Here is a 56,701-nt window from a genome sequence, read left to right on the forward strand (position 1 = left end):
GTGACTGTGGGGGGGTCCCCCAAAGGGGTGGGACATGTCGAACCCCACCCACACCCACCCCGTCCGGCGATTGAGGACAACGCGGCGAAGCCGTGTGGCAGGGGGCCTGGGGGCTCGCCCCCAGTTCCGGGAAGGGGCGGGGCTGGGGAAGAAGCCCGCCGCAGGCGCCCCCAGCCAAACGTCAAACCCCCGTCAGCCGAGCCACCGCCCCCTCCACCGGCAGCTCCTCGCGAGCCCCCGTCCGCCGGTCCTTGAGCTCGACGACACCCGCGGCGGCCCCCCGCCCCACCACCAGAATCGTCGGCACCCCGATCAGCTCCGCGTCCGTGAACTTCACGCCCGGGGACACCCCGGCCCGGTCGTCGAGCAGGACGCGCACACCCGCCTCCGCCAGCCGCTCGGCCAGCGAGGACGCCAGCTCCGTCTGCGCCGCCTTGCCCGCCGCGACCACGTGCACGTCCGCCGGGGCGATCTCGCGCGGCCAGCACAGGCCCGCCTCGTCGTGGGTCTGTTCGGCGAGCGCGGCCACCGCGCGGGAGACGCCGATGCCGTACGAGCCCATGGTGACCCGGACCGGCTTGCCCTGCTGTCCGAGGACGTCGAGACCGAACGTGTCGGCGTACTTCCTGCCGAGCTGGAAGATGTGGCCGATCTCAATCGCCCGGCCGATCTCCAGGCCCGCGCCGCACCGAGGGCAGGGGTCGCCCTCGCGGACCACGACGACGTCGAGGTACCGGTCGGGCTTGAAGTCCCGTCCGCAGACCACGTTCCGGGCGTGCGTGTCCGGCTTGTTGGCGCCGGTGATCCACGCCGTGCCGGGCGCCACGCGGGGGTCGGCGATATAACGCACCGTCAGTCCCTGCGGGCCGACGTAGCCGCGTACGAGGTCGGGCCGGTCCGCGAAGTCCTCGGCCGTCACCAACTCCACGACGGCGGGCGCCAGGTGCTCCCCCAGCTTGCCGAGGTCCACCTCGCGGTCGCCGGGCACGCCGATGGCGGCGATCTCGCCGTCGATCTTGACGAGGAGGTTTTTGAGGGTGGCCGAGGCGGGCACGCCGAGGTGGTCGGCGAGGGCCTCGATGGTGGGGGTGTCCGGGGTGTCCAGCTCCTCGACGGGACCGTGCCCGGCCTCCTCGGCGGGCTCGATCCGTACGGTCACCGCCTCGGTGTTGGCGGAGTAGTCGCACCGCGGGCAGTCCACGAAGGTGTCCTCACCGGCCGGGGCGGGGGCGAGGAACTCCTCCGACGCCGAGCCGCCCATGGCGCCCGAGACGGCGGAGACCACGCGGTGGTCCAGGCCGAGCCGGGTGAAGATCCGGATGTATGCCTCGCGGTGCAGGCGGTAGGACTCGGCGAGGCCCTCGTCGGTGGTGTCGAAGGAGTACGAGTCCTTCATCTGGAACTCGCGGCCGCGGAGCACGCCCGAGCGGGGCCGCGCCTCGTCGCGGTACTTCGTCTGGATCTGATAGAGGATCACCGGCAGGTCCTTGTAGGACGTGCACTGGTCCTTGACCGTGAGCGTGAAGATCTCTTCGTGGGTGGGGCCGAGGAGATACTCGGCGCCCTTGCGGTCCTTCAGCCGGAAGAGCAGGTCGCCGTACTCCTCCCAGCGCCCGCTCGCCTCGTAGGGCTCCCTGGGCAGCAGTGCCGGCAGCAGGACCTCCTGGCCGCCGATGGCGTCCATCTCCTCCCGGACCACCCGGGAGACGTTGTCCAGCACCTTCTTGCCGAGCGGCAGCCACGTCCAGATCCCCGCGGCGGAGCGGCGGACATAACCGGCGCGGACCAGCAGCTTGTGGCTGGCGGTCTCCGCGTCGGCCGGATCGTCGCGCAGTGTCTTGAGCATGGTCGTGGACATGCGCTGGACGTGGGCCATCGTGGTCTCCTGCGTGCGTAGTGGGCTGGCAGGAGGTTAGCCGCAGGCGGTGACGGCACAGAAACGGGTTTTCGCGTGCTCAGCCCCGCAGGGGCAGGGGCGCGCCCATCACCGCATAGGGACTCGGGGCGCTGGGGAAGACGACCTGCCGGGCGAGGTCGCGGTAGCCGAGGCTGCGGTAGAGGGCGCGGGCCGGGCTCTCGGTGTCGATGGCGGAGAGGATGCTGCGGGGCTCGGCCGCGCTCGCGGTGATGGCCGTGATGAGGGCACGCCCGATGCCGTGCTTCTGGTAGTCCGGGTGGACGTGCAGCTCGGTGATGACGAAGGCGTCGTCGAGCCAGCCGTCGGAGCCGGTGTTCCGCAGATACGGTTCGACGACGCTGGACCACCAGTGGCCGCGGTTGTTCGGCATGCCGTAGACGAAGCCGACGAGCCGCCCGTCCGCCGTCGTCGCCCCGAGGGCGCGGGCGCCGGGACAGCCGAGGTGCCGGAGCACGATGTGGCGCCGTACGCACACTTCTTCCTCGGTGAGCCCGAAGGCCAGCGCCTGTACGCCCAGCGCGTCGTCGACGCGCGCGGCGAGGTCGAGCGGCCCGACCGCAATGTCATCCATGCGGGGAGGCTACCTCTCCCGCCGGGCGGGGCGGCCGGATTGGGCCTGGGTTCCGGCTGGTCTTGTGTGGCACCGCGCGGGCCGCGCCCCGCCGTGCTCGGACGCCGGACGGGCTGAACGCGCACCGCGCGCCGACCGGCGCGGTCAGAACAGCACGCTCATGAACGCGCCGACTTCCTCGAAGCCCACGCGCCGGTACGCGGCCCGTGCCGCGGTGTTGTAGTCGTTGACATAGAGGCTGACCACGGGCGACACCTCGGTCAGCGCGTACCTGAGCACCGCCGCCATCCCCGTCTCGGACAGGCCGCGGCCGCGGTGTCCGGGAGCGACCCAGACGCCCTGGATCTGGCAGGCGTGGGCGGTGGCGGCGCCGATCTCCGCCTTGAAGACGACCCGGCCGTCCTCGATCCGGGCGAAGGAGCGCCCCGAGCCGACGAGCTCGGCGACGCGCGCCTGGTAGAGCAGCCCGCCGTCGCCCGCCAGCGGCGAGATCCCGACCTCCTCGGTGAACATGGCCACGCACGCGGGCATGATCACGTCCATCTCGTCCTTGCGGATGCGGCGGACGAGCGGGTCGGGGGCGATGTCCGCGGGCATGGACCGGGTCTGCATCAGCGGCTGGTGGGCGCGGACCTCTCGGGCCGGGCCCCAGTGGGGTTCGAGGAGCGACCACAGCTCGGCGGTGGCGTCGGCGGGGCCGACGATGGAGGAGCAGCGGCGGCCCGCGCGGCGGGCGCGTTCGGCGAAGGCCCGCACGGCTTCGGGTCCCGCGCAGACGGGGACGAGGTTGGCGCCGGCGTAGCAGAGGGATTCGAGACGGCCGCCCGCGTACCAGCCCCACATCTCGCCGCCGAGCCGCCAGGGGTCGAGCCCGGCGACCTGGACACGGGCGGTGACGAAGGCGTTGGCGACGGGATCCCGGTCGAGGACGGCGAGCGCGTCGTCGAGTTCGCCGGGCTCCAGGACCTTGGTGGTGGTCGTCGTCAACACGTGTCGGAATGCCTCACCGTCGCGGGCCGGAGGCCATGGGAACAGGTCTTGGAACTGTACCTCTCTGGTACCCCTTACACCTCCCCTGCCTGCCCTTCGCCGTTCGAGGGCCGCCCGGGACGCGCTGTGCCCCGCTCCGGGGAGCGGGGCACGGTGCGACGAGGGGCGGGGCGGGCTCAGCCGCTGACGCTGATCTCGGGCTCGCCGGAGGCGACGCCGTCCTGGCGCATCTGCTCGGCGATCTTGAGGGCTTCCTCGATGAGGGTCTCCACGATCTTGGACTCGGGGACGGTCTTGATGACCTCGCCCTTGACGAAGATCTGGCCCTTGCCGTTGCCGGAGGCGACGCCGAGGTCGGCCTCGCGGGCCTCGCCGGGGCCGTTGACGACGCAGCCCATGACGGCGACGCGCAGCGGGACCTCCATGCCCTCCAGGCCGGCGGTCACCTCTTCGGCCAGCTTGTAGACGTCGACCTGGGCGCGGCCGCAGGACGGGCAGGAGACGATCTCCAGGCGGCGCTGGCGCAGCCCGAGCGACTCCAGGATCTGCATGCCGACCTTGATCTCCTCGGCCGGCGGGGCGGAGAGGGAGACGCGGATGGTGTCGCCGATGCCCTCGGAGAGCAGGGCGCCGAAGGCCACGGCGGACTTGATGGTGCCCTGGAAGGCGGGGCCCGCCTCGGTGACGCCGAGGTGGAGGGGGTAGTCGCACTGGGCCGCCAGCTGCCGGTAGGCGTTGACCATGACGACCGGGTCGTTGTGCTTGACGGAGATCTTGATGTCGCGGAAGCCGTGCTCCTCGAAGAGGGACGCCTCCCACAGGGCGGACTCGACCAGCGCCTCGGGGGTGGCCTTGCCGTACTTCGCGAGCAGGCGGGCGTCCAGGGAGCCGGCGTTGACGCCGATGCGGATCGGGGTGCCGGCGTCGCCGGCGGCCTTGGCGATCTCCTTGACCTTGTCGTCGAACTGCTTGATGTTGCCGGGGTTGACCCGCACGGCGGCGCAGCCCGCGTCGATCGCGGCGAAGACGTACTTCGGCTGGAAGTGGATGTCGGCGATCACGGGGATCTGCGACTTCTTGGCGATGACGGCCAGCGCGTCGGCGTCGTCCTGGGTCGGGCAGGCCACGCGCACGATCTGGCAGCCGGACGCGGTGAGCTCCGCGATCTGCTGGAGCGTGGCACCGATGTCCGAGGTCCGGGTCGTCGTCATCGACTGCACCGAGACGGGTGCGTCGCCTCCGACGGCCACGGAACCGACCTGGATCTTGCGGCTGACCCTGCGGTCGGCGAGCTTGATCGGAACGGAAGGCATTCCAAGCGAAATCGCTGTCATCTGGCGAGCAACCCCAAGGTGTGAATCAAGGTCCCGAGATCGGCGGGCTCCGGTCTTCGAGGTTACGGCAAGGCCGGACGGGCTGGAAAACGCGGGCTCGCGCAATCCCACCCGTCCGGCCATGCCGCGCCGGCCGGCGGGCTAGGTGAGGCGGACGGGGTTCACCACGTCCGCGATCAGCACCAGCAGCGTGAAGCAGACGAAGATCCCGGCCACCACATAGGCCACCGGCATCAGCTTCGCGACGTCGAAGGGGCCGGGGTCGGGGCGGCGGAAGACCCGGGCGAAGGCCCTGCGCAGGGACTCCCACAGTGCTCCGGCGATGTGCCCGCCGTCCAGCGGCAGCAGCGGCAGCATGTTGAAGAGGAACAGCGAGAGGTTGAAGCCCGCGACCAGGAAGAGCATGGTCGCGACCTGCTGCGACGGCGGGATGTCGAGGTTGAAGACCTCGCCGCCGACGCGGGCCGCGCCCACCACGCCCATGGGCGAGTCCGCCTTGCGCTCGCCGCCGTCGAAGGCCGCGTTCCACAGGTCCGGGATCTTGCCGGGCAGGGCGATCAGCGACTCGACGCCGGACTGGACCATGTCGCCCATCCGGTCGACGGACTGGCCGAAGGACTGCGGTACGACACCGGTCGCGGGCGTGAAGCCGAGGAAGCCCGCCGTGACGTACTGCCCCTTGACGGGGCTGCCCTTGCCGTCGTACTTCTGGACCTGGTTGGAGATCAGGTCGGCGTTCAGGGTCTTTCGCGCCCCGTCCCGCACGACGGTGATCGTGGCCGGTCCGGTGGTCTTGCGGATCTCGGCCTGGAGCGTGGCCCAGTCGTCGGTGCGGTGCCCGTTGAACGCGACGATCTTGTCGCGCGGCTGGAGGCCGGCGGCCTTGGCCGGGGAGTCCTTGGCGCCCTTGGGGCAGGCGTCGGTCTTGTCCGTCGCCTTGACCACACAGGCCGAGACGGTGGAGACCTGGGTGGTCTGGGTGTTGATGCCGAAGGACATCATCACGCCGAGGAAGATCGCGACCGCCAGCACGAGGTTCATGAAGGGGCCCGCGAACATCACGATCACGCGCTTCCACGGCTTGCGCGTATAGAACAACCGCGTCTCGTCGCCCGGCTGGAGCTCCTCGAAGGCGGCCGAGCGGGCGTCCTCGATCATGCCCCGCCAGGGCGAGGTGGAGCGGGCGCTGATCTTCCCGTCCGCGCCGGGCGGGAACATGCCGATCATGCGGATGTAGCCGCCGAGCGGCACGGCCTTGATGCCGTACTCGGTGTCGCCCTTCTTCCGCGAGAAGATCGTCGGCCCGAAGCCGACCATGTACTGCGGCACCCGGATGCCGAAGATCTTCGCGGTGGAGAGGTGTCCCAGTTCGTGCCAGGCGATCGAGAAGAGCAGGCCCACCACGAAGACGACTATCCCGAGGACCGTCATCAGGGTTGTCATGCGCGGGCCTCCGAGGTCGTGTGCGCGGTACGGGCCGCCGGGCCCGTACGCGCTGCCAGTTCACGGGCCCGGGCGCGGGCCCAGGTCTCCGCTTGCAGGACGTCCGGGACGGTGAGGCGAGTTCCCGCGGCGGGTGTGCCGTGTTCCGCCACCACCTCGGCGACGGTATCGACAATGCCATTGAACGGCAGCGCGCCGGAGAGGAACGCGTCGACGCACTCCTCATTGGCGGCGTTGAAGACCGCGGGCGCGGTGCCGCCGAGGGTGCCGACGTGCCGGGCGAGGCCGACGGAGGGGAACGCCTCGTCGTCGAGCGGGAAGAATTCCCAGGTGGACGCCTTGCTCCAATCGAAGGCGGGGGCCGCGTCGGGGACCCGCTCGGGCCAGCCGAGGCCGATGGCGATGGGCCCGCGCATGTCCGGCGGGGTGGCCTGGGCGAGCGTGGAACCGTCGGTGAATTCCACCATCGAGTGGACGTAGGACTGCGGGTGGACGACGACCTCGATGCGCTCGAAGGGGATGTCGTAGAGGAGGTGCGCCTCGATGACCTCCAGGCCCTTGTTGACCAGGGTCGCGGAGTTGATCGTGATCACCGGGCCCATGGACCAGGTGGGGTGGGCCAGGGCGTCCTTGGGGGTGACGGCGGCCAGCTCGGCCTTCGTGCGGCCGCGGAAGGGCCCGCCGGAGGCGGTGACGACCAGCTTGCGGACCTCGGCGCGGGTGCCGCCCAGCAGCGCCTGGAAGAGCGCGGCGTGCTCGGAGTCGACCGGGATGATCTGCCCCGGCTTGGCCAGCGCCTTGACCAGCGGGCCGCCGACGATCAGCGACTCCTTGTTGGCCAGGGCCAGCGTCCGGCCCGCCTCCAGGGCGGCGAGGGTCGGCGCGAGGCCGATGGAGCCGGTGATGCCGTTGAGCACGGTGTGGCACTCACCGCGGGCGAGCTCGGTGGCCGCGTCGGGCCCCGCCAGGATCTCGGGCAGCCGCTCGGAGCCGTACTGCGCGGCCAGCGCCTCGCGCAGCGCGGGCACCTTGTCGGCCTGGGCGACGGCGACCGTACGGACCCGCAGCCGGTGCGCCTGCTCGGCGAGCAGTCCCACCCGGCCCCCGGCGGCGGAGAGGGCCGTCACCGTGAAGCGGTCGGGGTTGCGGAGCACGAGGTCGATGGCCTGGGTGCCGATCGAGCCGGTGGAACCGAGGATCACGATCTCGCGCGGTTCGCCCGCGGCGGTGGGGGCGGAGTAGCGCAGATGCGGGTCAGCGAGGGAGTCCGTCATGGACTCCATTGTTGCCTCTCCCGGCCGGAGGGCGGACAGGGATCCCCCCGCCCGCCCTCCGCGGGTTCACGTACCGGCCGGGAGCGGGTCAGCGGATGGGCCGGTGGACGTTCTCCGTCCGGGCCGGGCCCGGGGTGGCGTCGGCGATCCAGGGGCCGTCGCCGCTGGGGTCGACGATGCCGGCCTCCAGCCATTCGTAGGCACCCGACATGACCTGGGAGACGAGCGTGCGGTCGAGCTCGTCGGTGTTGGTCCACAGCCGGCCGAAGAGCTCCTCGACGCGGATCCTGGCCTGGCGGCAGAAGACGTCGGCGAGCTCGTACGCCTCGCTCCCGTGGTCGCCCTCGGCGCGCAGCCGCTCCGCGCGCACGCACGCGGCGCTCATGGCGAAGAGCTCCGCCCCGATGTCGACGATGCGGCCGAGGAAGCCCTGCTTGGTCTCCATCCGGCCCTGCCAGCGGGACATGGCGTAGAAGGTGGAGCGGGCGAGCTTGCGGGAGGAGCGCTCGACGTAGCGCAGGTGGGTGGCCAGGTCGCGGTGGCCGGCCGGGTGGAACTCCGCGTAGGCGCTGGGCAGCTGTCCCGGTCCGGCGACGAGCTTGGGCAGCCAGCGGGCGTAGAAGCCGCCCGCGCGCGCCCCCGCGCGCGCCTTGTCGCCCAGCGACTTGTCCGGGTCGATGAGGTCGCCCGCCACCGAGAGGTGGGCGTCGACGGCCTCGCGGGCGATCAGCAGGTGCATGATCTCGGTGGATCCCTCGAAGATCCGGTTGATGCGGGAGTCGCGCAGCATCTGCTCGGCGGGCACGGCGCGCTCGCCGCGGGCGGCGAGGGAGGCGGCGCTCTCGTAGCCGCGGCCGCCGCGGATCTGGACCAGCTCGTCGGCCATCAGCCAGGCCATCTCGCTGGCGTAGAGCTTGGCGAGCGCGGCCTCGATGCGGATGTCGTTGCGGTCCTCGTCGGCCATCTGGCCGGACAGGTCGAGGATGGCCTCCAGGGCGAAGGTCGTCGCGGCGATGAAGGAGATCTTCGCGCCGACGGCCTCGTGGCGGGCGATGGACTTGCCCCACTGCTCGCGCGCGGCCGACCACTCGCGGGCGATCTTCAGGGACCACTTGCCCGCGGAGACGCACATGGCCGGGATGGACAGCCGGCCGGTGTTGAGGGTGGTCAGGGCGATCTTCAGGCCCGCGCCCTCGGGGCCGATGCGGTTGGCGGCGGGCACCCGGACCTGGTGGAAGCGGGTGACGCCGTTCTCGATGCCGCGCAGGCCCATGAAGGCGTTGCGGCGCTCGACGGTCACGCCCTCCGCCGCCGCCTCGACCACGAAGGCGGTGATGCCGCCCTTGTGGCCCTCGCTCTTCGGCACCCGGGCCATCACCACCAGGAGGTCGGCGACGACGCCGTTGGTGGTCCACAGCTTGACGCCGTCCAGGACGTAGTCGTCGCCGTCGGGGACGGCCGAGGTCGCCAGCCGGGCCGGGTCGGAGCCGACGTCCGGCTCGGTGAGCAGGAAGGCGGTGATGTCCGTGCGGGCGCAGCGGGGCAGGAAGGCTTCCTTCTGCTCCTGGGTGCCGAAGAGCTTGAGCGGCTGCGGTACGCCGATGGACTGGTGCGCCGAGAGCAGCGCGCCGACGACGGGGCTGGCGGAGCCGACGAGAGCGAGGGCCTTGTTGTAGTAGACGGCGGTGAGGCCGAGGCCGCCGTACTTCGTGTCGATCTTCATCCCGAAGGCGCCGAGCTCCTTGAGCCCCTTGACCGTCTCGTCCGGGATCCGCGCCTCGCGCTCGATGAGCGCGCCGTCGATGCGCGTCTCGCAGAAGTCGCGGAGCTTGGCGAGGAACTCCTCGCCGCGCCGCACGTCCTCCATGGCGGGCGTCGGGTGCGGGTGGATGAGATCGAGCCGGAAGCGTCCCAGGAACAGTTCCTTGGCGAAGCTTGGCTTCTTCCAGTCCTGTTCCCGGGCCGCTTCGGCGACCTGGCGTGCTTCGCGCTCGGAGACCGGTCGTACGGATGGTGCGGTCATGAGAGGCACCTCGCCGCTTCAGTCGGGGGCCGTCCCGGTCGGCTACCGACCGGTGCTACTCGACCGTATGTACCCGATCCGCGGGACGTCTACCAGACCTCGCGCAACGTTCCGGCCCCCGGCCCGGAGCCTCCCGCTCCCGGGCGACGGCGGCCGCCTCAGCCCTCGACCGTCAGTACGATCTTCCCGGACGTACGGTCGGTCTCGCCCAGCTGGTGCGCCTTGGCGGCGTCGGCCAGCGGCAGGACGGCGGCGATCTCGGTGCGCAGCCGCCCGGTCTCGACCAGTTCGGTCAGGGCCTTCAGGCCGGCGAGGTCGGGCTCGACCACCATGCGGGTGGCCCGGATGCCCCGCTCGCGGGCCTGAACGCGCACCTCGTCGGTCAGGGCCAGCAGGGAGACGAGGGTGCCGCCGGGGCGCAGGGTGCGCAGGGAGCGGGCGGGGTAGTCGCCGCTGATGGCCTCCAGGACGGTGTCGACGTCGCGGACCACCTCGGCGAAGTCCTGCTCGCGGTAGTCGATCAGCTCGTCGGCGCCGAGCCCGCGGAGGAAGTCGTGCTTGGCGGCGCTCGCCGTGCCGATGACGTACGCGCCGCGGGCCTTGGCGATCTGTACGGCCAGGTGGCCCACGCCGCCCGCCGCCGCGTGGATCAGCACCCGCTGCCCCTCGCGGACACCGGCGGTGTCGACGAGCGCCTGCCAGGCGGTGAGCGCGGCGAGCGGCAGGGCGGCGGCCTGGACGTGGTCGAGGCCGCGCGGCTTGGGCGCGAAGTGCCGCGCGGGCGCGGTCACGTATTCGGCGTAGGCGCCGGCCGGGTGCGGGAAGCGGGGCATGCCGTAGACCTCGTCGCCGGGGGCGTAGAGGGTGACGCCGTCACCGATCGCCTCGACCACGCCGGAGACGTCGAAGCCGAGGGTGAAGGGGACGGTGTCGCCGGTGTAGAAGGAGCCGCGCTCGCGGGTCTTCCAGTCCGTGGGGTTGACGCCCGCGGCGTGTACCCGGACCAGGATCTCGGTCGGGCCGGGCGCGGGGCGGTCGGTCTCGGCCAGCTTCAGGACCTCGGGGCCGCCGGCGGTCTCCTGGATGACGGCGCGCATACGGGCGGGGGCTGCGGAGGTGGCGGTCATGGCGGTGGGGCTCCTTGCGATCGTGCTCTTCGACGTGTCCAGCCTGTCGCGGAGGACGCGCCCCGACGAGTGGCCTGACTGTCAGGGTGCGCAAGGATCGGGCCATGAGGCGCGGCCGGACACGCGAACGGCCGGGGTGCCCCCGTGCGCACCCCGGCCGTCCTCGACCGCTCGCGGGACCTGCCTCGTGAGGACCTGCCTCGCGGGCCCTGCCTCCTGGGACCTACAGGGCCAGGCCCGTCATGACCAGCACCCGCTCGTAGGTGTAGTCGTCCATCGCGTAGCGCACGCCCTCGCGGCCCACGCCGGACTGCTTGGCACCGCCGTACGGCATCTGGTCCGCGCGGTAGGACGGCACGTCGCCGATGATCACGCCGCCGGTCTCCAGCGCGCGGTGCGCGCGGAAGGCGGTCTGGAGGTCGTGCGTGAAGACGCCCGCCTGGAGGCCGTACGGCGAGTCGTTGACGGCGGCGAAGGCAGCGGCCTCGCCGTCCGCCTTGGTCAGGGTGAGGACCGGGCCGAAGACCTCCTCGCACGCGATCGTCACGTCGGCGGGGACGTCGGCGAGCACGGTCGGGGCGTACGTGGCGCCCTCGCGCTTGCCGCCGGCCAGCAGCTTGGCGCCGGCCGCGACGGCCTCGTCCACCCAGGACTCGACGCGCTTGGCGGCGTCCTCGCTGACCAGCGGGCCGACCTCGGTCGCCGGGTCGGACGGGTCGCCGGTGACCTGCGCCTCGACGGCGGCCACGACCTTCGGCAGCAGCCGCTCGTAGAGCGAGGCGTCGGCGATGACGCGCTGCACGGAGATACAGGACTGGCCGCCCTGGTAGTTGGAGAAGGTGGCGATGCGCTGCGCCGCCCAGTCGAGGTCCTCCTCGGAGGACCAGTCGGCGAGGACGACGGCCGCGCCGTTGCCGCCGAGCTCCAGGGTGACGTGCTTGCGCGGCGCCGAGTCCAGGATCGACCAGCCGACCGGGCCGGAGCCGGTGAAGGAGATGACCGGCAGGCGCTCGTCCTTGACGAGGGCGGGCATCCGGTCGTTCGGGACCGGCAGCACGCTCCAGGAACCCGCGGGCAGGTCCGTCTCCGCGAGGATCTCGCCGAGGACCAGCGAGGAGATCGGCGTCGCCGGGGCGGGCTTCAGGATGATCGGCGCGCCCACCGCGATGGCCGGGGCGACCTTGTGGGCGCTCAGGTTCAGCGGGAAGTTGAAGGGCGCGATGCCGAGGACGGTGCCCCGGGGGAAGCGGCGGGTCAGCGCGAGACGGCCGGTGCCGCCCGCGTCGGTGTCCAGGCGCTGGGCGTCACCGGCGTTGAAGCGGCGGGCCTCCTCGGCGGCGAAGCGGAAGACGGAGACCGCGCGGCCGACCTCGCCCCGGGCCCACTTGATGGGCTTGCCGTTCTCCGCGGAGATCAGCTGGGCGATCTCCTCGGTGCGCTCGGTGAGCCGCTTCACGACGTGGTCGAGGGCGGCGGCCCGGACGTGCGCGGGGGTCGCGGCGAACTCCTCCCGCACGGCGTGCGCGGCGGCCACGGCCTCCTCGACCTGCGCCTCGGTGGGCACGCTCACGGTGCCGACGAGACGGCCGTCCCAGGAGTTCGTGACGTCGAAGGTCTCCTCGCCGAGGGCCTCGCGGCCGGCCAGCCAGAACGCGTGGGGAGCAGTCACGGTTTTTCCCTCCGGGGGGTACGGATGATTGTGGCTTCCCCACGGTAGGGGTGGGGCGGGTGGGGGCGGATTGTCCTTGGTGGAGCGACGGCCTGCGGCGGCGCGCCGATTTGTAGGGCTGAGGTTCGCTTGGGGGTGCGGGTCCATTGCGCCTGCGGCGGGCTTTTTCCCCAGCCCCGCCCCTTCCCGAACTGGGGGCAGGCCCCCAGACCCCCAGCAACACGCTTCGCGCGTTGTCCTCAAACGCCGGACGGGCTGATATTCAGCCCGTCCGGCGTTTGAGGACGCGACCGAAGGTCGCTGGGGTCCGGGGTCTCCCCGGTTTCGGGAAGGGGCGGGGCTGGGGAAAAGCCCGCCGCAGGCGCGAACCGGCCCGCAGCCGGAGAAGCCGCCCGCCAGCGCCTACTCCCCCGGCGACGACGTCGCCTTGAGCGCCAGCCACAATTCCATCCGCACATCCGGATCGTCCAAGGAGCGCCCCAGAATCTCCTCCACCCGCCTCATCCGGTACCGCAACGTGTGCCGGTGCACGCCCAGATCCGCCGCCGCCGCGTCCCACTGGCCGTGCCGCGAGAGCCACGCCCGCAGGGAGGCGACGAGGTCGCCGCGGCCCGTCGCGTCGTGTTCGCGCAGTGCCCGCAGCATCCCGTCGGCGAAGGCCCGTACGGCGTCGTCGGCGAGCAGCGGGAGGACGGAGCCGGCCGCGACCTCCTCGTGTTCGACCAGGACCCGGCCCCGGCGGCGGGCCACGGACAGGGCCTGTTCGGCCTGGCGGAAGGCGGACGCGGCGGCGACGGTCCCGACGGGGGCCGACAGGCCGACGACCAGGTCGTCGTCTGGCGCCACCGCGCTGCGGTCGCGCGGCCGGGCCTTCGTGCCCCGCCGCTCCTCGATCGCCCGCGCGTGCTCCGCGCAGGCCGCGACGGCCGCGCCGCCGTCGGAGGCGAGGACGACGAGGCGCTCGCCGTCCGGCACGACCAGGACGGCCTCCGCCACCCGGCCGGCCGCGGTGTCGACGGCGTCCGCGAGCACCGCGAGGGGGCCGGGCGCGTCGTCGTCCTGCTCCCTCTCCTCCGTCGCCGCCTCCGCGACGAGCACCCGGAAGGGCGCGTCCAGCAGGCTCCCGTAGAGATCCCCGGCGACGGCCCGCGCGTGGTCCGGCTCCCCGGCCAGCAGCATCCGCAGCACCGCGGCGCCGAGCCGCGCCTCGGCGTCCTGGAGGGCGCGGGAGCGTTCGGTGGCGAGGGTGAGCAGCGCGATCGCGGACTGCACGGCGTAGCGCTCGGCGGTGCCCAGCGGGGCGGCCGTGCCGACGGCGAGGACGCCCCGGGCCCGGCGGCCGGAGCCCAGCGACTGGAGCTCGACCCGGTCGGCGCCCTCCTCGGCGGGGTCGGCGCCGACGACGGCGGTGGCCGGCGCGGCGCGCTCCCGCAGCCGTTCGACGTCGCGGGTCAGCCGGGCGGCCCGGCGCGCGGCCCAGTCGGGGGCCGCGGCGACGACGGCGCCCGAGGTGTCGTAGAGCGCGGCCCACCCGTCGAGGTGCGCGGCGAGCCGGGCCAGCAGGGCGGCGGGGCCGTCAGGGCCGAGCGCGGCGCGGGTCAGCTCGCGCTGCGCCTCGAAGCCCGCGGTCACGGCGCGGTACTGATCGGCCGCCATGGCCGCCGAGACCGCCTTGCTGATGGCGATGAACGGCGTCTTGCGGGGCACCTCCAGCAGCGGCAGCCCCTCTTCCTCGGCGGCCTCGACGAGCGCCCGCGGCACCTCGTCGTAGTTGACGCCGACCGCGAAGCCGAGCCCGACCACCCCGGCCCGGACCAGACGGCGCACATACGGCCGCGTCACCTCCGGGTCGGCCGCGTCGATCTTCATCGCGGTGATCAGAAGGAGCTCGCCGCCGTCCATCCACGGCACGGGGTCGGCGAGCTCGCTGACGTGTGCCCAGCGGACGGGGGTGTCCAGCCGGTCCGCCCCCGCGAGCACGGCGAGCTTGAGCGCGGAGTGGCGGACGAGCGAGGCGAGGGTGGGAGGCATGGCACCTTCGGAAGAGGGCGACTGTGCCGTCCCGTATGAACGGCTGTTCCCGATTCTGCCTCAGTGGAGGATTCGCGGGGAACGCGTACGCCGCATTCCGGACCACCTCCGTTCGCGCTCCCTCCGCTCCCCGGCTCACTTCATGAGGTCGACCAGCACCGGTGGCGCGCTCGCCCCCCGTACGGAGGTCACCGACAGCACCGCGTGCCCGGCCGGCACGGCGTGCGCCAGTTCGGAGGCGGACCAGCGCTCGCGCTCCACCTTGCGGACGGTCACGGACTGCGCGGTGACCGCCCGGCCGGTGACCAGGCGGCGCAGGATGTGCGTGGCCCGGGTGAGCGGTTCGTGGGCGATGACCTGACGGTCGGTGATGTCCCGGGCCTCCACCCACTCCTTGCCCCAGACCTCCGCGAACCGCGCGCCGTCCCAGGTGGTCACGCCCGAGAAGGCCATCCGGCAGCCGACCGCGCCGAGCAGGGCGCTGCGCAGCGCCTCGGGCACGTCGTCGAGCGTGCGGAGGGTGAGCACGGCCCCGGCGTTGGCCGAGCGCAGCCGGCCGAGCCCGCGCACCGCCTCGGGGGTGACGGCGTGGGTCGCGTCGTCCAGCACCAGGCAGGCGAACAAGGAGCGGTCGGCACGGCCGACGGTGCACTCGGTGAACTGCGCGAGGACGAGCCGGACCAGCATCCGGGACGCCTCCGCGTGCCCCCGTTCCGGCAGGTCGATCCGCACGCGCAGGGGGTGTTCGAGGGTGCGGAGCGAGAAGGTGCGGCCGGGCCGGGTGGTGTCGAAGAAGCGCGCGAAGGCGGGCCGGTCGAGGAGGGCCAGCCGGTCGGCGAGCAGCGGCCCGGCGTCACCGTCGCGCTGCGCCTGCCGTTCGCGGGCGTCGAGCTCGCGCACCTGCGCGTCCTGCCCGGCGGCCGCGAGCGCGTTCCGCAGCGCGCCGATGGCGGTGGCGGACCCGTCGAGGAGCTCGCGCAGCTCCGGCACGGAGGGGAAGCGGCCGTGGGCGGCGCGGTAGGGGCCGAGGATCTGGGCGAGCGCGGTCGCGGCGCGGCGGCCGCCCTCGCCGGGGAGCGTGGCGGTGAGGTCGCCGACAAGCCCCTCGGCGAGCACGGCGGCGGCCTCGTCGGGGTCGTCCGTCCCGCCGTAGAGGTCGAGGTCGTACGCCGAGTCCGGGCGCCCGATCCGCACCACGATGTCGAACGCCTCGTCGGGCGCGAGCCCCGCGCCCGCCGCGCCGACCGCGACGACCGCGGCGCGTCCGGCGAGCGCCTGGAGACAGAGCGACTCCAGCACCGGGCGCACCAGCCGGTCGGTCTTGCCGCTGCCGGGCGGGCCGACGGCGAGCAGCGAGGTGCCCAGCAGCTCCGGGTCGAGAGCGCAGCCCGCGCCCCGGTGCGCGTAGGGGTTGCGCTGGTCGTCGGCAGCGGTGCCGAGCCGCACCTGCCGGGTGACGAGGTCGTGCCGGGCGGCGCGTACGGGCAGGTCGCGCGCCCCGGAGGGGTGGGCGCAGGCGGCGGCGCCGTGCCGGAGCACGGCCTCGGTGAAGGAGGCGAGCCGGCCGGGCCGGCCGCGCACCGACTCCCAGGCTCGCTGGATGCGGGAGTGGTCGACGTCGTTCATCGCCCCGGACCGCGCCTCGGCCGCCAGCAGCCGCGCGGCGTCGTGGGCCCCGGCGGCCCGCAGTTCGGGCCACTCGGCGGGGTCGCCCTGCGGGTGGGTGGTGGTGCGGGCCGGGTGGCCCGGGTCGTGACGGCGGCCGCGCTGGTCGGCGGGGCCGAAGCGGCGCCGGACCTCGCGCCAGCAGCCGACGCGGCAGGCGATGGACAGCAGCAGGAGGGTGAAGAGGGCGTAGTAGGTGTATCCGGCGTAGAGCCGGGAGAGCGGGTCCCAGGAGTCCGGGGTGAAGGCGACGAGCGGCCAGATCCACGCGCTGCCCACCGCGCCGTTCCAGCACAGCAGCCACACCACCCACACGCCGGCGAAGGCCGCGGCCGCCCGGCCGAGGAGTGTCCCCTGCGCGAGGCGCTCGGGCCGGGGCGGGCTGACGGAGGGCGGCATCCGGCGCCAGAAGCGCTCCCACAGGGGGGTGACGAAGCGGCGCCACAGCTCGGGCCACCGGCCGACGCGGCCGAAACCGACGGCGAGGACGCAGGCGGCGAGCGCGTAGTAGATGTACGACGCGATCATCCACTCCTCGGTGCCGTCCTGCCACGACCCCGGCGCCATGGCGCGCAGCGGCCACTTCCAGTACGGGCCGAGATAGCCGTGCCACAGCAGGGACCAGAACAGCCAGCCGCACAGGAAGGCGATCACCGCGCCGCTGACCAGCTGCCGGCCGGGCACCCGGCCGGGCTCCTCGGGGGCCCTGGGCCGGTGGTCGAAGGCCCAGACGCCGGGCTGGGCCTCGGCGCGCGGGGCGCGCAGCCAGGCCATGAAGGGCGATTCCGGCTGGTGCGCGGCCGGCGGGGCGCCCTGCGGGGGGACGGCCGGCACGCGCGGCGGCTCGGCGGGCCTCGGCGGCACACCCCGGCGACCGGCCGGCTCCTGCGGCCCCCGTGTGCCCGGCGAGTCGAACGTGCCCTCAGTGTCCATCGCTGCCTTGCCCCCACCAGAACTCGTGTACCGCGTGTCCGACGTGCGCGCCGCCGCTCAATCTAATAGGCGTACGCGGGGAGTTCAGGTGACCCGCGGGATGCCACGCCCCCGTATGGTCATGATCACCCGCAGGTGGCGCGCCACCGGAGCGGGCGGCCCGCCATGTCCGCCGCGGACAAGGCGGCGCGCGCACTTCTCCCGAACGGAACATGCCCGACTCCGCCCGGCACCCCTAGCCTGCGACTGCAAGCCCGACTGATCTCGTTCATCCCCCTGGAGCCCCTCATGACCGCACTGACCGGAGGCCCGTCCCTCCCCCAGGAGCGCCGCGTCGTCACCGCGATCCCCGGCCCGAAGTCGCTGGAGCTGCAGGCCCGCCGGACGGCGACGGTCGCGGCGGGCGTGGGCTCGACGCTGCCGGTGTTCACCGTGCGCGCCGGCGGCGGTGTGATCGAGGACGTCGACGGCAACTCCCTCATCGACTTCGGCTCCGGCATCGCCGTGACCTCGGTGGGCTCCAGCGCGGAGGCCGTCGTGCGCCGCGCGTCCGCGCAGCTCGCCGACTTCACCCACACCTGCTTCATGGTGACGCCGTACGAGGGCTACGTGGAGGTCTGTGAGCAGCTCGCCGAGCTGACGCCGGGCGACCACGCCAAGAAGTCGGCGCTGTTCAACTCCGGCGCCGAGGCGGTGGAGAACGCGGTGAAGATCGCCCGCGCGTACACCAAGCGCCAGGCGGTCGTCGTCTTCGACCACGGCTACCACGGCCGGACCAACCTGACGATGGCGCTCACCGCCAAGAACATGCCCTACAAGCACGGCTTCGGCCCGTTCGCGCCCGAGGTCTACCGCGTGCCGGTGGCGTACGGCTACCGCTGGCCGACCGGCCCGGAGAACTGCGCCGAGGAGGCCGCGGCCCAGGCCATCGACGCCATCACCAAGCAGGTGGGCGCGGACAACGTGGCCGCGATCATCATCGAGCCGGTGCTCGGCGAGGGCGGCTTCATCGAGCCGGCCAAGGGCTTCCTGCCGCGCATCGCGCAGTTCGCCAAGGACAACGGCATCGTCTTCGTGGCGGATGAGATCCAGTCCGGCTTCTGCCGTACGGGCCAGTGGTTCGCGTGCGAGGACGAGGGCATCGTCCCGGACCTGATCACGACGGCGAAGGGCATCGCGGGCGGCCTGCCGCTCGCCGCCGTCACCGGCCGCGCGGAGATCATGGACGCGGCGCACCCGGGCGGCCTGGGCGGCACCTACGGCGGCAACCCGGTGGCGTGCGCGGCGGCGCTCGGCTCGATCGAGACGATGCGCGAGCTGGACCTCAACGCGAAGGCCAAGCGCATCGAGGAGGTCATGAAGGGCCGCCTGGCCACGATGCAGGAGAAGACCGACATCGTGGGTGACATCCGCGGCCGCGGCGCGATGATCGCGATCGAGCTGGTCAAGCCGGGCACCAAGGACCCGAACCCGGAGGCGGCCGGCGCGCTCGCGAAGGCGTGCCACGCGGAGGGCCTGCTGGTCCTGACCTGCGGCACGTACGGCAACGTGCTGCGCTTCCTGCCGCCGCTGGTGATCGGCGAGGACCTGCTGAACGAGGGCCTGGACATCATCGAGGCCGCGTTCACACGTCTGTAACCGACGGCAATGCCGCGGTCATCGCGGCTTGGGGTCGTCATGGGGTGAAGAACCTGTGCGGGGCGGGTGGTGGAGGGGTGATCCGGCTGTCCGGACGCCCCGCCCTGCCGTACGGTTTCTGCAGATGAATGCAACACCCCGTCCGCAGGGGACTGCGGACACCGCCGTGCCGGCGAATCCCCGTCGCCGACCCGGTCGTGCCTTCGCGCACAGCATCACCGGAGCCCTCGGCTCCGGGCATCCTCACCGATCGGACGGCCGCCCGCCCCATACCCCCCGGGGCGCGCGGCACCCCGGTCACCACGGCGGCCTCGGAACCTCCCCCCCTGTTCCGGGGCCGTCGGCCCGGGGACCTCTCCGCTCCGGACTCCTCCCCGGCCTCTGCGCCCTCCTCTTCGCGCTGCTCACCTGGCAGGTCGTCACCCACGGACCGCTGCGCGCCCTCGACGAGCGGGCGGGCCGCGCGGTATCCGGCTCGGCCCTGCCGGGCGGCGCCGCCCACTTCTTCGCCGACCTCGGCAACGCCACGGTCGCCCTGCCCGTGCTCGCTCTGGCCATGGCCGTCTCGGCGCTACGCGCGACCGGCCCCCGGCGCTGGTGGCCGCCGCTGTGCGCGGCGCTCACCATGGCCGCCGTCCCCGCGCTGGTCGTGCCCGTCAAGGACGCCGTCGGGCGGCCGGGCCCGGCCGCCATGGCGGGCGTGCCGGACGGCTTCTTCCCCTCGGGCCACGCCGCCACGGCGGCGGTCGCCTACGGAGCGGCGGCGCTGCTGTTCCTGCTCCACCGGCCGGGCCGCGTACGGGCCTTCGCGGTGGCGTCGTATGCCGTCGTCAACGCGGGGGTGGCCGTGGGGCTCGTCCGGTGCGGCTACCACTGGCCCCTGGACGTGCTCGGCGGCTGGTGCCTGTCGGGGGCGCTGCTGTGGGGCCTGGCACGCGCGCTCAGCCGTCCTCCCGGCGCGGATCACCGGCGAGGAGCACGGCCGCCTCGTGCATCGACAGCTCAAGGACCGCCGGATCCGTGAGGGTTCCGCTGCCGTCCGGCGGGACGATCCAGCGGACGCCGGAGGCGGTCCGGCCGGGGTGCGGGACGACGACCCAACTGCCCCGCCCCACGGACCGCACGCCGGTCGCGACCCAGCCGGCGGCCGTGCCCGGCGGGACGAAGAAGCCCATCCGGCTGTCCCCGTAGTCGGCGAGGACGGGACCGATCAGGTCGGTGCACCGCGACAGGACGTCCAGGGTGGGGTGACCGAGCTCGCTGGGGAGGATGAGCACGTCCCAGACCCGGCCGGCGGGCAGGAGCGCGATCCCCAGCGGATTGCGCTCCCACTCCCATCGGCAGGTCCCGGGGTCGGGGGCGGCCGTCACCAGCCACTCCACCGCGCTCCGCCTCCCCGCTCCGTCGCTCATGGGGTCCTCCGTTCCGTGAGTGCCTGTTTCTGCATTCACGGATGAGAGGGCCGGGAGGGCGGATCATTACACGGGTTCGCGGCATGACCTGAGGCGAACGGTTCACCGCCGGGCGCGGCCGGACGCCCCGGCGCGCGGCGGTGGGTGGGCTCAGCTGTCGAAGCCCAGGCCGACCTTGTCCATGGCCTTGAGCCAGAGGTTGCGGCGGCCGCCGTTCTCGTCGGCGCGGGTCATCGCCCACTGCGTGATGCCGATGCCCACGGTCCGCACGGGCTCGGGCGGGAAGGGCAGCGGCTTGCTGCGGACCATCTCCAGCTCGGTCCGCTCGGTGCGCTCCCCGCTCAGCAGGTCGAGCATCACGTCCGCGCCGAACCGGCTCGCCCCGACGCCGAGGCCGGTGTAGCCGAGCGCGTAGGCGACCCGCCCGCCGTGAGCGGTGCCGAAGAAGGCCGAGAAGCGCGAGCAAGTGTCGATGGCGCCGCCCCAGTTGTGGGTGAAGCGGATCCCTTCGAGCTGGGGGAAGCAGCGGAAGAAGTGCTCGGCGAGCTTCTGGTATGTGGCCGGGTGGTGGTCGTACTCGGGCCGGACGCCGCCCCCGTAGTGGTGGACGATGTCGTAACCGCCCCACAGGATGCGGTGGTCGCGGGTGATGCGGAAGTAGTGGAAGTGGTTGGCGGCGTCGCCGAGCCCCTGCCGCCGCTGCCAGCCGATGGCGGCGCGCTGCTCCTCGCTCAGCGGCTCGGTCATCAGCGCGTAGTCGTAGACGGGCGCGATGTACGGCCGTACGCGCTTGACGAGCGAGGGGAAGGCGTTGGTGCCGAGGGCGGCGTGGCGGGCGAAGACGCGGCCGTACGGGGTGCGGACGGCGAGGCCCGCGGAGCGCGAGGACAGCTCGGTGCCGGGGGTGTGTTCGTAGATCCGCACGCCCAGCTCCAGGCAGACGCGCTTGAGGCCCCAGGCGAGCCGGGCGGGGTGGAGCATGGCCACACCGGTGCGGTCCCAGAGGCCGGCGAGGAAGGTCGGGGAGTCGACCTCGGCGCGCAGGGCGTCCCGGTCGAGGAAGTCGTAGTGCGGCAGACCCAGTTCCGCGACCTCGTCGGCGGCCTCGCGGAGCTCCTGGAGCTGGTGGGGGGCGGTGGCGATGTCTATCTCGCCGGTGCGCTCGAAGTCGCAGTCGATGCCGTGGCGGGCGACGGTGGCCTCGATGGCGTCGAGGTTGCCGCGGCCCAGCCGCTCCAGGGCGGCGAGTTCACCGGGCCAGCGGGCCTGGCCGTTGGCCCAGCCGTGGGTGAGGGAGGAGGAGCAGAAGCCGCCGTTGCGGCCGGAGGCGGCCCAGCCGGTCTCCTGGGCCTCGATGAGGACGACGTCCCGGGCCGGGTCGCGCTCCTTGGCGCGGAGCGCGGTCCACAGCCCGGAGTAGCCGCCGCCGACGACGAGCAGGTCGGTGTGCTCGTCGCCGACGAGGGAGGGGAGTGCCTCCGGCCGGGAGGGGTCGTCGAGCCAGTAGGGCCGGGGGGCGGCTTCGGAAAGTGATTGTGCAGGGTTCATGGCACGAGAGGCCATGGTCTCAGCTCCTTCTACGGCGCCTGCCGACCAGCTGACCGGCGAGGACGCACAGCACGGCGACGGCGAACATCGCCGTCCCGATGACATTGATCTGAACGGGGGTGCCCCGTTGCGCGGATCCCCAGACGAACATGGGGAAGGTCACAGTCGAGCCGGCGTTGAAGTTCGTGATGATGAAGTCGTCGAAGGACAGGGCGAAGGACAGCAAGGCCCCCGCCGCGATCCCGGGGGCGGCGATCGGGAGGGTGACCCGCAGGAAGGTCTGGAACGGGGTGGCGTAGAGGTCCTGGGCGGCCTGTTCCAGGCGGGGGTCCATGGACATCACCCGCGCCTTCACCGCCGTCACCACGAAGCTCAGGCAGAACATGATGTGGGCGATGAGGATCGTCCAGAAGCCGAAGGTGACGCCCATGTTGAGGAAGAGGGTGGCCAGCGAGGCGGCCATGACGACCTCGGGCATGGCCATCGGCAGGAACAGCAGGGTGCTCACGGAGGACCGGGCGCGGAAGCGGTAGCGGGCGAGCGCGAAGGCGATCATCGTGCCGAGCACGGTCGCGCCGACGGTCGCCCAGACGGCGATGCGCAGGCTCAGCGAGAGCGAGCCGCACAGGTCGGCGACGCCGCAGGGGTCGGTCCAGGCGTCGGTGGAGAAGCGCTGCCACTCGTAGTTGAAGCGGCCGTTGGGCTTGTTGAAGGAGAAGACCGTCACGATGACGTTGGGCAGGATCAGATAGCCGAGGGTGCAAAGGCCCGCGATCACCACGAGGTTGCGGCGCAGCCAGCGCGTCACAGCGCTCATCAGACGAGGTCCTCCGTCCCGGACTTGCGGATGTAGAGCGTGACCATGGCGAGGATGGCGGCCATGAGGATGAAGGACAGCGCGGCGGCGGTCGGGTAGTCCAGGACGCGCAGGAACTGGGACTGGATGACGTTCCCGATCATCTTCTGGTCGGTGGAGCCCAGCAGTTCGGCGTTGATGTAGTCGCCGGTGGCGGGGATGAAGGTGAGCAGGGTGCCGGCGACGACGCCGGGCATGGACAGCGGGAAGGTCACCTTGCGGAAGGTGGTGAGGGGGGTGGCGTAGAGGTCTCCGGCCGCTTCGTGGAGCCGTGGGTCGATGCGTTCGAGAGAGGTGTAGAGCGGCAGGATCATGAAGGGCAGGAAGTTGTAGGTCAGGCCGCAGACGACGGCGAGCGGGGTGGCGAGCACGCGGTGTCCCTCGGTGACGCCCAGGGCGTTGGTGAGGTCGAGGACGTGCAGGCTGTTCAGCGTGGATACGACCGGGCCGCCGTCGGAGAGGATCGTCTTCCAGGCGAGGGTGCGGATCAGGAAGCTGGTGAAGAACGGCGCTATGACGAGGATCATCAGCAGATTGCGCCAGCGGCCCGCCTTGAAGGCGATGAGGTAGGCGAGCGGATAGCCGAGGGCGAGGCAGAGCACGGTGGCGGTGGCGGAGTAGGCCACGGAGCGCAGGAACTGCGGGTAGTACTCGCTCAGGGCGTCCGTGTAGGTGGCGAAGTGCCAGGTGACCTTGAAGCCCTCTTCGAGCGACCCGGTCTGCACGGAGGTGGACGCCTGGTAGACCAGGGGCGCGGCGAAGAAGACCAGGAGCCACAGGATGCCGGGGAGCAGCAGCCAGTAGGGGACGAGCTTCTTGCGGCGGGCGGACGCGCCCGCGGCGGGCGCTTCGGTGTCGGCGGAGGCCGTGGTCGTGGTCGTCACGTGCCCTCTCCCGCGTCCGTGCCGGCCTCGACGCTCTGCGCCGCGTCCAGGCCGAAGCTGTGGCCGGGGTTCCAGTGGAGGACGACCTCGGCGCCGGGCGCGAGGCGGCTGTCGCGCTCGATGTTCTGCTCGTAGACGGACAGGCCGGGGCCGACGGGGCTGTCGACGACGTACTGCGTGGAGACGCCGATGAAGCTGGAGTCGGCGATGCGTCCGGTGACGCGGTTGCGGCCGTCGGGGATGGAGCCGGCGTCGTCGGCGTGGGTGAGAGTGATCTTCTCGGGCCGTATGCCGAGCAGAAGCTTCTCGCCCGTGCGGGCGGTGGTCGTACATCGGGTCGCCGGAAGGGTGAGTTTGGTATCGGACGCGCGCAGAAGGATGTCGTCGCCGGAGGTGCCGAGGACGTCGGCGGTGATGAGGTTGGAGGTGCCGAGGAAGTTGGCGACGAAGGTGGTGCGCGGCGTCTCGTAGAGGTCGGCGGGGGCGCCGAGCTGCTCGACCCGGCCGCCGTTCATGACCGCGACGGTGTCGGCCATGGTCATGGCCTCCTCCTGGTCGTGGGTGACGTGCACGAAGGTGATGCCGACCTCGGTCTGGATGCGCTTGAGCTCCAGCTGCATCTGGCGGCGCAGCTTGAGGTCGAGGGCGCCGAGCGGCTCGTCGAGGAGCAGCACCTGCGGGTGGTTGATGAGGGCGCGGGCGACCGCGACGCGCTGCTGCTGGCCGCCGGAGAGCTGGTGCGGCTTGCGGCGCGCGAAGTCGCCGAGCTGCACGAGGTCGAGCATGTCGTCGACCTGCTTGCGCACCGACTTGATGCCGCGGCGGCGGAGGCCGAAGGCGACGTTCTCGTAGATGTCGAGGTGGGGGAAGAGCGCGTAGCTCTGGAAGACGGTGTTGACGGGCCGCTTGTGCGGGGGGAGGGCGGTGACGTCCTTGCCGGCGAGTTCGACACTGCCGGTGGTGGGGTCCTCCAGGCCGGCGATCATCCGCAGGGTGGTGGTCTTGCCGCAGCCGGAGGCGCCGAGGAGCGCGAAGAAGGAGCCGGCGGGGATGGCGAGGTCGAGCGGGTGGACCGCGGTGAACGAGCCGTAGCGCTTGCTGATGGCGGTGAGGCGGACGTCCGTGCCGCTGCTGCTGACGGTGGGGGCGGTTGCTGTCATGGGTCTGGTCCAGGGGTGTCGGGGGCGTGAGCGCGTACGGCACGTACAGCCGCGTACGTTCTCATATGTCCGGGGGCGGATGCCTCGCCGGTGGCCCGTATGGCGGTCTGGCGCCGGGGAGCTCGGAGAATTCTGCGTTCTGCTGGTGACGGGCGTTGCGGAGGGACCAGAAGATTGTCGCCGGTGATCGGGGCGGCGCGATCGCCGTGGCGTGGCACGGGCGGCCGCGCCGCCGCCGGGTCAGCCCACCGTGAAGACGGTGCGGTGCCACGCCTTGCGCGCGACGGCCGTGTTGTCGGACATGACGTGCTTGACCTGGGTGTATTCCTCGAAGGAGTAGGCGGACATGTCCTTGCCGTAGCCGGACGCCTTGGCGCCGCCGTGCGGCATCTCACTGAGGATCGGGATGTGGTCGTTGATCCAGACGCAGCCCGCCTTGATCTCCCGGGTGGCGCGGCCGGTGCGGTAGACGTCGCGGCTCCACGCGGAGGCGGCCAGACCGTAGGGCGTGTCGTTGGCGAGCGCGATGCCCTCGTCGTCGCTGTCGAAGGGCAGCACGGCGAGGACGGGTCCGAAGACCTCGTCCCGGACGATCTCGCTGTCCTGGGCGGCGCCGGTGACGAGCGTGGGGAGGTAGTAGGCGCCCTTCGCCAGCTCGCCCGCCGGGGCCTCGCCGCCGGTGACGACGGTGGCGTAGGAGCGGGCCCGGTCGACGAAGCCGGCGACCCGGTCGCGCTGCGCTTGCGAGACCAGGGGGCCGAGGTCGGTGGCCGGGTCGAGGGGGTCGCCGAGGCGGACGCCGGCCATGAGGTCGGCCACGCCGGAGACGAACGCCTCGTACAGCGGCCGCTGGACGTAGGCGCGGGTGGCGGCCGTGCAGTCCTGGCCGGTGTTGATGAGCGCGCCCGCGACCGCGCCGTGGACGGCGGCCTCCAGGTCGGCGTCGTCGAAGACGACGAAGGGCGCCTTGCCGCCGAGTTCGAGGTGCAGCCGCTTGACGGTGGCCGTCGCGATCCCGGCCACCCGCCGTCCGACCGGGGTGGAGCCGGTGAAGGAGGTCATGGCGACGGACGGGTGGCCGACGAGGTGCTCGCCCGCGTACCGGCCCGCGCCGCTGACGATGTTGACGACCCCGTCGGGGATCCCGGCGTCGGTCGCCGCCTGAGCGAACATCAGGGAGGTCAGCGGCGTGAGCTCGGCGGGCTTGAGGACGATCGTGTTCCCCGCGGCGATCGCCGGGAGCACCTTCCAGGCGGCCATCTGGAGGGGGTAGTTCCAGGGAGCGATCGAGCCGACGACACCGATCGGCTCGCGGCGGATGTACGAGGTGTGGTCGGCGCTGTACTCCGCGGCCGACCTGCCCTCCAGGTGGCGGGCGGCACCCGCGAAGAACGCGGCGTTGTCGACCGTGCCGGGGACGTCGAAGCCGGTGGTGAGGCGGATGGGCTTGCCGCACTGGACCGATTCGGCGAGCGCGAGGTCCGCCGCGCGTTCGGCGAGGACGCCGGCGAACCGGTGGAGCGCGTCGGAGCGCTCGCCGGGGGTGGCTCCCGCCCAGGCGGGGAAGGCGCCGGCCGCGGCGGCGACGGCCGCGTCGACGTCGGCGGGCCCGGCGAGCTCGTAGCTCAGGAGCTCCGCTCCGGTGGCCGGGTCAACGACCGCGTGCGTACGGCCCGAACTCCCGGGCCTCAGTCGTCCGCCGATGTACTGCGCGCCCTCGGCGAACCGTTCCGCCCCGTCGAACCGTCGATCCATCGCGCACTCCTCCGCCGACCGCAGAGACCTGTGGAAGGCGTAGCTCCAACCGGATTCGGATGCCGATCCTGGCAGAGGAGTCGGTGAGCAACAAGTGATTCCGTCGCAATGTTTTGAAAGCGCGACGAATTCAGTGTGTGGGGGCGATGCGCTCGCGAGGCCGCCGGACCACCGGAATATTCCCTGCCGTTTGTCGGTGGCCGGTGCCAGAATGACGGGCATGAAGATCAACGGGGATGCGCGCGGACCGCGGTCGGTGGAACAGCTGAAGGAGGCCGTCGCCCGCGGCGAGCATGTGAAGTACGTCTGCTTCTGGGGCCACCGGCCGCGGCGGGACGGCAGCGTGGGGCAGGGGTGTTTCAGCCAGTGGTGGCCGTCACCGTTCACAGTGGACGGCACGGTCTACGCCACGGCCGAGCACTGGATGATGGCGGGCAAGGCCCGGCTCTTCGACGACGGGGAGGCGCTGGCCCGGGTCCTCGCGGCCGGCCACCCCAAGGAGGCGAAGGACGCCGGCCGCACGGTGCGCGGCTTCGACGAGGAGGTCTGGCGGCGGCACCGCTTCGCGCTCGTGGTGGAGGGCAGCGTCCACAAGTTCGCGCAGGACGCGGAGCTCCGCGCGTATCTGCTCGGCACGGGCGACCGGGTGCTGGTCGAGGCCAGCCCGCTCGACCGGGTCTGGGGCATCGGCCTGGCCGCCGACGACGAGCGGGCCCAGGACCCCGCGCGCTGGCGCGGGGAGAATCTGCTGGGCTTCGCCCTGATGGCGGCCCGGGAGCACCTGGCGGCCTAGCGGCCAGGGACGCGGTCCACGACCCGCACGGCGGCGGACAGATACGCCCCGTAGGTCGCGCCCGGGTCGTCCTCCGGAGCGGGGGACTTGTGGTCGCTGTGGCCCACGTTGATGTAGAAGATCAGCATCAGCACGCTGGCGACCAGCCCCACACCGCCGAGGATCAGGCCGGCGAGGGACTGCCCGCCGTTGTCCGCCTCGCCGTTGCTCACCTTGGACCGGCCTATGCCGCCGAAGATGATCGCGAGTATGCCGAGGACGACCCCGAGGAAGACCGTCGGCGACAGCACGGTCCCGATGATGCCGAGCACGAGGGCGGCGACGCCGAGGCTGTTCCCGGCCGCGGGCCCGGGCTGCTGCCAGCCGGGTCCGTAGGGCGCCGTGGGATAGCCGTAGGAGCCGGGCGGCGCGTAGCCGTAGGGAGGCTGCTGCCCGTAGGGGACGGCGTGACCGTACGGAGGCTGGCCGTACGGCGGCTGACCGTAGGGCTGCTGCCCGTACGGGCCCAGGGGATACGCGCTCGGCGTGCCCGGCCCGGTGGGCGCCTGCGGCACCGGCGGCACCGGTGGCACGGCGGAGGCGGCCGGCCCGGCCGGGGGGAAGGCGTACGGGGGCGGGCCCTGGGGGGCGCTCGGCGGCACGGCGCCGTGCGCCCCGGGCGCCGTCTGTGCGCCGGGCTTGTCGAGAGGCACGCGCTGCTGGGGCACCTGCTGTTCGCCGGTCCCCTCGAGCGGCGCGCGGCGCTCCGGCGGAGCCCAGGGATCGCGGTCCCCGGACTCCGGCCGCCCGTCGGCCATGGCGCCCTTGTCGGACCCGGTCTCGGACCCCTTGTCGGACATAGTCCTCCCCAGTCGTTTTCCCCGTCATGCTAAGGCCTGAGCACGGGCCCGGCGCCCGCCCCGCATACGATGATCGCCACCCGTCGACCGCACAGCCGTGGAGGCCCGCATGTCCGTACTCGACTCGTTCATCGCAGGGCTCCCGAAGGCGGAGCTGCACGTGCACCACGTCGGTTCCGCGTCCCCGCGCATCGTCGCCGAGCTGGCCGCCCGCCACCCCGACTCCCCGGTGCCCACCGACCCCGAGGCGCTCGCGGACTTCTTCACCTTCCGCGACTTCGCGCACTTCATCCAGGTGTACCTGTCGGTGGTCGACCTCATCCGGGACGCGGAGGACGTGCGGCTGCTCACCTACGAGGTCGCCCGCGACATGGCCCGGCAGAACATCCGCTACGCCGAGCTGACGGTGACCCCCTACAGCTCGACCCGGCGCGGCATCCCGGACGCGGCGTTCGTGGAGGCGATCGAGGACGCCCGCAAGGCGGCCGAGGCCGAACTGGGCGTGATACTGCGCTGGTGCTTCGACATCCCGGGCGAGGCCGGTCTGGAGGCCGCCGAGGAGACGGCCCGGATCGCCTGCGAGCTCAAGCCCGAGGGGCTCGTCTCCTTCGGGCTCGGCGGTCCGGAGATCGGGGTGCCGCGGTCGCAGTTCAAGCCGTATTTCGACCGGGCCGTCGCGGCCGGGCTGCACAGCGTCCCGCACGCCGGGGAGACCACCGGCCCGCAGACGATCTGGGACGCCCTCGTGGACCTGCGCGCCGAGCGCATCGGCCACGGCACGAGCGCGCCGCGGGACCCCGCGCTGCTGGCCCATCTCGCCGAGCACCGCATCCCGCTGGAGGTCTGCCCCACCTCCAACCTCGCCACCCGGGCGGTGACCGATCTGGAGCGGCACCCCGTCAAGGAGATGGTCGCCGCGGGTGTCCTGGTCACCGTCAACAGCGACGACCCGCCGATGTTCGGCACGGACCTCAACAAGGAGTACGGGGTCGCGGCCCGGCTGCTCGGCCTCGACGCCCGGGGCGTCGCCGAGCTCGCCAAGAACGCCGTCGAGGCATCCTTCATGGACCCGGCGGCCAAGGCGGCGCTGCGCGCGGAGATCGACTCCTACACGGCGGGCCACCTGAACTGACCCCGGAGCGGTGGCTCTCCGGCCACAATGGCCGCATGTCCACCCCACGCTCCGCCCCTCCCGCCTGCACCGCCGTAGCCCATCGCGGCGACCCGTACGTCCACCGCGAGAACACCCTCGCCTCGATCCGCTCGGCGCTGCGGGCGGGGGCGGACGCGGTCGAGGTCGATGTGCGGCTGACGCGGGACGGTGTGCCCGTACTGCTGCACGACGCGACGCTGGAGCGGCTCTGGGAGCACTCCCGCTTCCTGGGCTCGCTCTCGGCCGACGAGCTGCGGGGGCTGACGGGCGGCGGGGTGCCGACGCTGCGTGAGGCGCTCGCGCTCGCCGGGGCGGAGGCGGTCCCGGACCGGCGGCTCTTCGTCGACCTGCCGGACGTCTCGGCCGCGGAGGCGGCCGTGGCCGAGGTCCACGCGAGCGGGGCGGCCGGGCGGGTGTACTACTGCGGCGGCCCGGAGTCGATGCTCGCCGTCCGCCGGGCGGACGCGGAGGCCGAGATCGCGCTCACCTGGACGTCGCTCGCCCCGCCGCGCGCCGCCCTGCTCGACCGGGTGCGCCCGCACTGGATCAACTACCGCTTCGGCCTGCTGAGCCCGGAGCTCGTCGCCGCCCACCACGCCCAGGGCTTCCTGGTCTCGGCGTGGACGGCGGACACGCGCCGCACGATGCGCCGCCTGCTGGCCTCGGGCGTGGACTCCATCACCACCAACCGCATCACGGCGCTGCGCTCACTGGTGCCGGGCCCGGCCGGCGCCTGAGGGCCGTACCGGGCCCGGCCGGGCTCAGCCCACCCCCACGGGCTCCCAGGGGTTGGTCAGCACCGCGTCGTCCCCTATGGGCAGTCCGCTCGACCACCCGTGCTCGGGGTCGCTCACGGAGAACTCCCTGGGCGTGAGGCAGTCCAGCCGCAGCGCCTCGTCGCCTGTCCCCCGCCGGTCGCCGTCGTCCCCGGCGATGCCGCGGGGCACGAGCACATCCACGTCGTACGACGCGGAGGCCGCCTCCGGGCCCGGCACGAACCCGCGGTGGCCGAGGGAATGCGCGTAATGGCCGGGTGAGTTGACCGAGATCGCCACGCCCCCGGGGATCCGGCGCTCGGGCCGTGCGCTCCCGTGCGCTCCCGTGTAGAGCAGCCGGGTGCCCGCCTTGAAGAGGGACACGCTTCCGTCGGGCCGCCGCAGCGGCAGCGCTTCGGCGTAGACGGTGTCGTACGCGACCGGCGCGCATTCGGAGAGATAGGTGCCGGCCAAAGCGCGGCAGAGTTCGCCCAGTTCGCGGCTGGGGCGCGCGAAGGCGAGCCGCCTGTCGCTGAAGACGATCAGGAAGGCGCTGGACTCGCCCTCGACCGCCCGCCGCTTCCATGCGGCACGGGCCGTCCACACCTTGGCGGCGACGTGGTCGTGGCCCCTGGCGAGGTCGTCCTCCAGGATCCAGCAGAGGTCGAGGCCCTTGCGCCTGCGGGCGGCCGACGGATGGCCGATCTTCGCCACGAACCGGCCGTACGAGCACGGCCGCGCCTGCTCCAGCCAGGCCAGCAGGGCCGCTTCCCGGGTCTCCTGCCGGGCGCCCGGCGCGAACATCTCCTCGTGCGCCGCGTCGATGTCCGCCCCGAGCCCCGCCCCGCGGGCGGTCCGTGGCAGGGCTTCCATGGCCTCGACGATGGAGGGTTGTGCGAGCATGCCGAAACTGTTGCCGTTCAGTGCGATCACTCCCCCGGTGGTCTGCACGCCGATGACCTCTCGGCGATTTCGACAGTCTGACCATCCCCGAGATCACCGGTCAAGACCCGTTTCGGCGACGGATTCGGTGGCGGAATTTACCCGGGGAAACGGAATCAGCCACCCTCAACCCCCTTGCACCAAGGGCCTCTTGATCGAACCGGGCCCCTCGGGGGGCGGCCTCAGAGACCGACGATCTCGTTCCACTCCTTGGTGAAACCGGGGCGCTCCCGCGCCGTCATGTCGCGGGCGGTGGCGAGCCGTTTGCGCATCTCCTGGCTGGGGAAGATCAGCGGGTTCTCGGCGAGCGCGGCGAGGTCCTTGTCCTTGGACGAGGCGAGCACCTCGCGGGCGTCCGGCACCGGGCAGACGTAATTGACCGCGGCCGCCAGCCGGGCCGCGACGTCGGGCCGGTAGTAGTAGTCGATGAGGTCTTCCGCGTTGCGCTTGTGACGGGCGAGGTTGGGGATCATCAGGCTCTCGGCCCACAGCTCCGCGCCCTCCTCCGGGACGACGAACTCGATGTCCGGGTTGTCGGCCTGGAGCTGGATGACGTCACCGGAATACGCCTGGCACGCCAGGACGTCCCCGGAGGAGAGGTCCTTGATGTAGTCGTTGCCGGTGAAACGGCGGATGTGGCGCTTGCGGACCAGGTCGCGGAGCTGGTCGGCCATGGTGTGGAAGTCGTCGGCGGTCCAGCGGGTGACGTCCGCGCCGTTGCCCTGCATGAGCAGCGAGAACGCCTCGTCCATCCCGGCGAGCAGGGTGACCCGCCCCCGGAGGTCGCTCTTCCACAGGTCTGAGGTGTGCCGGATCTCGCGGCCGAGCTTCTTGCGGTTGTAGGCGATGCCGGTGATGCCGGACTGCCAGGGCACGCTGTGCAGCCGCCCGGGGTCGAAGTGCGGCTTGCGCAGCAGGGGGTCGAGCCGCCGCTCCACGTTCGGCTGGCGGGCGCGGTCCATCTCCTGGACCCAGCCCAGGCGGACGTAGCGCGCGCACATCCAGTCGCTGACGACGACGAGATCCCGGCCGGTCGCCTGGTGGTTCATCAGGGCCGGGCTGATCTTGCCGAAGAACTCGTCGTTGTCGTTGATCTCCTCGGTGTACTTCACCGAGATCCCGCTGCTCTTCTCGAAGCCCTCCAGCGTGGGCCTGCGCTGGGGGTCCTTCTCGTCGGTGTCGATGTAGAGCGGCCAGTTGGCGAAGACGAGCCGCTTGTCGCTCCCGGACCGGTCCCGCGCGGTCCGGTCGCCCGGCTGGACGTACGCGGCGGGCACCCCGCAACCGGCGAGTGCGGCGGCCCCCGCGCCGGCGCCGAGCGCGCGCAGCAGGGACCGGCGGGACAGCGTGTTCACGGGGCTCACTCGCATTTCGGCAGCATGGCGGTTCTGATCTTCGCGGGCAATGTACGGCCTGTCCGGGAGCGGCTCCCCTCCCCCGACACCTTGACGGGGCGGGCCGCCGGGGCGAGCGGAATCCGACCGCGTGCCGGGCCGGGCGTGCTCCACCGGCTCATCGTCCGGGCGTTCGATGGTACCGGCGACCGGGCCGCCGCCGAGCCCGTGGGGAGCGACGTGAGCGGGGCCACGCCGGGGGCTCCCGGCCGCGGGGAAACGGCCGGGCGGGAAACGGCCGCGGCCCCCGCCGGAGATCCGGTGGGGGCCGCGGCCGGTGGCCTGGCGAGGGGGTCAGCCCAGCGACGTCATCACGTGCTTGATGCGCGTGTAGTCCTCGAAGCTGTAGCCCGAGAGGTCCTTGCCGTAGCCGGACTGCTTGAAGCCGCCGTGCGGCATCTCGGCGACGAGCGGGATGTGGGTGTTGATCCACACACAGCCGAAGTCCAGCCGCCGGGACATCCGCATGGCCCGCCCGTGGTCCTTCGTCCACACCGACGAGGCCAGGGCGTACTCGACGCCGTTGGCGTAGGCGACGGCCTGCTCCTCGTCCGTGAAGGACTGGACGGTGATGACGGGGCCGAAGACCTCGTGCTGGATGATCTCGTCGTCCTGCTTGAGCCCGGAGACGACGGTCGGCGCGAAGAAGTAGCCCCGGTCGCCGACGCGGTGGCCGCCGGCCTCCACCTTGGCGTGGGCGGGCAGCCGCTCGATGAAGCCGGTCACCTGCTGGAGCTGGTTGGCGTTGTTGAGCGGGCCGTAGAGCACGTCCTCGTCGTCCGGCAGGCCGGTCCTGGTGTCGGCGGCCGCCTTGGCGAGCGCGGTCACGAACTCGTCGTGCACGGACTCGTGCACGAGCACACGGGTCGCGGCCGTACAGTCCTGGCCGGCGTTGAAGTAGCCCGCCACCGCGATGTCCTCGACCGCCTTGGCGATGTCGGCGTCCTCGAAGACGACGACGGGCGCCTTGCCGCCCAGCTCCAGGTGGACGCGCTTGACATCCTTGGAGGCGGACGCCGCCACCTGGATGCCGGCGCGCACGGAGCCGGTGATCGAGGCCATGGCGGGCACCGGGTGCTCCACCATGAGGCGGCCGGTCTCCCGGTCGCCGCAGATCACGTTGAAGACGCCCTTGGGGTGGCCCAGTTCCTCCAGCACCCCGCCGATGATCTCGGCCATCAGGAGCGTGGAGGCGGGCGTGGTGTCGGAGGGCTTGAGGACGACCGTGTTGCCCGCGGCGAGCGCCGGGGCGAACTTCCACACGGCCATCATCATCGGGTAGTTCCACGGCGCGACCTGCGCGCAGACGCCGATCGGCTCCCGGCGGATGATGGAGGTCATCCCCTCCATGTACTCACCGGCGGAGCGGCCCTCCAGCATCCGGGCGGCGCCGGCGAAGAAGCGGATCTGGTCCACCATGGGCGGGATCTCTTCGCTGCGGGTGAGCGCGAGCGGCTTGCCGGTGTTCTCCGACTCGGTGGCGATCAGCTCCTCGGCCCGCGCCTCGAAGGCGTCGGCGATCTTGAGCAGGACCTTCTGCCGGTCGCCGGGCACCAGGTCGCGCCAGGCCGGGAAGGCCGCCTCGGCCGCGGCCATGGCGGCGTCGACGTCGGCGGCACCGGACAGGGCGGCGGTGGCGTACGCCTCGCCGGTGACGGGATTGACCACCTCGGTGGTCCGCCCGTCGGCGGCGTCCCGGAATTCTCCGGCGATGTAGTTGCGAAGACGTCGCAGCTCGGTGGTCACGTGCGCCACCCTTTCTGTCAGCTGTCCGATGGGCGAGACACCAGCCTAGTCAGTGAGGCGACGCTTTCGACATACCTACCACCCGGAAACAACGGAATCAGTGATTCAAGACCCGCTTCGCAACGAATTTCATCGCCCAAGGGTTGCCACACAGACGAGTCCCATGCACAGTGGAGTCCGTGGCCACTCGTAGCGCAGACCCGAAGAGCGTGCAGGGCACGCCCCCGATCGACGCCGTCTCCCTGGCGATCATCGAGCAACTCCAGGAGGACGGCCGCCGCCCCTACGCGGCGATCGGCAAGGCCGTCGGGCTGTCCGAGGCGGCCGTCCGGCAGCGGGTGCAGAAGCTGCTCGACCAGGGCGTGATGCAGATCGTCGCCGTCACCGACCCGCTCACCGTCGGATTCCGGCGGCAGGCGATGGTCGGCATCAACGTCGAGGGCGACCTCGACCCGGTGGCCGACGCCCTGACCGCGATGGACGAGGTGGAGTACGTGGTGATGACCGCCGGCTCCTTCGACCTCCTCATCGAGATCGTCTGCGAGGACGACGACCACCTCCTCGAAATGATCAACAAGCGCATCCGGACCCTCCCCGGCGTGCGCTCCACCGAGAGCTTCGTCTACCTCAAGCTCCGCAAGCAGACCTACACATGGGGAACCCGATAGCCGTGAGCAAGGATCTCTCCCAGACGGCGTACGACCACCTGTGGATGCACTTCACCCGCATGTCGTCGTACGAGAACGCCCCCGTGCCCACCATCGTGCGCGGCGAGGGCACCTACATCTACGACGACAAGGGCAAGCGCTATCTCGACGGCCTCGCGGGGCTGTTCGTGGTCCAGGCCGGCCACGGCCGGGCCGAGCTGGCGGAGGCCGCCGCCAAGCAGGCGCAGGAGCTGGCCTTCTTCCCGGTGTGGAGCTACGCCCACCCCAAGGCCGTCGAGCTGGCCGAGCGACTGGCCCACTACGCCCCCGGCGACCTCAACAAGGTCTTCTTCACCACCGGCGGCGGCGAGGCCGTCGAGACCGCGTGGAAGCTCGCGAAGCAGTTCCACAAGCTGACCGGCAACCACACCAAGTACAAGGTCATCTCACGGGCCGTCGCCTATCACGGCACCCCGCAGGGCGCGCTGTCCATCACCGGTCTGCCGGCCCTGAAGGCGCCGTTCGAGCCGCTGGTCCCCGGCGCGCACAAGGTGCCCAACACCAACATCTACCGCGCCCCGATCCACGGTGACGACCCCGAGGCGTTCGGCCGCTGGGCCGCCGACCAGATCGAGCAGGAGATCCTCTTCGAGGGCCCGGACACCGTCGCCGCGGTCTTCCTGGAGCCCGTGCAGAACGCGGGCGGCTGCTTCCCGCCGCCGCCCGGCTACTTCCAGCGGGTGCGCGAGATCTGCGACCGCCACAACGTCCTGCTGGTCTCGGACGAGGTCATCTGCGCCTTCGGCCGCCTCGGCACGATGTTCGCGTGCGACAAGTTCGGCTACGTCCCGGACATCATCACCTGCGCCAAGGGCATGACGTCGGGCTACTCCCCGATCGGCGCCGCCGTCATCTCCGACCGGATCGCCGAGCCCTTCTTCAAGGGCGACGCGACCTTCCTGCACGGCTACACCTTCGGCGGTCACCCGGTCTCCGCCGCCGTGGCGCTGACGAACCTCGACATCTTCGAGCGCGAGGGCCTCAACCAGCACGTTCTGGACAACGAAGCGGCTTTTCGCGCCACTTTGTCGAAGCTGAACGACCTGCCGATCGTCGGCGACGTGCGGGGCAACGGCTTCTTCTACGGCATCGAGCTGGTGAAGGACAAGGCCACCAAGCAGTCCTTCACGCCCGAGGAGTGTGAGCGCCTGCTCTACGGCTTCGTCTCCAAGCAGCTGTTCGAGAACGGCCTGTACTGCCGGGCCGACGACCGCGGCGACCCGGTCATCCAGCTGTCGCCGCCGCTGGTCTCCGACCAGTCGACGTTCGACGAGATCGAGCAGATAGTCCGTGGCGTCCTCACGGAGGCGTGGACCAAGATCTGAGCGACCAGGACGGGCCGGATCCCACCACCGGCCCGTCCCCCCGCCGTGGCCCCGCGCGACCCCCTTCACCCCACGCGCGCGGGGGCCACGGCTCCCGGCCGGAGCGACCGCGCTCCGGCCGCACCTCCGCTCACACGTCCCGCGCGGATGCGCTCCGACGGACGGGCGAGCGCCGAGGATGAGGCCGACCGGAGGAAAAGGGGCCCTCCAGCGCCGAGCCTGGGCGAGGGCTAGGATCCCGGTTCCGTACGGTGCCAGTGACCCAATGGCCTCCGGTTCGTTCACCCGGACAGGGGAACGGACCCTCTCAAGCGACCCGAGGTGCTCGATATGGTGGCCCCGCCGGACAACGACGTGCTCTGGGCACGTGGCCTGCATTACGCGTACGACGGCTCCCCCGCTCTCGCCGGGGTCTCCGTGGGCGTGCGCGAGGGCGAGATCCTCGCCGTCACCGGGACACGTGGTTCCGGGAAGAGCACACTCCTGAAATGCCTCTCGGGCCAGCTGCTGCCCACGCCCGGCGAGGTGTGGTTCAACAGCGCGCCCGTGCACACCCTTTCGCGCCCGGCCCGGGAGCGGCTGCGCCGCGAGCGGTTCGGCTGGATCGACAGCGAGCCCCATCTCGTCCCGGAGCTCAGCGGCTGGGAGAACGCCGCCCTGCCACTGCTGCTGCGCGGCATCGGCCACCGGGCCGCCAAACGGACCGCCGGTGAGTGGCTGGAGCGCCTCGACGTCGGCGACTGCGCCCGCAAGCGGCCGGGGGCCATGCTGATGGCGCAGCGTCAGCGGATCGCCATCGCCCGCGCGCTGGCCACCGAACCGACCGTCATCTTCGCGGACGAGCCCACCGCGCCCCTGCACAACGCCGACCGGGCGCAGGTGCTGCGCACGCTGACCACGGCCGCGCGCTCGCACCAGATCACGGTCGTCATCGCCACCCTGGACGACGAGATCGCCACGCTCGCCGACCGTACGGTCGCCCTGGCCGACGGCCGCCGGGCCAGCGGCATCCCGGCGCCCGACGCGCCCGGCGGAGAGGGCAGGGCGGCGTGCTCAGTCTCCGCCTAGCGCTCGGCGCCCACCCGCTCGTCCTGCTGCGCAGACTGCTGGTCGCGGCGGCTGCCGCGGGCGTCGGCTTCCTGTTGCTGTGCACCCTCGGATACGCGGCGGCGCACCCGAAGGAGACCGGGCAGTCCGTCGTAAGGCTGGTGTGGTGCGCCGTACCGCTCGCCGCCGTCGTGCAGTTCGCCCTCGCCGTGGCCCGCACGGACCCCTCCACCCGCCCGCGCGCGGGGCTGGACGCGGCGGGCCTCGGGCCGGTGCGGATGTCCCTCCTCGCGGCGGCCTCGACGGCGATCTCCTGCACGCTCGGCAGCGGCTTCGCCCTGCTGGTCTATCTGGAGCTCCGCGGCGGCCTCGGCGGCACTCCGCTGAGCGGCTCCGCCGAGCGGGTGCTCGACGGGCACGCGCACCTGCCGTGGGGCGCGACGCTGACCCTCCTCGGCCTGCTGCCGGTCCTGGCGTCGGCCACCTGCGCCGTCGCGCTGCGCCCGCGCCGCGAGAGCGCGGCCGGCCGGCAGCCCGTGACCCCCGAGGCCGAGGCGGGGGCGCCCGTGCCGGAACCGGCCGTCCCGCCCGCGCCCAGGCCCGCCTACGCCGGTCTGCCCTGGGGCATCGCGATCATCTCGGTCGGCCTCGCGATGGAGGCGTACGTGGGCCGCGGCCCCGCGCCCGACCCCGACACCCTGCTGTCGCTGCCCGGCCGCGGCGACGGCGCCTCCCCCGGTGTCATCGGCGGCTGGCTCCTGGCCTCGCTCGGGCTGGTCCTCGCCGGGCCCGGCCTGACGCACTGGTGCGGGGTCCTGCTGTCGGCCGGACGGCCCGGCGCCGTACGGCTGCTGGCCGGGCGCATACTGCAGGACGCGGCCACCCGGATCGGCCGGCCGCTCGGCGTGCTGTGCGCCGTGGCCTCGGGCGCCCTCGCCGCGTCGGAGCTCTACGGCGCGGCCTGGGAGGGCTCCGGGCCCCGCCCCTTCGGCCCGCTGACCGGTCTCGGCGCGGCCCTGGTGATGGCCTGTGTGACCGCCACCGCCATCACCGCCGCCCTGGACAGCCGGCAGAGCCGGTCGGGCACCACGGCGGCGCTCCAGCGCCTGGGGCTCCCCGTCTCGATGCTCCGGGGCGCGGCGGTGCTGCGCACCTGCGTGCTGCTGGCCGTGCTCACCCCTCTGACATGGGCGATCGCCGAGCTGGCCGCGCTGCCCATGACCAGGTGACGGTGGCAGTGCCCGGGAGATCGCCGCTGACGGTCCGCTGAGTCGGCGCCCGAGGCGCTGTCCGGCCGCGCGCAGCGGACACGTACGCTTCCCGCGTGGCCCCTGCTGGAGGCGTCGGCCGCGGGACGGCCGACGGCGGCCTCCTCGCGCCGGTGGACTCCTCGCGAGGAGGCACCGGCGCGGGCGGCCGGTCCCACGGGCTCCCACAGGCGGCCGGCAACGCGGTCCCTCGACGAACCCGTTCTTGACCTTTTCTTGACCCAAGGCAACTTCCGCGCCGAAAAGCACGTCTGGCTCAGAAGCACGACGGTTTATCAGGCGAACGGAGCAATTGGTGATCATCGGCCTTGTGACGGCTGTCGCGGCCTCGGCCTGTTATGGAACGGGTTCTGTCCTGCAAGCCGTGGGATCGCGGAAATCGGCCCGCCAGGAGGCCGCCACCGCCTCGTCCACGGGCACCACCCAGCACGGCGGGCCGAGCCTCTCCTCCACCGCGAAGGCCGCCGTGACCTGGGAGTTCATGGTCGGTACGGTCCTGGACTTCATAGGCTTCGGGCTGGGCGCGCTGGCCGCCCGGATGCTGCCGCTGTTCCTGTCCCAGACGGTCATCAGCGCCAACCTCGTCGTCACGGCCCTGCTGAGCATCAAGCTCCTGGGCATCCGGCTGACCAAGCCCGAATGGGCGTCGATCGGTGTGGTCTGCTCCGCGCTGGTGCTGCTGGCGACCGCCGCGGGCCACGAGGGCGGCGGTGACGCCGCGCGGTCCACCCACTGGTGGCTGCTGGTCATCTCGGTCGTGCTGATGGGCGGCGGCACGGTGGCCGTACGCCTCATGGGCTCCCGGGCGGCGATCCTGGCCGGTCTGCTGTCCGGCCTCGGCTTCGGCGCGATCGGTGTGGGCGTGCGCGTCCTGGACGGCATCGACCCGTTCGACCTGCCCACCCTGCTCGCGGACCCGGCCCTCTACGCCATCCTCATATCCGGCGCCGTCGGCATGTACCTGCACACGGTCGCCCTCCAGATCGGCTCGGTCAACGGCGCCACCGCGGCGCTGGTCGTCGGCGAGACCGTCCTGCCGGGCATCATCGGCGTCCTCCTGCTCGGTGACAGCTCCCGCCCCGGCTTCGCCTGGGTCGCGGTGCTCGGCTTCCTGCTGGCGGTGACCGGCGCGGTGGCGGTCGCGTGGTTCGGCGAACCGGAGGGCGCGCCGGCGGCGGAGGCGGAAGAGAAGGAACTCCAGCCGGCGTCCGGCGGCTGACACTCCGCCGGACGTACGCGTACGGGCCGGCCGCCTGTCCCCCACGGACCAGGCGGCCGGCCCGTTCCCGTACGGTCAGGAACCGCTCAGCACCACCACGTCGTCGGCGCGGAACACCACGCCCACCCGGTCGCCCGTCTCCGGCGCGTCCCGCAGCCCGCACGCGGCCTCCAGCTCCGGGCCCTGCGCGGGCCGGAGCAGCACCACCACGTGATCGCCCCGGAAGGTCCGCCCGGTGACCGTGCAGGGCAGCCCTTCCGCCTCCGGTGCCAGGCGCACACCGGCGGGCCGTACGAGCAGACGGCAGCGGCCCTCCAGGGTCCCGGCGGGCACCGGGACCTTGCCCCACACCGTGTCGGCGCGCTCCCCGGAGACCGTCGCCCCGACCACGTTGTCGAAACCGAGGAAGCGGGCCACGAACTCCGACGCCGGCCGCTGCCAGACCTCCAGCGGGGTCCCGGCCTGCGCGATGCGGCCGTCCCGCATCACCACGACACGGTCGGCGAGCGCGAACGCCTCGCCCTGGTCGTGGGTGACGGCCAGCACGGTGGTGCCCAGCCGCCCGAAGAGCTCCCGCAGCTCCACCACGAGGCGCTCGCGCAGGCTCCGGTCGAGCTGGCCCAGTGGCTCGTCGAGCATCAGCAGCCGCGGCCGCGGGGCGAGCGCGCGGGCGAGCGCGACGCGCTGCTGCTCGCCGCCCGACAGCGCCGCGACGGGCCGCCGCTGGGCGCCCGGCAGGCCCACCATGTCGAGCAGTTCGGCCACCCGGCGCTCCGCCTCGGCGCGGCCGGTCCCGCGCATGCGCAGCCCGAAGCCGACATTGCCGCCCACGTCCCGCTGCGGGAAGAGCTGGTGGTCCTGGAACATCAGGCCCACCTCACGCCGGTGCGTCGGCACACCGGTCTGGTCGTGCCCGGAGAGGAACACCCGCCCGGCGTCCGCCCGCTGCAAGCCGGCGACCACCCGCAGCAGTGTGGACTTGCCGCTGCCGCTCGGTCCGAGCACGCACACCGTCTCGTGCTCGGCCACCTCAAGGCCGACCGCGTCCAGCGCCGCGCGCTCGCCGAAGCGGACGGTCACGCCGTCCAGTCGCAGCAGGGACATCTAGAACTCTCCCGAACGGTCGGTGCGTACGCGCTCCAGCACCAGCAGCGCCGCCGCGCACACCAGCATCAGGATCGTGCTGAGGGCCATCGCCTGGCCGTAGTTGAGCTCGCCGGGCCGGCCGAGCAGGCGTGCCACGGCCACGGGCAGCGTCGGGTTGTCGGGCCGGGCGATGAAGACGGTCGCCCCGAACTCGCCCAGTGACACGGCGAACGCGAAACCGGCCGCGACCGCCAGGGCGCGGCCCACCAGCGGCAGGTCGACCTCGCGCCAGGCGCGCAGCGGTGAGGCGCCGAGCACCGCGGCGGCCTCGCGCAGCCGGGCGTCCACCGCGCGCAGCACGGGCAGCATGGTCCGCACGACGAACGGCACGCCCACCAGGGCCTGCGCGAGCGGCACCAGGATCCACGACGTGCGCAGGTCCAGCGGCGGCTCGTCCAGGGTGATCAGGAAGCCGAAGCCGACGGTCACCGCGGAGGTGCCGAGCGGCAGCATCAGCAGCGCGTCGAAGCCGCGGACGAGCTTCCCCGCGCGCCGGGTGAGGGCGGCGGCGGCCAGGCCGCCCACGACCACCGCGATGCCGGTGGCCGCCAGCGCGTACGCCAGCGAATTGCCGATGGCCTCCAGCGGGGCGACGACGAACGTCCCGCCGTTGTCCCCCGCCGAGGCGAGGGCGCGGTAGAAGGCCAGGCCGTAGCCGTCCGGGCCGTCGAAGGAGCGCAGGGTGAGGACGACGAGCGGCACCAGCACCAGCAGCGCGATCACGGTCAGCACGGAGCCGAGCAGCGCCCACTGCGCCGCGCCGCGCGGCCTGTGGGCGGTGCGCGCGGCGTCGACGAGCCTCAGGGCGGACTCCCTGCGGCGCACGGTCCGGCCGTGCACGACGAGCAGCACGGCCACCGCGACGAACTGCACGAGCGTGAGCACGGCCGCGGTCGGCAGGTCCAGCAGCTGCGCGGTCTGCTGATAGATCTCCACCTCCAGCGTGGAGTAGCGCGGGCCGCCCAGGATCTGCACGACGCCGAAGGAGGTGAAGGTGAAGAGGAAGACCATCAGCGCCGCGGCGGCCACGGCGGGCGTCAGGGCGGGCAGCGTCACCCGCCGCCAGGCGGCGAACCGGCCCGCTCCCAGCACCCGCGCCGCCTCCTCCTGGCGCGGGTCGAGCTGCGCCCAGAGGCCGCCGACGGTCCGTACGACGACGGCGTAGTTGAAGAAGACGTGGGCGAGGAGGATCGCCCACACCGTGGTGTCCAGGCGCACGCCCCACAGCTCGTCCAGCAGCCCGCCGCGCCCGAGCAGCGCCAGGAACGCCGAGCCGACGACGACGGTCGGCAGGACGAAGGGAACGGTGACCACGGCCCGCAGCAGCTGTTTGCCGGGGAAGTCGAAGCGCGCGAAGACGTACGCGCCGGGGAGCGCGAGGGCGAGGGTCAGCGCGGTGGAGGCGAGGGCCTGCCAGGTCGTGAACCACAGGACGTGGCCGATGGCGGGGTCGGTGACGACCTCGCCGACGCGGCCGAACTGCCAGCGCCCGCCGTCCTTGAGACCGCGGGAGACGATCGCGGCGACGGGATAGGCGAAGAAGACCCCGAAGAAGGCGAGCGGCACGGCCATCAGGCCGAGCCGCACCGCCGTCGGCCGCCAGGGCCGCCGGGACCGCCCGGAGGCGCTCCTGGGGCCCTCGGACGGCTTTGCCGCGACGTCTACTTCAGGACGATCGAGGACCATGCCTTGACCCACTGCTCGCGGTTCTTGGCGATCTTCTCGGGGGCGAGCGTCGCGGGGTCGGTGACCTTCGCGCCGTACTTGGTGAACAGCTCCGGCAGCGCGGCGTCCTCGGCGGCGGGCTTGACGAACATCGTCAGCGGCATGTCCTCCTGGAACTTCCTGCTCAGCAGGAAGTCGACCAGCGCCTTGCCGCCCTCGGTGTTCTTCGCGCCGGACAGCAGTCCGGCGAACTCGATCTGGCGGAAGCACGTGCCGGTCGCGACACCGGTCGGGGCCTCCTTCGGCTCCGGCTTCACATCCATCACCTCGGCGGGCGGGCTGGAGGCGTAGGAGACGACCAGCGGCTTGTCGCCCTTGGCCTTCCGGCCCGCGGCGGAGCCGGAGAAGCGCTGGTTGTACGCCTGCTCCCAGCCGTCGACCACCTCGACGCCGTTGGCCTTGAGCTTCTTCCAGTAGTCCTGCCAGCCGGCGTCGCCGTACTTCGCGATGCTGCCGAGCTGGAAGGCCAGGCCGGGCGAGGACGTGGCGGAGTTCTCCGTGACCAGGAGGTTCTTGTACTCCGGCTTGATCAGGTCGTCGAAGGACTGCGGCGGGGCCAGCTTGTGGCCGGCGAAATACGCGCGGTCGTAGTTGACGCAGATGTCGCCGGTGTCGATCGGGGTGACCCGGTGCCGCGCGGCGTCGAGCTGGAGGTCCTTGGGGACGCGGTCCAGGCCCTTGGCCTCGTACGGCGTGAAGAGGTCCTTGTCCAGGGCGCGCGACAGGAGGGTGTTGTCGACGCCGAAGAAGACGTCGCCCTGGGGGTGCCTGGCGGAGAGGATCGCCTGGTTGACGGCCGCTCCGGCGTCACCGCTCTTGACCGTCTTGACGGTGTAGCCGCTCTGCTTCTCGAAGTCCTTGAGCACGCTGTCCGAGATCTGGAACGAGTCGTGCGAGACCAGGGTGACGGTCTTGCCGCCGTCGGTCCCGCCGGAGCCGCCCGAGCCGCAGGCGGCCAGCGCGGGCAGGCCGAGCGCGACGGCGGCCGCCGCGCCGAGGGCACGCCGGAGGTTGGTGTTCATGGTGCGTCTGACTCCCTACGCCGGTATGACCCGGATCAGGTCCGAGGGTCTGCGGCCCGTGCCGCACTCTCAGCGCTCTCGCGCTCCCCTGTCGGATTGTTCATTTGTGCGTTCGTTTGTGCGCTCGAAGGCGCGAAGGCACCGTATCAGTGCCGCCCCGGGACCGCGCTCAGCGCTCGGCCGCCGCCAGCTGCCCGCAGGCGCCGTCGATCTCCTGGCCGCGGGTGTCGCGAACGGTCACCGGCACGCCGTGCGCGGCGATCGCCTGGACGAACGCCCGCTCGTCCTCCGGCCGGGAGGCCGTCCACTTCGAGCCCGGGGTGGGGTTGAGCGGGATGAGGTTGACGTGCACGCGCTTGCCCTTGAGGAGCCGGCCGAGCAGGTCACCGCGCCACGCCTGGTCGTTGATGTCGCGGATCAGGGCGTACTCGATGGAGATGCGGCGGCCCGACTTCTCCGCGTACTCCCAGGCGGCGTCGAGGACCTCGCGGACCTTCCAGCGGGTGTTGACCGGCACCAGGGTGTCGCGCAGCTCGTCGTCGGGCGCGTGCAGCGAGACCGCGAGGCGGCACTTGAAGCCCTCGTCGGCGAAGCGGTGCATCGCGGGGACCAGGCCGACGGTGGAGACGGTGATACCGCGCTGGGAGAGGCCGAGGCCGTCCGGCTCGGGGTCGGTGAGCCGGCGGATGGCGCCGACGACCCGCTTGTAGTTGGCGAGCGGCTCGCCCATGCCCATGAAGACGATGTTGGACAGGCGCGCGGGCCCGCCGGGCACCTCGCCGTCGCGCAGCGCGCGCATGCCGTCCACGATCTGGTGCACGATCTCGGCGGCCGACAGATTGCGGTCGAGACCGGCCTGGCCCGTGGCACAGAACGGGCAGTTCATCCCGCAGCCGGCCTGGGAGCTGATGCACATGGTGACCCGGTCGGGATAGCGCATCAGCACCGACTCGACCAGCTTGCCGTCGTGCAGCCGCCAGAGGGTCTTGCGGGTGGTGTCGTCGTCGCACGAGATGTGCCGGACGACACTCATCAGCTCGGGCAGCAGCTCGGCCGCGAGCTTCTCGCGGGAGGCGGCAGGGATGTCGGTCCATGCCGCGGGGTCGTGCGCATACCGGGCGAAGTAGTGCTGCGACAGCTGCTTCGCGCGGAACGGCTTCTCGCCGATCGCGGCAACCGCCTCGCGGCGCTCGGCGGGCGAGAGGTCGGCAAGGTGCCGCGGGGGCTGCTTGGCCCCGCGCGGCGCGACGAAAGTGAGTTCTCCAGGTGCAGGCATGGTCCTACCAGTGTCGCAGACGTGCGGAGAGGGGCCCGCCGTCCTGTGGACAACGAGCCCCTCACCGAGAAAAGCGCAGGCCGGAGCCCTACGCGCTGCCGACGAAGATCACCATCAGCAGCCATACCACGGGGGCGGTGGGCAGCAGGGAGTCCAGCCGGTCCATGATCCCGCCGTGGCCGGGCAGCAGGGCGCCCATGTCCTTGATGCCCAGGTCACGCTTGATCATGGACTCGCCGAGGTCGCCCAGCGTGGCGCTGACCGCGACGGCGAGGCCGAGCAGCAGGCCCTGCCACCACTGCCCGTCGTCGATCAGGAAGCGCATGCACAGCGCGCCCGCCACCATGGCGAACAGGACGGCCCCCAGCAGGCCCTCGCGCGTCTTGCCGGGGCTGATGCGCGGCGCCAGCTTGCGCTTGCCGAACTTCCAGCCCACCGCGTACGCACCCGTGTCGCTGACGACCGTCAGGATCAGGAAGGTGAGCACTCGCCACGCGCCGTCGCCCGCGGCCAGCATCAGGGCCACGAAGGTGGCCAGGAAGGGCACGTAGAACGCGGCGAAGATGCCCGCCGTGACATCCCTGAGATAGCCGTCCGGCGGCTCGGGCATCCGCCACACCAGCACGGCGAGCGCGCTGAACGCCATGGCCACCCACGCGCCCTCGGCACCGCTCGCGTAGCCGGCGATGACCATGGCGGCACCGCCGAGCGCGAGCGGCACCAGCGGGGCCTTGATCGCCTTCCGCTCGGCCAGGCGGGAGGTCAGCTCCCACAGCCCGACGACGACGGCGACGACGATCACGCCGAGGAAGACGGGCTTGTAGATGAACAAGGAGGCGAGAATGACCGCGCCGAGGCCCAGTCCCACCCCTATCGCGGCCCGGAGATCGCGGCCGGCGCTCTTCTTCCCGGCCTTGGGCGCCTGGGGAACTGCAGGCTCCGGGGCAGAATCCTGGGGCCGGATGTCGGGCTCCTGTTCATCACGGAACAGGGGGCCGCGCAGGTGGGCGGCCCCCTCGTCACGGTCGTCCTGGTCTCCGCCTGAGGAGGGCACGATGGGCATGGGCCGAGTCTGCGCCGCGGCGCCCGCCTCATGCACAGGACCCGCCGAGCCCGGGCGCACGTCCCCTCCGAGCGAGGGGGAGGGTCCGCGGTCGGTGGACCCCCAGTACCCGGCGCTCGACGGGGCCCCCCAGGATGTGTCGTTCATCAGACCTCGAGGAGCTCGGCTTCCTTGTGCTTGAGCAGCTCGTCCACCTGCGTGACGTACTTCGCGGTGGTGTCGTCGAGCTCCTTCTCCGCGCGGCGCACCTCGTCCTCGCCGGACTCCTTGTCCTTGACGAGCTTGTCGAGGGTTTCCTTCGCCTTACGGCGGATGGCGCGGATCGAGATCTTCGCGTCCTCGCCCTTGCCGCGCGCGACCTTGATGTACTCCTTGCGGCGCTCCTCGGTCAGCTGCGGGAACGTCACCCGGATGATGCTGCCGTCGTTGCTCGGGTTGACACCGAGGTCCGAGTCGCGGATGGCCTGCTCGATGTTGCGCAGCGCGCTCTTGTCGAAGGGCGTCACGACGGCCATGCGCGGTTCCGGCACCGAGAAGGACGCCAGCTGGTTGATCGGCGTCAGCGCGCCGTAGTAGTCCGCCACGATCTTGTTGAACATCGCGGGGTGCGCACGCCCGGTGCGGATCGCCGCGAAGTCTTCCTTGGCGACCACAACGGCCTTCTCCATCTTCTCCTCGGCCTCGAGGAGGATCTCTTCGATCACCACTTGCTCCTGGTGTTATCAGTAAGCAGAGCCTCGCCCCTGCGCGCGTCTTCTCCTGCACGGTGTCCGACCGGCAGGCAGTTGTCCATCCCCGTGCCGGGGTCTTCCCACGGCACGGTGTTGCCGTCCCTGGGCAGCGTGATCGCCCAGGCCGGCGGTTGTCCGGGCCGTCAGGCCCGCGTGCTCTGGTCGCTCACGAGCGTGCCGATCTTCTCACCCTTGACCGCACGCGCGATGTTGCCCTCGGCGAGCAGCTCGAAGACGAGGATCGGCACCTTGTTGTCCATGCACAGGGAGATGGCGGTGGCGTCGGCGACCTTGAGGCCGCGCGAGAGCACCTCGCTGTATTCGAGGGCGTCGAACTTCACCGCGTCGGGGTTCTTCTTCGGGTCGGAGTCGTAGACCCCGTCGACACCGTTCTTGCCCATCAGGATCGCCTCGGCGTGGATCTCCAGGGCGCGCTGGGCGGCGGTGGTGTCGGTGGAGAAGTAGGGCATGCCCATACCGGCGCCGAAGATGACGACGCGGCCCTTCTCCAGGTGGCGCACCGCGCGCAGCGGGATGAACGGCTCGGCGACCTGGCCCATGGTGATGCCGGTCTGCACCCGCGTCTCGACGCCTTCCTTGACCAGGAAGTCCTGGAGGGCGAGCGAGTTCATCACGGTGCCGAGCATGCCCATGTAGTCCGAGCGGGCACGGTCCATGCCGCGCTGCTGGAGCTCGGCGCCGCGGAAGAAGTTGCCGCCGCCGATGACGACGGCGATCTCGTAGCCCTCGCGGACGACTGCCGCGATCTCACGAGCGATGGCGTGCACGACATCGGGGTCGACACCGAGGCCCCCGCCGCCGGCGAATGCCTCGCCGGACAGTTTGAGCATAAACCGACGGCGTTTGCCGTGGTCGTCGCTTTTGTCGTCGGCTGCCGGCCGGGCGTCCGCACCCTGATTCATTGGAGATCTCCTCGTGCACATACGAAGAAGGCCATTGCCGGATGGGTCTTTATCAGATCCCTTGACGGCAATGGCCTCCTCGTCACATCAGCGGCCGACCGGTGGAGGGTCGGCTGCGTACGACCCTAGCGGGTCGCAGGTCATTCGCTGCCCTGCTGACGGCTCAGGCGCCGACGCGGATGCGCGAGAAGCGCTTCAGCGTGACACCGGCCTCGTCCAGAACCTTCTGGACGGTCTTCTTGTTGTCCTTGGCGAACGCCTGCTCGAGAACGGAGTTCTCCTTGACGAAACCGGTGACGCGACCCTCGATGATCTTCGGCAGGGCGGCCTCGGGCTTGCCCTCCTCGCGGGCGGTGGCCTCGGCGACACGGCGCTCGTTCTCGAGCACGTCGGCCGGGATGTCCTCGCGGGAGAGGAACTTCGGCGCGAACGCGGCGATGTGCTGCGCGACGTCCTTGGCGACCTCGGCGTTGTCCTTGTCGAGCTCGACCAGGACGCCGACCTGCGGCGGGAGGTCCGCGGCGGTGCGGTGCATGTACGCGGAGACGAAGCCGTCGGCGAAGCGCGCGAAGCGGTCGACGACGATCTTCTCGCCGAGCGTGGCGTTGGCCTCGTCCACGAACGCCTGGACGGTCTTGCCAGCCTCGATCTCGGACGCCATGAGCGCCTCGAGGTCCGCCGGAGCGGTCTTGGCGACGTGGGCGGCCAGCGCCGCGGCGACCTCGTTGAACTTCTCGCCCTTGGCGACGAAGTCGGTCTCGCACTTCAGCTCGACGAGCACACCGGAGGTGTTGTCGTCGGCGATGACCGAGACGACGGCACCGTTCGAGGTGGTGCGGCTCTCGCGCTTGGCCACGCCCTTCAGGCCCTTGACGCGGACGATCTCGACGGCCTTGTCCAGGTCGCCGGCAGCCTCGTCCAGCGCCTTCTTGCAGTCCATCATGCCGGCGCCGGTGAGCTCGCGGAGCTTCTTGACGTCAGCGGCGGTGAAGTTCGCCATGGTGAATCTCTCTCGGAAGTCGTTGTGACTACGGGTGCGCGACGGGGGCGGCGCGCTCGCGCCGACCCCCGCCGTCATCTACCGCGACTGAGTTGTCAGGCCTGCTCGTCCGTGGCCGGCTTCTCGGCCTCGGCGGCCGGAGCCTCAGCGGCCGGAGCCTCGGTGTCGTCAGCCTTCTTCTCGCCCTCGAGCAGGTCGCGCTCCCACTCGGCGAGCGGCTCGCCGGCGGCCTTGTCGGCCTTGGCGTCACCGGTGGCGGCACCGGAGCGGGCGATGAGGCCCTCGGCGACGGCGTCGGCGATCACGCGGGTGAGCAGCGTGACGGAACGGATCGCGTCGTCGTTGCCCGGGATCTTGTAGTCGACCTCGTCGGGGTCGCAGTTGGTGTCGAGGATCGCGACGACCGGGATGCGCAGCTTGCGCGCCTCACCGACGGCGATGTGCTCCTTCTTGGTGTCCACGATCCAGACGGCGCTGGGCACCTTCTGCATCTCGCGGATGCCGCCGAGGGTCTTCTCCAGCTTGCTCTTCTCGCGGGAGAGGACGAGCAGCTCCTTCTTGGTGAGGCCGGAGGCGGCCACATCCTCGAAGTCGATGAGCTCGAGCTCCTTCAGGCGCTGCAGGCGCTTGTAGACGGTCGAGAAGTTGGTGAGCATGCCGCCCAGCCAGCGCTGGTTGACGTACGGCATCCCGACGCGGGTCGCCTGCTCGGCGATGGCCTCCTGGGCCTGCTTCTTCGTGCCGACGAACATGATGGAGCCACCGTGCGCGACGGTCTCCTTGACGAACTCGTAGGCGCGGTCGATGTACGACAGCGACTGGAGCAGGTCGATGATGTAGATGCCGTTGCGCTCCGTGAAGATGAAACGCTTCATCTTCGGGTTCCAACGACGGGTCTGGTGACCGAAGTGGACGCCGCTCTCCAGCAGCTCCCGCATCGTGACGACGGCCATGGCCGCGCTCCTTGAAATACTCGGTTCCACGGCGGCCGGGCGGCCGCCGCTCCTGACGCCCCGACGTGCCCGCCGTGAAAGGTGCCCTTGCGAGGGACCGTTCCGCGGACCGAGAGACACGGCCACCGGGCTGCCCGAAAGGGACTGACGCGCCGGTAGCGGGGCGTGCGAAGTCGATCCGGTGACCCGGATCGCCATGAGAAGTGTACGGGACCCGGGAAGGCCCGGGTGACGACGTTGTGCACAACCCGCGAGTAGTCCACAGATCCTGGTCAAGATCCCCACGAATCGGCGCCGTGCGTCACGGTTCTCCCATGCGATCTTCCACACGACGCTCCACCGCCGCGGTCACGGCGGTCCTGAGCGTCTTACTGGCCGTGACGGCGCTCATCGTCTGCGTCGTCACACGCTTCACCTGGGCCCCGCGCCCCACGGCCCCGGCACCGCTCACGGCCGCCGCACCGCTCATGGCCACCATCGTGACCGCCGCCGCCACGGGCCCTCCCCGGGCCGACGGGGCGACGGGCGACCGGGCCTGGCCGGTCTCCGGGGCGCATGGCGGCCGCCCCTTGATCGTGCGGGCGTGGGACCCGCCCCCGGTGCGCTGGGCCGCGGGCCACCGCGGGGTGGACCTCGCCACCAGGGCGGGGCAGCCGGTGCGCGCGGCCGCCCCCGGGACGGTGTCCTTCGCGGGCACGGTCGCGGGACGGGGAGTGGTGGCCGTCGCCCTGTCCGGCACGGGCGACCCACCGCTGCGGATCACCTACGAGCCGGTGCGGCCGAGCGTCCGGGAAGGGGATCAGGTGGCCGCGGGAGCGCCGGTGGGCACCGTGTCGGCCGGCCCCTTCCACTGCCCGGCGGGCTGCCTGCACTGGGGGCTGCTCCGCGGGGACACCTACCTCGATCCCCTGACGCTGCTGCCGCCGTGGATGCTCCGCCGCCCGCCCTCCCGGCTGCTGCCGCTCACCGGCCCGCTCGGGGCGCTCCTCTCGCGGGTCTCAGCCCCGGACCCCGCGCAGGGCCATGGAAACGGCCGCCTCGGTGATGCGGTGCGGCTCCTCGGCCGCGCCGAGCTCGATGCGGCGGACCGCGGCGTCGACCACTCCCTGGAGGAGCATCGCGGCGAGGCGGGGCTGCTCATGGCCGAGAGCGACCAGGGCCTCGACGACCATCGCCACCAGTCCGCCGTGCGCGGCGCGGATCTTCTCCCGGGCGCCGGGGTCCAGCTCACCCGCGGAGATCGCGACCACGGCACGGTGGCGCCGGTCGCCGACCAGGGCCAGTTGCCGGCGCACATACGCCTCGATCTTCGCCTCAGGGGTCTCGGCGCGCTCCATGGCGGCCTCCACCTCGGCGGCCCAGACGGGGAAGTCGACGGCACACAGCTCCTCGACCACCGCCGCGCGCGACCGGAAATACTCATAGACGGAGGAGCGTGCCAGCCCGGTGCGCTCGGCCAGCGCGGGGAAGGTCAACGCCTCCGTTCCGCCTTCGGACAGCAGGGAGCGTGCGGCGTCCAGCAAGGCGTCGCGCTGCATCGTCCGGTGCTCGGCCACTGAGGCCGCTCGAATCCTGGGCACGCCTCCACTTTACGGATATCCACTGACCTGGACGACGCCGACGGCACGTTTTCCCACGGGACCGCGCCCGGGCGGGCCCGCGAAGAGGTCCTGCGAAGACCGGGGCGCGCCACACGGCGCGCGGCGGCCTCTCGAAAGGTCCGTGCGAAAGGTTCGTGCGAAAGGTCCGTGGCGGCCGGTGAGCCCGGTCAGCGTCCTATGTCCGCGAGTTTCGCCCTCAACTGGAGGACCGATTTGGTGTGGATCTGACTGACCCTGCTCTCCGTGACACCGAGCACATGGCCGATCTCAGCGAGGGTGAGGCCCTCGTAGTAATAGAGCGTGACCACCGTCTTCTCCCGCTCGGGAAGGGTGTTGATCGCGCGGGCGAGCAGCCGGCGCAGCTCGCGGTCCTCGGCCACCTCGACGGGGTCGTCCGCGGCGGTGTCCTCGAGCGTGTCCATCAGGCTCAGCCGCTCACCGCCCTCGGCGCCGACGTGCAGCAGATCCTCCAGTGCCACGACGTTGGCCAGCGACAACTGGCTGAAGACGCTGTGCAGTTCCTCGACGGCGATACCCATCTCCGCCGCCACCTCGGCCTCGGAGGGCGTACGGCGCAGCGCCGCCTCCAAGGTGGCGTACGCGCGCTCGACGGCACGCGCTTTCTGGCGGACCGAGCGCGGGATCCAGTCCAGGGCGCGCAATTCGTCGATCATCGCGCCACGGATACGGGTGATGGCATAGGTCTCGAACTTGATCTCGCGCGTGGGGTCGAACTTCTCGATGGCGTCGATGAGTCCGAAGACCCCGGAGGAAACGAAGTCCGCCTGCTCGACATTGGGCGGCAGACCGACGCTGACCCGCCCCGCCACATACTTCACCAGCGGCGAGTAGTGGAGGATCAATTGCTCCCGCAGCCGGTCGTCGCCCGTGGCCTTGTACGACCGCCACAGCTCATCGAGCGTCGAGGGTGCGGGAGGGCGCACGGGCCCGCGTGCTGCCGGCGGTGCCGCCGCGCGATCGGACCCGGAGGTGTGCTGGGGCATTCGTCGTCTTGAGCCGTTCTGCTGTGACGTGAATGGAGACGTGACATGAATGGGGATGTGAATGGAGTGGTACGAATGGCTGGATTCCCGTGAGCGTAGCGTGACTGACGCACTGCGGTGCGCGAGGAAGCCCCCTTCGGTCGATATGCGGATACGTTCCCTGGCCGCGCTCCCGAAGTGCGGCTGCCGGAGGTCGCCCGGCGGTCGCGGCGGGTCGGCCGTATCGGCTCCCGCGGTCACCCCCTTAACCCTTTCACCCGATCGCCCCAGGTCAAGAACCGCCTCGCCGCACGGAGGGGCGCCGTCCGGGGGGCTTGCCGGTGCCGGATGTTGACGTCGGGCCGGTCAACTTCCAGTGATCACCGCAGCGTTCGACGAAGCCGAGGGCCTGAAGTTCGTGGAGGTGGTGGAGGGTCCGGTCCCGGTCGCGGCCCGCTTCGCGGGCGATGAGCTCGCGGTCGCCGCCCACTCCTCCGGGCACCGCTTCGAGCACCGCGGCCAGCGCGGGAGTGAGCAGGTCCCGGGGCACGACGGGGCCGCGCCGCTCGGGGGCGAGCTCGCCCATTCCGCCGACCAGTTCGGCGATCTCGGCCGCGTCGGTCACCAGGCAGGCGCCCTCGCGCAGGAGTTCATGGACGCCCGCCGAGAGCCCCGAGGTGACGGGGCCGGGAATGCCCATCGTGTGACGGCCGAGATCCCGGGCGCGCCGCGCCGTGACCAGGGACCCGCTGCGGTACTGCGCCTCCACGACCACCGTCCCCCGGGTCAACGCCGCGATGACACGATTACGCAGGACGAAGCGGCTGCGCGTCGGATGGCCACCGGGCGGCAACTCGGCCAGCACCAGACCCTGTTCCGCGATCCTGCCGATCAACTCGGTGTGCCCCCGTGGATAGGGCACGTCCACCCCGCAGGCCAGCACGGCCATGGTGGCCCCGCCTGCGGCGAGCGCCCCCCGGTGCGCGGCGCCGTCCACGCCGTAGGCGGCGCCCGAGACGACCGCCCAGCCGAGCTCGGCGAGCCCGGTGCCGAGCAGGGCCGATACATAGGAGCCGTAGTCGGTGCAGGCCCGGGCGCCGACGACGGCGACGGACCGCAGGGCCCACAGCCGGAGGTTGGCCCCTCCCCGCGCCCAGAGACCGATGGGCCGGGCGTCACCGAGATCGTTCAGCTGGGCCGGCCATTCCCGGTCGCCGGGGCAGAGGAAGCGGCCGCCCAGTTCGGCGACGATGCCGAGGTCACGGCGTGGGTCGAGCGCCGCCGCCCGCGCCCGGCAGCCCGCGAGCCGCTCCTTCCCGGCGCCTGGGGGCGGCGGTCCCGCTCCGGTCAGGCCCCGCACCAACTCCTCGGCGCCCAGCTCGCGCAGCCACCGCCCCACCCTCTCGTCACCCGGTTCGGTGAGCCGCGTCAGCGCCACGCGGGCCAGCCGCTCCCCGAGGCCGGGCGCGGGCTCCTCCGGCACCAGCGGCTCCGACGACTCGGACGACTCCGGCAGTTCCGGCTCCGGGCTCCTCGGCCCCGGCCCGGCCCCCGGTCGTCCGCCTCCGCCACCCGGCCCCTCCCCCGCTCTCCGGCGGCCGCGCATCAGCTCGCTCCCGCCGCGGCCGGGACACCTCTGATGACGCCCGTACGCAGATACAGGGCCTGGGCCACGTCCTCGGCGTCCGGGCGGTCGTGTCCGGCGAGGTCGGCGACGGTCCAGGCGACCCTGAGGACCCGGTCGAGGCCCCGGGCCGTCAGCATGCCGCGCTCCATGTCGCGTTCGGCCTCGGCGAGGGCTCCTGGAAGGGGGTGCCATCGGGTCCGCAACTCGTGGCCCGGCATCTCGCCGTTGGTGCTCCACGGAGTGGCCCGGTACCGGGCGGCAGCGCGCTCCCGTGCCTCGCGCACCCGTGCGGCCACCGTCTCGGTGCTCTCCGACCCGTCCTGGCCGGTGAGTTCGGCACGGGTCACCGCCTCCACCCTGACGCGCAGATCGACCCGGTCCAGCAGCGGGCCGGACAACCTGGCCTGATAGCGGCGGATCGCGGTCGGCGAGCACGCGCACTCCTCCCCGAGCTGCGAGTGCCGCCCGCAAGGACAGGGATTCGCGGCCAGGGCCAGCAGGAACCGCGCGGGCATCTGCATCATGCCCGCCGAGCGCGCCACCACGACGCGCCCCGCCTCCAGCGGCTGCCGCAAGGCGTCCAGCGCCCGTCCGCTGAACTCCGCGGCCTCATCCAGAAACAGCACACCTCTGTGAGCCAGGGACACCGCGCCGGGCCGTGGGAGGCCGACGCCGCCGCCCACGAGTGCCGCCATTGTCGCCGAGTGGTGAGGAGCGCAGTACGGCGCGGTGTCCACCAGCGGCTTGCCGGGTGGCAGGACACCGGCGACGGAGTGCACCGCCGTGACCTCCAGGGCCTCCTGGGGCGTCAGCGGCGGCAGCAGGCCGGGGAGCCGCTCGGCCAGCATCGTCTTGCCCGCGCCCGGCGGGCCCTTGAGATAGAGGTGGTGGCCGCCCGCGGCCGCGACCTCCAGCGCCTTGCGGGCGAGGTGCTGGCCCGCCACCTCCGCCATGTCGGGGACGTGGCGCGCGGCGCCGACCCCGCAGAGCACGCCCGTGCCGATCCCGGCCCCGGCGACCGACAGGCCCGCGAGGGCCGGATCCGGCCGTCCCTCCTCATCCGGTGCCTCCTCCGGCACGGGCTCGTCCGAGAGCACCGCGATCAGCTGCCGCAGGCTGCGGACTCCGAGGACCGAGACATCGGGCACCAGGGACGCCTCCGCGGCCGTCTGCTCGGCGACGACCACCTGGCGGTAGCCCGCGTCGGCGGCGGCGAGCACCGCGGGCAGCACCCCGCGGACCGGCCGGACCCGGCCGTCGAGGCCGAGCTCGCCGATCATCATCAGGTCGGCGATCTGGCGGGGGTCGATCCGCTCGGCGGCGGCCAGCACCGCGCAGGCCACCGCGAGGTCGAAGCCGCTGCCGCCCTTGGGGACCGACGCCGGGCTGAGCCCCACCGTCAGCTTCTTCTGCGGCCACTCCGCCCCGGAGTTCACCACCGCGGAGCGCACCCTGTCGCGGCTCTCCTGCAAGCTCTTGTCCGGCAGGCCGACCAGCGTGAAGGCGGCGATCCCCGGCTCCAGACCGGCCTGGACCTCGACCACCACGCCCTCGACCCCGACCAGGGCCACCGAGCACGTACGGGCGAAGGCCATCACGCCACCCCCTTGGCGTGCTCCACGACGGGGGCTCCCCGGCCGGGGACGACCACACCCACGAGGTCGATCCGCAGCCCGCCCGGCGGTGGCGGCCCGCCGTGTCTCTCCAGCCAGCGCCCGGCGAGCGTGCGCAACCGGCTGGCCTTCACCGCGCGGACCGCGGCCATCGGGTGTTCATAGGGGCCCGCGCGCCGGGTCTTGACCTCGCAGACCACCAGGGCGTCACCGTCCGACGCGACGATGTCGATCTCGCCGTCCCGGCAACGCCAATTGCGGTCCAGGATCCTTATCCCGGCCTCCCTGAGCCGGCGCGCCGCCAGCTCCTCGCCGTAACGGCCGAGCGCCTGGCGCGCCAGCCCCTCGCGGGGTACGGCGGGCTTCGCGGCCGGCGCCCCTGCCGTCGGCACGGCGGGCTTCTCCGGCCCCGCGGGCCGCTGTGATCGAAGCATGGTCACCACCTCCGGCACCGACTGTGCCGTGACCGCGCCCCGCTATTGGATCTTGGTGGATAACCCGCCGGTTGTGGATAACTCAGCCACCCGGGAGGTCGAGATCGCTCTTGTTGAGCTCCTCGATGTTCACGTCCTTGAAGGTGAGCACCCGCACCTGTTTGACGAACCGGGCCGGCCGGTACATGTCCCACACCCAGGCGTCGGCCATCGAGACCTCGAAGAAGACCTCGCCCTGGACGGAGTGCACCTGCATCTCGTAGTCGTTGGTGAGATAGAAACGCCGCTCGGTCTCGATCACGTATTTGAACAGACCGACGACATCGCGGTACTCCCGGTAGAGCTTCAGCTCCATCTCGGTCTCGTACTTCTCGAGGTCCTCGGCGCTCATGGCATGTTCCCCTTCAGCCGTGCGTCCCCCTATTGTGCGTCAGGCCCGCTCCGTCTCCAGGAGCACCGGCGTACTCGGGGGTCCTTCGTCGAGCAGCGTACGCAGCAGCTCGGCGAGCCTGGTCGGGTACACCGTCTCACGGGTCGCGAGGAGTTCCCCGCACGTCCACCAGCGCAGCCCCGTGACGCTGCGCCGCTCCAGCTCCGTACCGCCTCCGGTCCACACCGCGGCCTGCCGGGTGCGGGCCAGGTAGTAGCACTCGTCCTGCTCCCAGCGGCGTCCGTCGAAGGGGAAGGAGCAGCTGCGCCGCCACAGCACCGGGCCCAGCTCGATGCCGGTGACGCCGGTCTCCTCGGCCAGCTCCCGGCGGGCCGCCTCTTCCCAGGTCTCGTCGCCCTCCAGCCCGCCGCCCGGCGTGAACCACCAGGTGGTGCCGGGGTCGTCGGGCTCGAAGCCGTGGAGCAGCAGCACCCGGTCCTCCGGGTCGAGCAGGATGACCCGCGCGGCCCTGCGCGGCCCCGTGCCCGGTGATTCGGACAACAGCACCTCACCCGACACCCGCTGTCACTCCCTTCCCGCTTCCCGGACCGCCGGAGCCACCGTTCCGCCCGGCCCCGCCCCGTGGCGCCAGGCGGCGCGCCATCGGCCCGTACGCCGCGCCGCCCAGGATGAGCACCGCGCCGGCGATCACCGAGGCCAGCACCAGGGGCAGCGGTCCGGGGCGGGACGTGCCGCCCGGCAGCGCGGCGAACGCCTGGGGTCTGTCCATCATCCCCCAGCTGCCCATCGGCCAG

General features: G+C 72.2%; 49 protein-coding genes, 1 pseudogene and 1 riboswitch (1 of these 51 cut by a window edge). Of the genes and pseudogenes, 11 read left to right on the top strand and 39 right to left on the bottom strand.

Annotated elements, in window-relative coordinates:
• Positions 1 to 181: 181 nt before the first annotated feature.
• From ACZ4A5_RS08085 to ACZ4A5_RS08135, 11 genes are all read right to left on the bottom strand, one after another.
• Positions 182 to 1,876 carry a proline--tRNA ligase gene (locus tag ACZ4A5_RS08085; protein WP_467579749.1) on the bottom strand — a complete coding sequence of 565 codons (1,695 nt, stop codon included), beginning with the start codon at positions 1,874 to 1,876 and terminating at the stop codon, positions 182 to 184.
• Between the two features lie 79 nt (positions 1,877 to 1,955).
• Positions 1,956 to 2,489 (bottom strand): GNAT family N-acetyltransferase, encoded by a 534-nt coding sequence (locus ACZ4A5_RS08090; RefSeq protein WP_467579752.1) that lies wholly within the window; start codon positions 2,487 to 2,489, stop codon positions 1,956 to 1,958.
• 144 nt (positions 2,490 to 2,633) lie between these two features.
• Positions 2,634 to 3,479, bottom strand: coding sequence for a GNAT family N-acetyltransferase (locus tag ACZ4A5_RS08095; RefSeq protein ID WP_467579755.1), 846 nt, complete (start codon positions 3,477 to 3,479; stop codon positions 2,634 to 2,636).
• 176 nt (positions 3,480 to 3,655) lie between these two features.
• Entirely contained in the window at positions 3,656 to 4,813 is a 1,158-nt protein-coding gene (gene ispG / locus ACZ4A5_RS08100) for a flavodoxin-dependent (E)-4-hydroxy-3-methylbut-2-enyl-diphosphate synthase (protein WP_366004958.1), read from the bottom strand.
• A gap of 141 nt (positions 4,814 to 4,954) precedes the next feature.
• Complete coding sequence (locus tag ACZ4A5_RS08105; RefSeq protein WP_398869899.1) at positions 4,955 to 6,256, bottom strand: M50 family metallopeptidase; 1,302 nt, start codon at positions 6,254 to 6,256, stop codon at positions 4,955 to 4,957.
• On the bottom strand, positions 6,253 to 7,530 hold the full coding sequence (gene dxr / locus ACZ4A5_RS08110; RefSeq protein WP_467579760.1) for a 1-deoxy-D-xylulose-5-phosphate reductoisomerase: 1,278 nt from the start codon (positions 7,528 to 7,530) through the stop codon (positions 6,253 to 6,255). The genes ACZ4A5_RS08105 and dxr overlap by 4 nt, the downstream gene beginning before the upstream one ends.
• Positions 7,531 to 7,618: 88 nt before the next feature.
• The gene (locus ACZ4A5_RS08115; RefSeq protein WP_467579763.1) at positions 7,619 to 9,553 is read right to left on the bottom strand and encodes an acyl-CoA dehydrogenase family protein; all 1,935 of its coding nucleotides are present in this window, start codon (positions 9,551 to 9,553) and stop codon (positions 7,619 to 7,621) included.
• A 158-nt stretch (positions 9,554 to 9,711) separates the two neighbouring features.
• The gene (locus ACZ4A5_RS08120) at positions 9,712 to 10,680 is read right to left on the bottom strand and encodes an NADP-dependent oxidoreductase (RefSeq protein ID WP_467579766.1); all 969 of its coding nucleotides are present in this window, start codon (positions 10,678 to 10,680) and stop codon (positions 9,712 to 9,714) included.
• Between the two features lie 223 nt (positions 10,681 to 10,903).
• A complete protein-coding gene (locus tag ACZ4A5_RS08125; RefSeq protein WP_398869895.1) occupies positions 10,904 to 12,349 on the bottom strand; it encodes an aldehyde dehydrogenase family protein in 1,446 nt (481 codons plus the stop codon).
• A 402-nt stretch (positions 12,350 to 12,751) separates the two neighbouring features.
• Positions 12,752 to 14,380 carry a PucR family transcriptional regulator gene (locus ACZ4A5_RS08130; protein ID WP_467579770.1) on the bottom strand — a complete coding sequence of 543 codons (1,629 nt, stop codon included), beginning with the start codon at positions 14,378 to 14,380 and terminating at the stop codon, positions 12,752 to 12,754.
• Between the two features lie 135 nt (positions 14,381 to 14,515).
• Positions 14,516 to 16,612 carry an ATP-binding protein gene (locus tag ACZ4A5_RS08135; RefSeq protein WP_467580195.1) on the bottom strand — a complete coding sequence of 699 codons (2,097 nt, stop codon included), beginning with the start codon at positions 16,610 to 16,612 and terminating at the stop codon, positions 14,516 to 14,518.
• Positions 16,613 to 17,266: 654 nt separating this feature from the next.
• Here ACZ4A5_RS08135 and gabT point away from each other — a divergent pair.
• Together gabT and ACZ4A5_RS08145 are read left to right on the top strand one after the other, a co-directional pair.
• Entirely contained in the window at positions 17,267 to 18,616 is a 1,350-nt protein-coding gene (gabT, locus tag ACZ4A5_RS08140) for a 4-aminobutyrate--2-oxoglutarate transaminase (RefSeq protein WP_467579773.1), read from the top strand.
• Positions 18,617 to 18,740: 124 nt separating this feature from the next.
• Positions 18,741 to 19,640, top strand: coding sequence for a phosphatase PAP2 family protein (locus tag ACZ4A5_RS08145; RefSeq protein ID WP_467579776.1), 900 nt, complete (start codon positions 18,741 to 18,743; stop codon positions 19,638 to 19,640).
• Here ACZ4A5_RS08145 and ACZ4A5_RS08150 read toward each other — a convergent pair.
• The 6 genes from ACZ4A5_RS08150 to ACZ4A5_RS08175 form a co-directional block, all read right to left on the bottom strand.
• Positions 19,558 to 20,028: a hypothetical protein gene (locus tag ACZ4A5_RS08150; RefSeq protein WP_467579779.1), complete on the bottom strand. Its 471-nt coding sequence runs from the start codon at positions 20,026 to 20,028 to the stop codon at positions 19,558 to 19,560. The genes ACZ4A5_RS08145 and ACZ4A5_RS08150 overlap by 83 nt on opposite strands.
• Before the next feature lie 150 nt (positions 20,029 to 20,178).
• Positions 20,179 to 21,576 (bottom strand): NAD(P)/FAD-dependent oxidoreductase, encoded by a 1,398-nt coding sequence (locus ACZ4A5_RS08155; protein WP_467579782.1) that lies wholly within the window; start codon positions 21,574 to 21,576, stop codon positions 20,179 to 20,181.
• A gap of 19 nt (positions 21,577 to 21,595) precedes the next feature.
• Entirely contained in the window at positions 21,596 to 22,393 is a 798-nt protein-coding gene (locus ACZ4A5_RS08160; protein WP_366004946.1) for an ABC transporter permease, read from the bottom strand.
• On the bottom strand, positions 22,393 to 23,316 hold the full coding sequence (locus tag ACZ4A5_RS08165; RefSeq protein WP_398869887.1) for an ABC transporter permease: 924 nt from the start codon (positions 23,314 to 23,316) through the stop codon (positions 22,393 to 22,395). Before ACZ4A5_RS08165 ends, ACZ4A5_RS08160 begins: the two co-directional genes overlap by 1 nt.
• Positions 23,313 to 24,476, bottom strand: a complete 1,164-nt coding sequence (locus ACZ4A5_RS08170) for an ABC transporter ATP-binding protein (RefSeq protein ID WP_467579786.1) — start codon at positions 24,474 to 24,476, stop codon at positions 23,313 to 23,315. The genes ACZ4A5_RS08165 and ACZ4A5_RS08170 overlap by 4 nt, the downstream gene beginning before the upstream one ends.
• A gap of 240 nt (positions 24,477 to 24,716) precedes the next feature.
• Complete coding sequence (locus tag ACZ4A5_RS08175; protein WP_467579789.1) at positions 24,717 to 26,231, bottom strand: gamma-aminobutyraldehyde dehydrogenase; 1,515 nt, start codon at positions 26,229 to 26,231, stop codon at positions 24,717 to 24,719.
• A 220-nt stretch (positions 26,232 to 26,451) separates the two neighbouring features.
• Between ACZ4A5_RS08175 and ACZ4A5_RS08180 the strand changes: the two genes are divergently transcribed.
• Positions 26,452 to 27,024, top strand: a complete 573-nt coding sequence (locus tag ACZ4A5_RS08180) for an NADAR family protein (protein ID WP_467579792.1) — start codon at positions 26,452 to 26,454, stop codon at positions 27,022 to 27,024.
• Here the strand turns inward: ACZ4A5_RS08180 and ACZ4A5_RS08185 are convergent.
• On the bottom strand, positions 27,021 to 27,863 hold the full coding sequence (locus tag ACZ4A5_RS08185) for a DUF4190 domain-containing protein (RefSeq protein WP_467579795.1): 843 nt from the start codon (positions 27,861 to 27,863) through the stop codon (positions 27,021 to 27,023). The genes ACZ4A5_RS08180 and ACZ4A5_RS08185 overlap by 4 nt on opposite strands.
• A 109-nt stretch (positions 27,864 to 27,972) precedes the next feature.
• On the opposite strand from ACZ4A5_RS08185, the gene ACZ4A5_RS08190 reads away from it, so the two are divergent.
• Positions 27,973 to 28,995 (top strand): adenosine deaminase, encoded by a 1,023-nt coding sequence (locus tag ACZ4A5_RS08190; RefSeq protein WP_467579798.1) that lies wholly within the window; start codon positions 27,973 to 27,975, stop codon positions 28,993 to 28,995.
• A 35-nt stretch (positions 28,996 to 29,030) separates the two neighbouring features.
• Positions 29,031 to 29,753 carry a glycerophosphodiester phosphodiesterase gene (locus ACZ4A5_RS08195; RefSeq protein ID WP_467579801.1) on the top strand — a complete coding sequence of 241 codons (723 nt, stop codon included), beginning with the start codon at positions 29,031 to 29,033 and terminating at the stop codon, positions 29,751 to 29,753.
• A 24-nt stretch (positions 29,754 to 29,777) separates the two neighbouring features.
• On the opposite strand, the gene ACZ4A5_RS08200 is transcribed toward ACZ4A5_RS08195, so the two are convergent.
• From ACZ4A5_RS08200 to ACZ4A5_RS08210, 3 genes are all read right to left on the bottom strand, one after another.
• The gene (locus ACZ4A5_RS08200) at positions 29,778 to 30,674 is read right to left on the bottom strand and encodes a hypothetical protein (RefSeq protein WP_467579804.1); all 897 of its coding nucleotides are present in this window, start codon (positions 30,672 to 30,674) and stop codon (positions 29,778 to 29,780) included.
• 221 nt (positions 30,675 to 30,895) lie between these two features.
• Positions 30,896 to 32,059, bottom strand: coding sequence for a polyamine ABC transporter substrate-binding protein (locus ACZ4A5_RS08205; RefSeq protein WP_467580197.1), 1,164 nt, complete (start codon positions 32,057 to 32,059; stop codon positions 30,896 to 30,898).
• 342 nt (positions 32,060 to 32,401) lie between these two features.
• On the bottom strand, positions 32,402 to 33,853 hold the full coding sequence (locus tag ACZ4A5_RS08210; protein WP_467579807.1) for a gamma-aminobutyraldehyde dehydrogenase: 1,452 nt from the start codon (positions 33,851 to 33,853) through the stop codon (positions 32,402 to 32,404).
• A gap of 179 nt (positions 33,854 to 34,032) precedes the next feature.
• Between ACZ4A5_RS08210 and ACZ4A5_RS08215 the strand changes: the two genes are divergently transcribed.
• The 5 genes from ACZ4A5_RS08215 to ACZ4A5_RS08235 all read left to right on the top strand — a co-directional run bounded on the left by ACZ4A5_RS08215 (position 34,033) and on the right by ACZ4A5_RS08235 (position 39,419).
• The gene (locus ACZ4A5_RS08215) at positions 34,033 to 34,521 is read left to right on the top strand and encodes an Lrp/AsnC family transcriptional regulator (RefSeq protein WP_116215956.1); all 489 of its coding nucleotides are present in this window, start codon (positions 34,033 to 34,035) and stop codon (positions 34,519 to 34,521) included.
• On the top strand, positions 34,506 to 35,885 hold the full coding sequence (locus tag ACZ4A5_RS08220; RefSeq protein WP_467579812.1) for an aspartate aminotransferase family protein: 1,380 nt from the start codon (positions 34,506 to 34,508) through the stop codon (positions 35,883 to 35,885). Before ACZ4A5_RS08215 ends, ACZ4A5_RS08220 begins: the two co-directional genes overlap by 16 nt.
• Positions 35,886 to 36,215: 330 nt before the next feature.
• Positions 36,216 to 36,953 (top strand): ABC transporter ATP-binding protein, encoded by a 738-nt coding sequence (locus ACZ4A5_RS08225; RefSeq protein ID WP_398869877.1) that lies wholly within the window; start codon positions 36,216 to 36,218, stop codon positions 36,951 to 36,953.
• Complete coding sequence (locus ACZ4A5_RS08230) at positions 36,935 to 38,161, top strand: hypothetical protein (RefSeq protein ID WP_467579816.1); 1,227 nt, start codon at positions 36,935 to 36,937, stop codon at positions 38,159 to 38,161. The genes ACZ4A5_RS08225 and ACZ4A5_RS08230 overlap by 19 nt, the downstream gene beginning before the upstream one ends.
• A gap of 334 nt (positions 38,162 to 38,495) precedes the next feature.
• Positions 38,496 to 39,419: a DMT family protein gene (locus ACZ4A5_RS08235; RefSeq protein ID WP_467579819.1), complete on the top strand. Its 924-nt coding sequence runs from the start codon at positions 38,496 to 38,498 to the stop codon at positions 39,417 to 39,419.
• Between the two features lie 75 nt (positions 39,420 to 39,494).
• On the opposite strand, the gene ACZ4A5_RS08240 is transcribed toward ACZ4A5_RS08235, so the two are convergent.
• From ACZ4A5_RS08240 to ACZ4A5_RS08285, 10 genes are all read right to left on the bottom strand, one after another.
• Positions 39,495 to 40,523, bottom strand: coding sequence for an ABC transporter ATP-binding protein (locus tag ACZ4A5_RS08240; protein ID WP_467579822.1), 1,029 nt, complete (start codon positions 40,521 to 40,523; stop codon positions 39,495 to 39,497).
• Entirely contained in the window at positions 40,524 to 42,137 is a 1,614-nt protein-coding gene (locus ACZ4A5_RS08245) for an ABC transporter permease (RefSeq protein WP_467580199.1), read from the bottom strand.
• An 89-nt stretch (positions 42,138 to 42,226) separates the two neighbouring features.
• Complete coding sequence (locus ACZ4A5_RS08250; protein WP_467579824.1) at positions 42,227 to 43,312, bottom strand: thiamine ABC transporter substrate-binding protein; 1,086 nt, start codon at positions 43,310 to 43,312, stop codon at positions 42,227 to 42,229.
• A riboswitch (TPP riboswitch) is annotated at positions 43,308 to 43,412 on the bottom strand. It overlaps the preceding gene by 5 nt.
• A 69-nt stretch (positions 43,413 to 43,481) precedes the next feature.
• Positions 43,482 to 44,588, bottom strand: coding sequence for a dual-specificity RNA methyltransferase RlmN (rlmN, locus tag ACZ4A5_RS08255; protein WP_361525243.1), 1,107 nt, complete (start codon positions 44,586 to 44,588; stop codon positions 43,482 to 43,484).
• Positions 44,589 to 44,676: 88 nt separating this feature from the next.
• Complete coding sequence (locus ACZ4A5_RS08260) at positions 44,677 to 45,798, bottom strand: phosphatidate cytidylyltransferase (protein WP_467579829.1); 1,122 nt, start codon at positions 45,796 to 45,798, stop codon at positions 44,677 to 44,679.
• A complete protein-coding gene (gene frr, locus ACZ4A5_RS08265; protein ID WP_467579831.1) occupies positions 45,798 to 46,355 on the bottom strand; it encodes a ribosome recycling factor in 558 nt (185 codons plus the stop codon). The genes ACZ4A5_RS08260 and frr overlap by 1 nt, the downstream gene beginning before the upstream one ends.
• Before the next feature lie 170 nt (positions 46,356 to 46,525).
• Positions 46,526 to 47,305 (bottom strand): UMP kinase, encoded by a 780-nt coding sequence (pyrH, locus tag ACZ4A5_RS08270; protein ID WP_467579834.1) that lies wholly within the window; start codon positions 47,303 to 47,305, stop codon positions 46,526 to 46,528.
• Between the two features lie 163 nt (positions 47,306 to 47,468).
• Positions 47,469 to 48,305: a translation elongation factor Ts gene (gene tsf / locus ACZ4A5_RS08275; RefSeq protein WP_467579837.1), complete on the bottom strand. Its 837-nt coding sequence runs from the start codon at positions 48,303 to 48,305 to the stop codon at positions 47,469 to 47,471.
• A 95-nt stretch (positions 48,306 to 48,400) separates the two neighbouring features.
• Positions 48,401 to 49,258 (bottom strand): 30S ribosomal protein S2, encoded by an 858-nt coding sequence (gene rpsB, locus ACZ4A5_RS08280; protein WP_467579840.1) that lies wholly within the window; start codon positions 49,256 to 49,258, stop codon positions 48,401 to 48,403.
• Positions 49,259 to 49,559: 301 nt separating this feature from the next.
• Positions 49,560 to 49,997: a hypothetical protein gene (locus ACZ4A5_RS08285; RefSeq protein ID WP_467579842.1), complete on the bottom strand. Its 438-nt coding sequence runs from the start codon at positions 49,995 to 49,997 to the stop codon at positions 49,560 to 49,562.
• Here ACZ4A5_RS08285 and ACZ4A5_RS08290 point away from each other — a divergent pair.
• Positions 49,915 to 50,106 (top strand): annotated as a pseudogene (locus ACZ4A5_RS08290) (M23 family peptidase); the annotation flags it as partial. The gene ACZ4A5_RS08285 and the pseudogene ACZ4A5_RS08290 overlap by 83 nt on opposite strands.
• Positions 50,107 to 50,256: 150 nt before the next feature.
• Here the strand turns inward: ACZ4A5_RS08290 and ACZ4A5_RS08295 are convergent.
• From ACZ4A5_RS08295 to lepB, 8 genes are all read right to left on the bottom strand, one after another.
• Positions 50,257 to 50,814: a TetR/AcrR family transcriptional regulator gene (locus tag ACZ4A5_RS08295; RefSeq protein WP_467580202.1), complete on the bottom strand. Its 558-nt coding sequence runs from the start codon at positions 50,812 to 50,814 to the stop codon at positions 50,257 to 50,259.
• 212 nt (positions 50,815 to 51,026) lie between these two features.
• Complete coding sequence (gene whiG / locus ACZ4A5_RS08300; protein WP_301892012.1) at positions 51,027 to 51,863, bottom strand: RNA polymerase sigma factor WhiG; 837 nt, start codon at positions 51,861 to 51,863, stop codon at positions 51,027 to 51,029.
• Positions 51,864 to 52,134: 271 nt separating this feature from the next.
• A complete protein-coding gene (gene dprA, locus ACZ4A5_RS08305) occupies positions 52,135 to 53,448 on the bottom strand; it encodes a DNA-processing protein DprA (protein WP_467579845.1) in 1,314 nt (437 codons plus the stop codon).
• Positions 53,448 to 55,064, bottom strand: coding sequence for a YifB family Mg chelatase-like AAA ATPase (locus ACZ4A5_RS08310; protein WP_467579848.1), 1,617 nt, complete (start codon positions 55,062 to 55,064; stop codon positions 53,448 to 53,450). The genes dprA and ACZ4A5_RS08310 overlap by 1 nt, the downstream gene beginning before the upstream one ends.
• The gene (locus ACZ4A5_RS08315) at positions 55,064 to 55,516 is read right to left on the bottom strand and encodes a YraN family protein (RefSeq protein ID WP_467579851.1); all 453 of its coding nucleotides are present in this window, start codon (positions 55,514 to 55,516) and stop codon (positions 55,064 to 55,066) included. Before ACZ4A5_RS08315 ends, ACZ4A5_RS08310 begins: the two co-directional genes overlap by 1 nt.
• An 82-nt stretch (positions 55,517 to 55,598) precedes the next feature.
• A complete protein-coding gene (locus ACZ4A5_RS08320; protein WP_009714730.1) occupies positions 55,599 to 55,907 on the bottom strand; it encodes a DUF2469 domain-containing protein in 309 nt (102 codons plus the stop codon).
• A gap of 39 nt (positions 55,908 to 55,946) precedes the next feature.
• A complete protein-coding gene (locus ACZ4A5_RS08325; protein ID WP_467579855.1) occupies positions 55,947 to 56,447 on the bottom strand; it encodes an NUDIX hydrolase in 501 nt (166 codons plus the stop codon).
• Positions 56,448 to 56,454: 7 nt separating this feature from the next.
• Positions 56,455 to 56,701: the 3' end of a signal peptidase I gene (gene lepB, locus ACZ4A5_RS08330; RefSeq protein ID WP_467579858.1), read on the bottom strand. The gene runs 539 nt beyond the window's last position; 247 of the gene's 786 nt are visible here — the last part of the coding sequence; its start codon lies off the right edge, out of view — the gene reads right to left on this strand; it ends in the stop codon at positions 56,455 to 56,457.

The organism is Streptomyces sp. NPDC025618, assembly GCF_055558795.1.

Bases quoted from the DNA above. Each gene is read 5' to 3' on its own strand.
- ACZ4A5_RS08200 (WP_467579804.1), bottom strand. From the start codon at position 30,674: ATGCTCGCACAACCCTCCATCGTCGAGGCCATGGAAGCCCTGCCACGG.
- ACZ4A5_RS08130 (WP_467579770.1), bottom strand. From the start codon at position 14,380: ATGCCTCCCACCCTCGCCTCGCTCGTCCGCCACTCCGCGCTCAAGCTC.
- ACZ4A5_RS08085 (WP_467579749.1), bottom strand. From the start codon at position 1,876: ATGGCCCACGTCCAGCGCATGTCCACGACCATGCTCAAGACACTGCGC.
- ACZ4A5_RS08320 (WP_009714730.1), bottom strand. From the start codon at position 55,907: ATGAGCGCCGAGGACCTCGAGAAGTACGAGACCGAGATGGAGCTGAAG.
- ispG (WP_366004958.1), bottom strand. From the start codon at position 4,813: ATGACAGCGATTTCGCTTGGAATGCCTTCCGTTCCGATCAAGCTCGCC.
- rlmN (WP_361525243.1), bottom strand. From the start codon at position 44,588: ATGCCTGCACCTGGAGAACTCACTTTCGTCGCGCCGCGCGGGGCCAAG.
- pyrH (WP_467579834.1), bottom strand. From the start codon at position 47,305: ATGAATCAGGGTGCGGACGCCCGGCCGGCAGCCGACGACAAAAGCGAC.
- ACZ4A5_RS08195 (WP_467579801.1), top strand. From the start codon at position 29,031: ATGTCCACCCCACGCTCCGCCCCTCCCGCCTGCACCGCCGTAGCCCAT.
- ACZ4A5_RS08105 (WP_398869899.1), bottom strand. From the start codon at position 6,256: ATGACAACCCTGATGACGGTCCTCGGGATAGTCGTCTTCGTGGTGGGC.
- ACZ4A5_RS08180 (WP_467579792.1), top strand. From the start codon at position 26,452: ATGAAGATCAACGGGGATGCGCGCGGACCGCGGTCGGTGGAACAGCTG.
- gabT (WP_467579773.1), top strand. From the start codon at position 17,267: ATGACCGCACTGACCGGAGGCCCGTCCCTCCCCCAGGAGCGCCGCGTC.
- ACZ4A5_RS08190 (WP_467579798.1), top strand. From the start codon at position 27,973: ATGTCCGTACTCGACTCGTTCATCGCAGGGCTCCCGAAGGCGGAGCTG.
- ACZ4A5_RS08160 (WP_366004946.1), bottom strand. From the start codon at position 22,393: ATGAGCGCTGTGACGCGCTGGCTGCGCCGCAACCTCGTGGTGATCGCG.
- ACZ4A5_RS08155 (WP_467579782.1), bottom strand. From the start codon at position 21,576: ATGAACCCTGCACAATCACTTTCCGAAGCCGCCCCCCGGCCCTACTGG.
- ACZ4A5_RS08185 (WP_467579795.1), bottom strand. From the start codon at position 27,863: ATGTCCGACAAGGGGTCCGAGACCGGGTCCGACAAGGGCGCCATGGCC.
- ACZ4A5_RS08260 (WP_467579829.1), bottom strand. From the start codon at position 45,798: ATGAACGACACATCCTGGGGGGCCCCGTCGAGCGCCGGGTACTGGGGG.
- ACZ4A5_RS08240 (WP_467579822.1), bottom strand. From the start codon at position 40,523: ATGTCCCTGCTGCGACTGGACGGCGTGACCGTCCGCTTCGGCGAGCGC.
- ACZ4A5_RS08250 (WP_467579824.1), bottom strand. From the start codon at position 43,312: ATGAACACCAACCTCCGGCGTGCCCTCGGCGCGGCGGCCGCCGTCGCG.
- ACZ4A5_RS08245 (WP_467580199.1), bottom strand. From the start codon at position 42,137: ATGGCCGTGCCGCTCGCCTTCTTCGGGGTCTTCTTCGCCTATCCCGTC.
- ACZ4A5_RS08120 (WP_467579766.1), bottom strand. From the start codon at position 10,680: ATGACCGCCACCTCCGCAGCCCCCGCCCGTATGCGCGCCGTCATCCAG.
- ACZ4A5_RS08220 (WP_467579812.1), top strand. From the start codon at position 34,506: ATGGGGAACCCGATAGCCGTGAGCAAGGATCTCTCCCAGACGGCGTAC.
- ACZ4A5_RS08170 (WP_467579786.1), bottom strand. From the start codon at position 24,476: ATGACAGCAACCGCCCCCACCGTCAGCAGCAGCGGCACGGACGTCCGC.
- ACZ4A5_RS08225 (WP_398869877.1), top strand. From the start codon at position 36,216: ATGGTGGCCCCGCCGGACAACGACGTGCTCTGGGCACGTGGCCTGCAT.
- dprA (WP_467579845.1), bottom strand. From the start codon at position 53,448: ATGCGCGGCCGCCGGAGAGCGGGGGAGGGGCCGGGTGGCGGAGGCGGA.
- ACZ4A5_RS08115 (WP_467579763.1), bottom strand. From the start codon at position 9,553: ATGACCGCACCATCCGTACGACCGGTCTCCGAGCGCGAAGCACGCCAG.
- ACZ4A5_RS08310 (WP_467579848.1), bottom strand. From the start codon at position 55,064: ATGGCCTTCGCCCGTACGTGCTCGGTGGCCCTGGTCGGGGTCGAGGGC.
- whiG (WP_301892012.1), bottom strand. From the start codon at position 51,863: ATGCCCCAGCACACCTCCGGGTCCGATCGCGCGGCGGCACCGCCGGCA.
- ACZ4A5_RS08150 (WP_467579779.1), bottom strand. From the start codon at position 20,028: ATGAGCGACGGAGCGGGGAGGCGGAGCGCGGTGGAGTGGCTGGTGACG.
- rpsB (WP_467579840.1), bottom strand. From the start codon at position 49,258: ATGGCCGTCGTCACGATGCGGGAGCTGCTGGAGAGCGGCGTCCACTTC.
- ACZ4A5_RS08315 (WP_467579851.1), bottom strand. From the start codon at position 55,516: ATGCTTCGATCACAGCGGCCCGCGGGGCCGGAGAAGCCCGCCGTGCCG.
- ACZ4A5_RS08145 (WP_467579776.1), top strand. From the start codon at position 18,741: ATGAATGCAACACCCCGTCCGCAGGGGACTGCGGACACCGCCGTGCCG.
- ACZ4A5_RS08090 (WP_467579752.1), bottom strand. From the start codon at position 2,489: ATGGATGACATTGCGGTCGGGCCGCTCGACCTCGCCGCGCGCGTCGAC.
- tsf (WP_467579837.1), bottom strand. From the start codon at position 48,305: ATGGCGAACTTCACCGCCGCTGACGTCAAGAAGCTCCGCGAGCTCACC.
- dxr (WP_467579760.1), bottom strand. From the start codon at position 7,530: ATGACGGACTCCCTCGCTGACCCGCATCTGCGCTACTCCGCCCCCACC.
- ACZ4A5_RS08135 (WP_467580195.1), bottom strand. From the start codon at position 16,612: ATGGCGCCGGGGTCGTGGCAGGACGGCACCGAGGAGTGGATGATCGCG.
- ACZ4A5_RS08175 (WP_467579789.1), bottom strand. From the start codon at position 26,231: ATGGATCGACGGTTCGACGGGGCGGAACGGTTCGCCGAGGGCGCGCAG.